Raw genomic sequence first — 57,671 nt, 5'->3', positions numbered from 1 at the left:
TTGTCTGGTGATTTCGAACAGCTTTCGGATGATGCCGAAGAGGCACTAAAAAGTAATTACATTGACCACCGCGACTATGTGTTGGTACCGGGACAATTCAAGTTCATCGATCCCTTTGAGATCGAAGAGGATACCCGCTACATCGCCATCATGGCGCGTTTTTCCGACCCTGATAACAGCGATTGGAAAAAGGTCATCAAGATCATTCCTGTGGGTAGGCAGTATCACTTGCTGATGCACCTCGACAAGAACGACGTACTACTCGACAAAGTGGAATAAAGGATGTCATCGAGAAACCGGGTTGTTTGGAACGAAGGGCTGTTCGTTAAGCCACAGCATTTTCAGCAGCAACAACGCAACATGGAATATCAGCTAGATGAACGTATGTCAGCGGTTAGCCGCTATTTGTACGGCATCACTGAAATGACGCTTAATGCGGAATACCTGAGCTTCGGACGCATTGCACTTGATAGTGCATCTGGCGTGATGCCAGACGGTACCGTCTTTCGCATTCCTCAAGAAGACATGCAGCCAGAAGCATTGGAAGTTGCTGACAGTTCGTTGGCTAACCAAATTGTGTATCTCGCTATCCCGCTTCGCAGTGATTCGATCACCGAAGTGACGTGGCCTGAAGCTGCAGGGTCGGGGCGTTACCAATCGTACAGTCAGGAAATTCGTGACATTCACACCTACCAAGGTGACATGGCACCGATTGATGTCAGCCCTGTTTGTTTGCGCTTGATGCTTGAGAAAGAGGATCGCAGTGCGTATGCCTCTATTGCTATTGCACGTGTGTTAGAAAAACGCCCAGATGGCAGCGTGTTGTTGGATGACACTTTCCTCCCTTGTCACCTCAACGTCAGCGCCGTGTCTGTGTTGCACCGCTTCATTGGTGAAATGGCGGGCTTGATGCGTGAACGCGCCAAGAACATTTCTCAACGTATTGGCGCGCCGAGCCAAGGTGGTGTGGCGGATGTGTCTGATTTCATGTTGTTGCAATCGCTTAACCGCATGCAGCCACAGCTTCAGCATTTATCTCGTCTACGCAGTTTGCACCCAGAGCGCCTGTATGAAGCCTTGTCTTCTATGTGTGGCGAGCTGGCAACCTTTACGGATGAAAGCCGCATGGCGCCGGAGTTTGGCAGTTACCAACACGATGCTCCGGTGGAGTCGTTCCGTCCTGTGATGACGCGTCTACGCCAATCGTTGAGCATCGTCCTAGAGCCTCGCGCTGTTTCTATCCAACTGCATCAACGCAAGTACGGCCTTATGGTTGCGCCGCTTCAAGATCCATCATTGGTTCGCGATGCTGACTTCATCATTGCCGTTCGTGCACGCATGCCGATGGACGAATTGCGTAAGCTCTTCGTGCAGCAAACCAAAGTGGCCTCTGTGGAGAAAATCCGCGAGCTTATTTCACTGCAATTGCCGGGCATTCCAATTTCGCCATTGCCAGTGGCACCACGTCAATTGCCGTACCACGCGGGTTACACCTACTACCAACTGGATAAGACCAGCCAAGCGTGGTCAATGCTCGCCAACGCAAGTGGATTTGCGTTCCATGTGGCAGGGCACTTCCCAGATATTGACCTGCAGTTCTGGGCAATAAGGAGTTAGTCATGGCGGAAATGTACATAGATACACCGAACCGCGAACGTCACTACGATGATTTGTTGTTTGATGAAGCAGCCAACATCGATGCGGATCAGGATTACTGGTTCAAACTTCGTGGCGACAACATCAATCCATTGATTGATGCTGCCACTCCCTTGCTGGGCATGGCTTTGCGTGTGCGCAAGCTCACCGAATGCCACAACGTGGATGTGATCTACAAGCAAGCGGTTGAAGAAGTGAAAGCCATCGAAGTGGAGTTGAGCGAGCAAGGTTATGACCATGCCGTGATCTTGGCGTATCGCTATGTGCTTTGTTCGTTTGTTGATGAAGCCATCATGAGCACCCCGTGGGGCGCAGACAGTGTGTGGGCCGAACACTCACTGCTAACACGCTTTCATAACGAGACGTGGGGTGGGGAGAAAGTCTTCACCATTTTGTCTCGATTAGAAAACGAGCCAGAGCGTTATAAATCGCTGCTCGAATTCATTTTCCTTTGTCTCACGCTGGGCTTTGAAGGCCGCTATAAGGTGATGGAAAAAGGGCGCGAAGAATACGAAAAAGTGATCATCAAGCTGCATCAAATTTTGCGTCAGCTAGATGACCAAGAACCGCTCGCGCTAACCAGTGCTGCCGACAATGTGGTGTCGACGAAATATCGACTGTCGAAGCAAATGCCTGTCTGGACGATTTTTGCGGGTTTCGTGACCGGCCTTGTCGTCATTTTCATTGCTTATTCCATTGCGCTCAACAACAAGTCTTCGAGCGTGCTAGAGCAACTTAATCAAATTCTTCAATAACAGGTGAACCAGTGATCCGCATTGAACTTCACACGCTAATTGGCAAGCTAAACCCACAAACCAAACTGGCTTTGGAACAGGCGGGTGCGTTGAGCATCAGTCGCCAAAATCCAGAGGTGACGTTCGAGCACTTGCTCTTTTCTTTGCTCGAAAATCCGCTTTCAGACATTCGTGTGCTGCTAAAAAGCGCAGGGCTTGACCATTCTCAAATTCGTCAAATGACGGGCGATGCACTTAGCCGCGAAACGCAGCTAGAAACCACGCCATCATTTTCTCCGCTGTTGGTTGAACTGCTTCAAGATGCATGGCTATTAGGATCAACAGATCTTGGCCACAACGAAATCCGCTCTGGCGTGATTTTCCTCGCCGCCTTGATGCGTCCTGATCGCTATTTGCCGATGAACCTGATTCGCCAGCTTGATTCAGTGAATCGCGAAACCATGAAAAAACATTTTGCGCGCTTAACAGAAGAGTCATCAGAAACCGCAGTGGCTTCGTCCTCAAAGGGCAATGCCTCGCCTGTGCCGAATGAAGCAGATACGGCGCTAGGTCGTTTTTGTACCAATTATTCCATCATGGCCAAAAATGGCGAGCTAGACCCTGTTTTGTGTCGTGATGACGAAATCAATCTGATGATCGACATCCTATGCCGTCGCCGTAAAAACAACCCGATTGTTGTGGGTGATGCGGGTGTAGGTAAAAGCGCCATGGTTGAAGGTTTGGCGCAACGTATCGTGGATGGCAATGTGCCGGATTCATTAAAAGGCATCGATGTGATGTCGTTGGATCTGGGTTTATTGCAGGCCGGCGCGTCGGTGAAAGGCGAGTTTGAAAAACGCCTGAAAGCCATCATTGAAGAGGTAAAAACATCACCCATTCCTATCATTCTGTTCATTGATGAAGCTCACACCATGATCGGTGCTGGCGCTCAGGAAGGGGGCGGTGATGCTGCGAATCTCCTTAAACCTGCACTTGCCCGTGGTGAACTGCGTACCGTCGCTGCAACCACATGGAAAGAATACAAAAAGTACTTCGAGAAAGATCCCGCGTTGAGCCGCCGTTTCCAATTGGTGAAATTGGATGAGCCAACGGTTGATCAAGCGGTCGATATCATGCGCGGACTGCACGGCGTTTACGAAAATGCCCACAAAGTGCTGATCAGTGATGATGCGCTGGTGGCTGCCGCTGAATTGTCTGAGCGCTATGTCTCGGGTCGCCAACTGCCAGATAAAGCGATTGATGTGTTAGATACCGCCTGTGCGCGTATCGCCATCAATTTGAGTGCGCCACCGCGTCGCTTGGCTGAGCTTGAAACCAAAACCATTCAGCGTCAGCGCCAAATCGACATGCTAAACCGCGAAGTGCAATTGGGTCATGACATCGACGACGAATTGTTGGCGAAATTAGAAGCCGATGAAAACGTTGATTTGGAAGAACAAGCCGCATTGCGCGAAGCCTGGAGCACACAACAAACGCTGATTGCCGACATCATTGAAAAACGTCAGCAAGTATTGGCGAAGCCTCAAGCCGCTGAAGAAGGCGAAGAGCCTGTTGAAGCGCTGACAGAAGACGAGAAAGCAGAACTGCGCACCGAGCTGAAAGCACTGTATGCAGAACTTGCGGCCATTCCGCATGATGAGCGTTTGGTTCACCCACATGTGGATGCACAGCAGATTGCAGAAGTGATCGGTGATTGGACTGGCGTACCGGTTGATCAAATGAATACCGATGAACTGAGCCGTATTACGCACCTTCCTGATCTGCTTGGCGCGCAAATAAAAGGTCAAGACGTGGCGATCGAATGCATTCACCGTCACTTGCTGACCGCGCGCGCAGATTTGCGTCGTCCAGGTCGTCCAAAAGGGGCATTCCTGCTTGCAGGGCCGAGTGGTGTCGGTAAAACCGAAACCGTGGTGCAGTTGGCAGAGATGCTTTACGGCGGCAAACAATTCCTGACCACGATCAACATGTCGGAATACCAAGAGAAACACACAGTGTCTCGCTTGATTGGGTCTCCTCCGGGCTATGTCGGTTATGGCGAAGGCGGCATTTTGACAGAATCAATCCGTAAAATGCCTTACTCGATTGTGCTGTTGGATGAAGTGGAAAAAGCCCACCCAGAAGTGTTGAACCTTTTCTACCAAGCGTTTGATAAAGGCGAATTGGCAGACTGTGAAGGCCGTGTGATCGATTGCCAAAACGTGGTGTTCTTCCTCACGTCTAACTTGGGTTACCAAACCATTGTTGACTACGCAGAGCAGCCCGAGTTGCTTGAAGAAAAACTGTACCCAGAATTGGCTGCATTCTTCAAGCCTGCATTGCTCGCGCGTATGGAAATTGTGCCGTACTTGCCACTGAATGGCGACACGCTCAAAGCCATCATTGCAGGCAAGTTGAAGCGTCTAGTGAATGTGTTTGAGCAACGTTATAAAGCCGAAACGGAAATTGATGATGCCTTGATTGGTGAGATTTCTCGCCGTGCTACGCGCTCGGAAAATGGTGCGCGTATGTTGGAAGCCATCATCGAAGGGCAGCTCTTGCCACCGGTTTCTCTGGCGCTACTCAACAAACTTGCGGCGCGTGAGCCTGTGACTCGCGTGTATCTGACTGCCAAAGACGGGCAGTTTGTTAGCGAGGTGGAGTAATCCATGAGCGATTGGCTTTCATTAGCAGTGTCTTTGACCAATACCCGCGATCAATCTGATCTCACGAGCACTTTCGTGAATGAGATTGAGGAGTCGCTGGGTGTGTCACGTGCTTGGGTGATGTTCCCAAGTGCGCAAGGACGCTCGCTGAGTGTGACGCAAGACGGGAACACGTTTGAATGGAAAGTCGATGATTTCACCCATCCGTTTGCACATGTGCTTCAGTCAGCGTCACCGATGCTGCTCGATCCATCCAAGCTCAATTACTGGTTAGAAAATGACGACTTTGTGGCCCTTATGTCGGCACGCAAACGTGGTGAGAATGTACTCATTATGCCGCTGCCGCCGGGTGTTAAGAAGGTGAAAGCCATCTTGATGCTAACAGGCCCATCGTCGGTACTTAGCCAGCTGTTGGCTGACAAACAATGGCAACAACTCTGTGAGATCTATATCAATCAAAGCCAGATGGTGGCGGAATTAGGTAAAGAACATCGCCAAATTTCTGCGCTTAGCTCGTCTATTGCGGCAATTCGCCGTGACGAGAAAAAGCGCGAGAAAGCGTACGAATTGAAAAGCGTCTTGATTGGGGAAAGTTCACCCATGCAAAAGATGCGAGACAAGGTTGTTACAGCGGCGCAGTCCTTACTCAATGTGTTGGTCTGTGGTGACACAGGCACGGGCAAAGAGTTGGTGGCGCGTGCGGTTCATGAGTTGTCTGACCGTCGGACCAAACCTTTTGTGGCCATTAACTGTGCAGCCATTCCAGACACCTTGTTGGAGAGTGAGCTCTTTGGTCATGTGAAAGGTGCGTTCTCTGGCGCAGACCGCGCCAAAAGTGGTCTGTTGTTAGACGCCGATGGCGGCACCTTGTTCCTTGATGAAATCGGCGATATGCCGTTGTCACTGCAAGCCAAATTGCTGCGCGTACTTGAAACACGCTCATTCCGTCCTGTGGGTGGTTCCCAAGAAATTAATGTGGATTTTCGTCTGGTAGCGGCTACCCATGTCGCGTTACCCACCCGCGTAGAGCAGGGCGAGTTTCGCCGTGATTTGTACTACCGACTCAATCAATTTCCTATTCTTGTGCCGTCGTTAGTGGAGCGTCTTGAAGACATTCCTGAATTGAGCCGTCATTTTATCGCGGAATATAACACGCGCTCAGGGGTGAACATTGCAGGTCTGCGTTATGCAGCGTTGGATTTGCTGAATCGCCATGCTTTTCAAGGCAATGTGAGAGAACTGCGTAACTTGATTGAGTATGGCTGTGCAGTCACGGCCAGTGACGAAGAAATTCTGCCTGCTGCCTTGAATGAACGTCTCAATGAGCAGCCTGAGTTCAATATGACGGGTGCGCTCGCCAGCAATGATGATGTGGTCACGGACAGCTACATTGGCGTGGATTTATCCAACATCGATAACCTTAAAAATGCCGTGCAAGATTTTGAAGTGAACGTGATCCGTTCACGATTGACGGTGTTTGATGGTGACCGCACGAAAGCAGCGGAAAGCTTGGGTTTGCCTAAGCGAACGCTGGCGCACAAGTGCTTAAAAATGGAGATTGATTGACCATGAAGCGAAGCGGTTCCTTGAATGTTGGATTGCTGATTGGCACCACAATGCTCAGTTGTGCAGGGTTGAACCCAGTTTGGGCAGACACTGCAACTGAAAACGCAAATGGGCGATCTGATGCGTCACTGGTGAGCCAGGCGCAAACGTGTGCAGCGATTCCCACGCGACTTGAACGATTGGCGTGCTTTGATGGGGTATTCAATACCCCCCTTGATGCTGACAACAAACAGACCATTGCGAACATTAAACCAGAAGCTTATCAACGCGCTCATGCAAGTGAAGCGGCGCGCGGTGAAGATGAACAAGGCTTTGTTGTGCGTTATTCCGATCCAGAAGACCTCACCAAAGGCATTTGGATGACAGCAACGGCCATTCCTGATCGCGGACAGCAGCGTGAAGACATGCCGATTTTGATGCTGAGTTGCATCGACAGTATCAGCCGTATGGAGTTGGTGCTCCCTACGACCACATCGGCGGGTAAAGCCACGATATTGGTATCAGGCAGTTTTGCAGTGACAGACCGATGGTTAAGCGACGACAGTGGCACCATCATGCATGCAGGGCGCGGTATTCCAGCCATCAATGTGATGAAGGCATTGATGTCGAGTTCAGGCTCGGTGTTGCGTTCTGAATTGGATGAGATTGGTAACCTGACGTTTGACACCGAAGGGTTGACGTCTGCGATTCGTCCTATGCGCAGCACCTGTCGTTGGTAGGGGGGAATATGGATATTCAAACCTATCGCCAACGCGCTGCAAAACCTATTGAGGGAAGCAACCCTGTCGGAGAGCGACTTCATGATGATGCGCTGCTGGATTTTGTCGAAGGACAAATGATGAAGGTAGGGTCATTGTCTCACGGCGACGTGCAGTGGGCAGAAGCCGAGCAAAGCGCGCTCAAGCTGATGGAGACCCATACCAAGGATCTCAAACTGCTGACGCACCTTTTACAGTGTTTGCAGTATCAAGCGTCCCCTGAGCGATTCACGTTGTCCCTTTATGTGTTGGCAGATTTTGTCGCTCAGTATTGGGAGACGTGTCATCCCGCACCGGGACCTCGTGGTGTGTTGCCACGCAGAAAATTCTATTCGCAGATTGTTCAACGAACGCTGAAGACTGCTGAGAAAATCGACGTTTCCATGTTCGATGTGGAACAAAAAACCGAACTTGAAAAAGCCTTCACAACCCTCAGTGAGGCCGCGTCTGAGAAAGATTTGCCGACCGACGGCGTGCTGGAAGTTGATGCGTTAATAAAACGACGCATGGCGTCCAATGTACCGACTGAACCGCAAACAAACGGGGCAACCTCAACAGGGCAAGGTGGCGGAAGTGCCACGCCCATTTCTGCCGCCAAACCGAATTTGGACATTGATGGCAGCTCTGACAGAGCCATCAAACAAACATTGTTAAAGGTCGCGGAGTTCGTTTCAGAACTTGATGGCGGCATTGGGTTGTCGTTAAGGCAACGTCGCTTCGCGGTGTGGTTTTCCATTACATCTGCACCTGAAGCGGAAGCTAACGGTGAAACCCAATTGATGCCAGTTTCAACGGATCGCATCGCCGAGTACGAAGAGCAACTGACACGGGGCGTCGATCATGCTTTGTGGCGTAAGGTCGAGCAAAGTGTCACGGTCGCGCCGTATTGGATTGATGGGCACTTTCTGAGCTATCGCATCGCGCTCAAGCTAGGCAATGCCGAGTGGGCGGAGGTAATTGCCAGTGAAACCCGTGCGTTTGTTCGCCGATTGCCCGTTGTACTTGATTTGCATTTTAAAGGCGGCGCGCCGTTTGTCGGTGCGGATACTCGACGGTGGCTTGAAGAGGGCGAATCGAACGGTGGCGTAAGTTCTGGCGGCGGCACTGATTGGGAAGACAAACGTAAAGAAGCCTTTGTATTGGCTGACGAAGGCGGCCTTTCTGTCGCACTCGCCATGCTGAACGACGGTTTATCAAGTGCGAAAGACCCAAGAGATCAATTTTATTGGCGCATGTTATCAGCCGATGTCATGCGTCGTCACAATCTGTCAGCCATGGCAGATCAGCAATACCGGATTTTGTTGGATCAAGCGACAACCACGTCGCTGGTGGATTGGGAGCCGTCTCTGATTCAACGGCTGGAAAATATAACAAAAACGGATTAAAAGCAGGGATCGAAAAGTATGTTCAGCAAGTTAAAAACGCTTCTAATGAAAATGCTTCCAGCGCTAAAGGCCTCGCTGCCGATTTTGCTGGTCGCCATTTTTGTGCTGCTAAATGTGGCGATTTGGTGGGCGGGTCCTTGGCTCACGATTGACGAGAGCAAGCCGTTATCATCTGTTTCAGCGCGTGTTATCACCAGTGTGATCTTCTCTCTTGCCTGGTTGGCATTGTGGGGCTTTATTCAGTGGCGCAAGCTCAAGGGTTACCATGCCGAGCAAATTCGCGAACAGCGCCTTCAAGAAGATCCAATTAAACGCTTCGAGGAGCGCCAAGAGTCTGAACTCAATCAGGTAATGTCGGCGCTTCACAAAAGTCTCAATAAACGCAATTACTTGTACGCGCTACCTTGGTATTTGGTACTGGGCCCTGAGAATGCGGGTAAGACCAGCCTGATTAACCGTTCAGGTCAGAACTTCGTGTTCTCTTCTGTGATGCGTGCATCGGGCAAGAAAAGTGAAAACCCGTACTCCTTCGATTGGTGGATTGGTGACGACTCTGTACTTATCGACCCTGACGGTGAATTGCTGACGCAACGCGCCACGTCGAATGATGGTGAAGGGGAAATGGAGCGCCGCCTTTGGGTTCACTTTATCCAATGGCTAGAGAAAACGCGCAGTCGTCGCCCGTTGAACGGCGTTGTGATCGCGCTAGACGTTGCGAACCTTGCTACCGCGACCACCAGTGAGCGCCGTGCCTATGCAAACTTATTGCGTGCACGTCTGCGTGAATTGATGGAGACCTTGTCCACGCGTTTGCCAGTGTATGTCTCTTTAACCAAGTTGGATTTGCTTACCGGTTTTGAACCCTTCTTCCGCAATTACACTAAGGCGGAACGTGAAGAGGTGCTGGGCTTTACCTTTACACTAGATTCTGTTGACGATCTCGATAGCTGGTTAAACGAGTTTGATACTGAGTTCGGTGCGTTTGTGGATCGTGTAAATCACATTCTCCCAACCGTATTGATGCAAACATTCGATGCTGAAGATCGCACCGCGATTTATAGCTTCAGCCGTCAAATGGCGGGCTTGCACGATGTGCTCAAGCAATTCCTGCAAGATGCCTTTGGCAGTGACCAATTTTCGACCTCTGCATTGGTGCGCGGCGTTTACTTCACTTCTGTGTATCAACAGGGTGTACCGACCAACGCATTTATCGATTCAGCATCGCGCCGCTATGGCATTTCTCATGCGGTGAATACGGCGCAAAATGCGGCTAACTCCACCATTTACTTCACACAGCGTCTATTCAGCAAGGTGATCTACCCGGAAGCAGGCTTGGCGTCAGATAACTTTCGCGTGGCGAAAACCAAACGCCGTGTGATGATCTTATCTGTTGTGGCGTGTTCCATTGCTTCTCTGTTGTTGATCGGTTCTTGGCATCAGTATTACCTGAAAAACGTCAAACAAGCGGACGCTGTTTTGACCAAGGTAAATGACTACCAAGAGGACTTTGATGCGGAATTGGGCATGGACAGCGGTCTCGATATTCTTGCGCCGCTGGACACCATTCGTCAGGCAACGTTGGAATTTGGTTTCTTCCGTGAAAAACCTGAATTGGTCTCTGATCTTGGCTTATACCAAGGCCATGTGATTGGTCCTGAAGTTGAGCGCACGTATTTGAGCTTGCTGGAAGACCAATATCTACCAGCACTTTTGAAAATGGCAGCGGCAGACGTTGCGGGTGCAGAAACGGAAGAGCAGCAGCTTGGTTCGTTACGTGTATTCAGAATGATGACGGATGACAAAGGCCGTTATCAGGACATGGTACAAAACTATTTTGCCGCTAAATGGCAGGAAATGTACCCTGGTGATCGTCAAACGCAAGAGCGCTTGATGCAGCACTTAGACTATGCGATGGAGCACACTGACCTGCAGGGTTTGCGTGCAGAAGGTGACGAGCGCGCAGAGGAAATTCTGAAGCCGTATGACCGTCTGATTGATAACACCCAGCAGTCGCTCAGCCGTATGCCGATCGACCAACGTGTATACCGTAACTTGAAGCAAGCATCTGCATCGGTTCTTGGCTCTCCGGTTGACCTCGCAACATCGATTGGTCCTGTTTTTGATGTGGTGTTCGCACAGCGCATTGAAGACAGCGAAAACCTGATGATCCCTCGTATGCTGACCAAGAAAGGCTTTGAAGGTTACTTCATCCCTGAATCTGATTCAGTGTCTGAATTGGCGCTGGTGGACAGTTGGGTATTGGGGCAAACCGAATCGATTGATTTCTCAGACGAAGACAAGCGTGTACTGCGAGACAAAATCCGTAGCCAATATGTGGCGGATTACTCCGATAGCTGGCGTCGTGCGATGAACGACATCGATATCAAGTACTTCCAAGACATCCACAACGCAGTTTTGGTGTTAGAAAGCATCACGGGTAACAACCAACCGTTACACCGCTTATTGGAAGAAGTGACGGACAATACCAAGTTGTTCCCTGCATTGCCTGAAAATGACACCGCGCGTGAAGAATTAGTGAAATCACCGCGTTACCGTGTTGCAGCGCTTGTCGATAACCAATTTGCTGAATTGAATGGTCTCGCGACTACCGAAGAAGGCAAGCCTATTTATTTGGATGAAGTAATTGATTCTGTCACCCAGTTATTGGCGTACATGAAATCAATTAACGATGCACCAGATGTGGGTAAAGCCGCGTTGGAAGCGACCAAATCACGTTTAACACTTAACAGTGCTGACCCGATTTACGTGCTTGAACGCATCGCAGCGGGCATGCCTCAGCCATACGACAACATGTTGAAGAAACTGGCAGAAGAAAGCTGGTATGTGATCAAGCAAGAAGCCATTCGCTACTTAGAAGTGCTTTGGGCGGAAGATGTGTATTCACAATTCCAAACGAAACTGGCATCGCGTTACCCGTTTAACCCTGCATCATCAAAAGACGTGGCACTGGAAGATTTTGAAGCCTTCTTTGCGCCAAACGGTATTTTGACCAGCTTCTATGAAAACAACTTGCGCATGTTCTTGGAAGAAGCGGGCGAGCTGAATTCTGGTGCGGACAACAAATCATTGATCCGTAGAGATGTGCTGAGTCAGCTTGATGCTGCTGAAGCCATTCAAAGCGCATTCTTTAACCGTAAAGGTGTGTTGGATGTTGAATTCACGCTAGAGCCTGTTGAACTGAGTGCTAACAAGCGTCGCTCAGTCATTAACGTCGATGGTCAATATGTGGAATACAGCCATGGTCCACGTAAGAATGTGGGTCTGATTTGGCCAAATACGTTACGTGATTCAGCGATCAGTAAAGTGACACTCGTACCTTCTCGTACTAATCGTTCTCCGCGTAGTATTTCCATTCAAGGGCCGTGGGCATTCTTCCGTTTGCTTGAAGAAGCAGAAGTCGTGGGCTCAACAGCAACCAGCGTGGATTATCGTTTTAACATCGACCGTGGCAATGTGTTGTACCGCTTGCACTCAGAGGCTGACAGCAACCCGTTCACCGCGTCGATCTTCAAAGGCTTTAAACTCTCTCGCACGTTGTATTAACGGTGATGACATTCATGCACCACAAGGACACTGATTGAGCAATGCAAGGGCTGTATGCAGATATCGAGGGCTTGAAGCCGGCGGGAGATACTTCCCGCCTACGAGATTCGTCTGATTATCAGAAAATCCGTAGCGAAATTAACCGTAGGTTCAACCCGCTCGCCGGTCTCACTGACTGGGAAAAAGTAAGAACCCTTTGCGAGAAAGTCGCTCAAGAGGAAGGGGTCGACCTATTGGTCGCCATTTATTACACCGTTGCTGCGATGAAAACCCGTGGTTTGGCTGGTATGGCGAATGGGCTAGAACTTCAAGTCTCCGTGCTAGGCACGGGACATGAAGACAACGACATGCCAGCGGCGCGCCGTCTTGAGCTGTACCGCTGGATGTTGGGTCGCATTGGCGAAGAAGTGCGCGCGATGCGCCCCGAACAAGGGCAAATCCGCGAGCTTTATCGCTGCGAACGATCGCTGCAAGCCATCGATGCTTATTTGTCTAAGCAAAACGGTACAAAGGTCGATGATCTTGACGCGTTAGGCTTTACGATTTTTGAGCATATCGATCGCTTGGAAAGCCGCAGTGCTTCGCGCGCACCCGCAATGCCTGTCGAAGTGGAAGTGAAAAAGCAAAACGTCAACGCGTTGATCTTTTTCGTCGGCTTAACGGTGGGGGCGGTGGCGATTTATTTGCTACTTCAACTTCAGGGTACGCGACCGAACCCGACGACTCAGCTTACCACTGCGTTACCTGAGCCTAAAATCATCACGCTAGAAGAAGCGCAACAGATTCATCAAGAGTTTGGCACTGAGGCGCTATCGTCTCATCGAGAGCGATTGCTGACAGCGTACACGGACAAAGTGTCCGTACTCACTGCAAGTACATCAGGTGACAATTTGTTGGAAGGGATTGAGTTGGCGAATAGCTTGGCGTATGTCTTCCCTGAAGCGCCTGAAGTGACCTTGATGAATAAAAATCTCCAGGATTGGCAGGAGGGATTATTGGCGGAGGTAGAGGAACTCAAGCAGCGTTTTGTGACGGCAAGAACGCGGGCCGCTAATTTGAGCCTATCAGCCAAAAATGGCAACTTCTCTCAAGTTGAAGCGCTTGCAACCGGGCTTGAAAATTACGCCATCAGCTTATCTCCATTAATAGGGCGACTGACGTTTGTTGAACAGCAAATAGCAGAAGGGAATTTGGAAAGGGCGAAACAAGAACTCGCACTTTTGGATGCCGATTTGAAGGCGATAACATTGGAAAAGGCGTTGTTAGAACGAGAAATCGAAGCGAGTGATGCCGAGCCAGAAAGCTAATGTGTATAGATGCTAAGTCTTGCTGATAAGCAATTTAGTCATTCGCACTTTTTAAACCGTCATTTCATGGCGGTTTTTTTGTTATTAACGATATTAAATTCATAAATAACAGGAGGTTGCTCTCAGTTGTTCTCTGATGAAACAGGTGTTTTTTCATGTTATGTATGAGGGCGTATTCATAAGTGAGAATGAGTGAAACCCAAATGCATTATTCGAACTACGAATGTGATCAAGGTACACCTTCGCAATGTTAAAGGTTGTTTTATAGAACTGTTGTGGCATAAAACGAAAAGAAAGCGCTTTCTTTTCAATTTAAAGAACGCGTTTAGCTCCAAAATTGGGTAAATAAATAAGCGCTTTGAAATTAACACACTGATAAATCATCATTTTTAGTACCAATAAAATCGCGAAGAGATGGAAAACCACGGAGAGTCGCGATTCACACTAAGTCCATAGGGAGTGGGAAAGTGTCAAATATCTACAAAACAGGATCTGCATACCAATTTGAGCGTGAAGGTGTCAGTGCTCTGCGAGCGCAGACGCGTGATCTTGTTGACAACAAAATTCATGGCTTGTCGTTTAGCCCATACATCGACGGTCAAGGCCCAGGTACTGAAATCAGTGATGAGCAAATTCGCGAGCGTTTGGAGATTATCCGTCCGTATGTGAATTGGGTTCGTTCATTTTCTTGTACGGAGGGCCATCAAAACATTCCTAGAATCGCCCGTGAACATGGATTGAAAACCATGGTTGGCGTTTGGATTGATGGCGACAAAGAAAAGAACGAAATCGAATTGGCCAATGCCATCGAAATCGCGCAGCAAGGCTATGTGGATGTGCTTGCTGTGGGTAACGAAGTCATGCTTCGTGGTGAACTGACAGAAGATGAGTTGGTGGACTACATCAACCGCGCTAAAGCAGCGTGCCCGAATGTGGAAGTGGGATACGTAGATGCGTACTTCCTGTTTGAAAATTACCCACGTGTGGCTGATGCCTGCCAGGTGATCTGCACGAACTGCTATCCATTCTGGGAAGGCTGTCCTGTTGATTATGCGGTTCCTTACATGAAAGAAATGTATCGCCGTGCACAAGCTGCCGGCAAGGGCAAGCGTGTGATCGTTTCTGAAACGGGCTGGCCAGATCAAGGTGTTGCCGAGCGTGGCGCTGTGCCATCAGAAGAAAATGCGTTGCAGTACTTCATCGACACGTGTAAGTGGGCGAAAGAAGACGATATTGAGGTCATCTACTTCTCATCCTTTGACGAGGCTTGGAAAGTAGAAGACGAAGGTGCCGTAGGTGCTTACTGGGGGCTGTGGGATAAAGACGGGAATTTCAAATATACCGAGTAACTCGGGTACGTTGGTCTCCCATAGCCACATCAAAAGACACGGGAGCATGTTTTACTTTCCCGTGTCTTATAAAAAGAGAAAGGAAATAAGTTCATGGAACTGAGAAACGCCATTTGTTATTCAGGGTACCGAGAAGGCCAAAATCCCCGCGAAGGGATTTATCCAAGTTATGACGAAGTCAAAGAAGACCTTCAGATTTTGTCAAAAAACTGGGGCGCACTCCGACTCTATGATTGCAGCCATCACGCAAGATTGGTGCTGGATGTTATCGAGAACGAAGGAATGGATTTCAAAGTGATGCTCGGCGCGGACGTTGCTGCTGAAATGAATAACCCTGGGTGCCCGTGGGGCGCACAATTCAGTGAGGAAGAACTCGCTGCTAATCGTCAGAAAAACAGCGAAGAAATTGATCGCTTGATCGCGTTGGCAAATGAGTATCCAAACAGTGTGGGTTATGTCTCTGTGGGTAACGAAGCGAGTGTTGAGTGGACGGATCATCTGATCTCAGTTGAAAAGCTGGTTGAACACGTTGAGCGCGTTAAGAGTGCAATTTCACAGCCAGTAACATTCTGTGAAAACTATGTACCATGGACCTACAAGTTAGGTGCATTGGCGGAAGCGTTAGACTTCATCTCTGTTCACACGTACCCAATCTGGGAATACAAGACGATTGATGAAGCGCTCGAATACACCAAACAAAACTACTACGCAGTAAGAGATTGCAATCCAGGTAAGCCTGTTGTGATCACCGAAGCTGGTTGGGCTACCGCCTCAAACGGTCGTGGTATTGAAGCATGGAATGCTAACCAAGAGCTTCAAGCTGCATACTACGAGCAACTAATGGAATGGACGCGTGCAGAAAACATTCTAACCTTTGTTTTCGAAGCGTTTGATGAACCTTGGAAAGGCGATTCACACCCAGAAGAGCCAGAGAAACACTGGGGCTTGTTTAAGGTAGATCGCACACCAAAATTGGTGATGCAGTCGTTGTATGGCGAAGTTGAGCCTGCGTAAGCATGGACATGCACCGTTGACTGAATAAGTCAGTGCCAAACAACGAAAAAGGGCGACGTTAAGTCGCCCTTTCTACGTTTTATGAACATGAAGATAGATACATTCTTCATCTTTTTGTAGTAAAACTGCAGCAATATAATAGGTCGAATAGATGAAAGCGTGATCAATCGGTATTCAATGTCGTTTGATCCCGCTGTTAGCAAAACAAGTTTGTTGATTTAGGGAAAGAATATGACACATCCAACATGGGAACTGCCTGTCGAAAAAGGCGCATTGATCCTGACACCTTGTCCGGGAACAAAAGGCGAAGGGCTAACGGAAAGTCTTGAGCAATTGCAACGTCAAGGCGCAACCGTCATCGTTACCGCGATTAACCATGAAGAAATGGCTGATAAAAACGTCGCCGCACTGGGTGAAGAAACCCAGCGTTTGGGCATGCAGTGGTTCCATGTGCCTATTGAAGATGATTGTGCGCCTGCAGAAGATTTTCAAAACAACTGGAAGGCGAGCCGCGAGGCACTTCATCAAGCTATAGAAAATGGTAACAAAGTTGTGATGCACTGCATGGGAGGTTCAGGCCGCACGGGATTGCTTGCTGCGCACTTGCTTCTTGAACGTAACTGGACGCTTGAAGAGATTGTTCGCGACGTTCAAGCACTTCGCCCTGGTGCATTTACCAAACCGCTTCAAGTGGAATACATTGGGAGACTTGTTGACTAGTTCTTACGGTAGCGTATGAACCATGCGCTACTTTCTTACTCACAAGTCACTATCGTTAAGAGATGTGGCTTATTTGTAGCTTTAAAAGATATCTTTCGAATCTTGAGCCGAGATCTTCCACAAAATCTAATCATAAGCCAACTCATTCTTGTTCTTTATCCGCATACTCTTACATTTTGCCTAAGGTTGCTCTAACTTCTAAAACCTTGGAATTATGTCATATGTCATTTCATAGTAGATCCGTGACAGACGTTGAGCTGAAAGGGTAGTATCACCCTAGATCTTGACAGTTATCCCCCGTCTTTTTTGTCAATCTCTATCAATCGCTGCCGTCCATTATCTTTGTCCTTTCATTTAGTTGGTTTAAAGCCTCTAGAGGATTAAGTACTAAGCCAATTTTTCTTTGTTGCCTATTCTCTACATCGGTGTCAATTGACACATAGGAGTATCTTATTAGCAGACATTAATAGTTAGAGAGAAACAGACCTACTTTTGTTTGCACATATTGTGTTTTATCCATGCTTGAATAAGCTCTATTCCTGCTAGAGCAAAGGTGTTTTAGTGGTTGTATGGGATTATCTTTCACTCCACTTTTTACATATTCTGAACTGCCATCAGATCACAGCATCTTAAAAAGTCAAAAAATATACTTGGATGAGATTTATGATTTGGTGAGTTAGGTGAAGGTGAGTTAGCTATTTTAAGCCCTAAAAGCAGCGTGATATTTCGATTCTTGTTTACACAACACATTGTTGTCACATTTGTTAATAACAGCATCTTGTTATTTCAGGATTTATCCTTTTTTTTATTAGATATTTGAATTTATATTTTAAATATCTGTATTTTCTTGGGTTTATTACCTGTCTATAAAAAGTGATGTTATTTTTATTCGATCTGAGTGATTGCTATTGACCTTATTAACATTTATTTATTGATATGGGTCGAAATAATTTGCTTTTTGGTTTGTTTTTTTCTTGTTTTTTTTTGACGTTTAACTTCATTTGTGTGTTTTAATTTAAAAAAATGCGACTAAGTTATTATTATAATGTTTGTAATTTTATGTAAGTACGAGTGGATGTTAATTTTTAAAATGTTTGGATTAATGAGTGGTCGATTCTAATAATGTGTAAGTTTAACTGGATAATACGTAGAACAATTACCCTTGTATTTTTAGGGTTATTATTGGTTATACCATTAGGCTGTCAGTCAACTCAACCACCTCAGTGGTATACAGATAATAGTAATGTAAAAAATACAAAGTATATTTATGCACTAGGGGAGGGGAGAAGCTTATCTGCTGCAAAAATAGCAGCAATTAGCGACATTAACTCTCAGTTATGGACACAGGTTGACTCGAGTTTTTCTATGAATGATGTTTATAGAAAGATAAATGAAAATTCGGCATATCATGAGAGTGTAAATAGGAAAGTTAATGCAAAAAGTGCTCAAGTTACTTTTACTGGTGTGGAGTATGTTGAGTCTGATAAAAACGATTTTTCTTATTATGTTAAAGCCAGAATTGAACGAGAAAAGGTCAAGTCACAACTATTGTTAGGGGTTGGTGAAATTGAAAGTGTGGCAAAATCAAAAATAGAAAACCTTGCTCACCAAGATAAGCTAACATGGTGGCTGGACAATCAAGGAATTGAGAATAAGCGTAAGGATCTGTATGTTCACCTCGCAATACTTGCGTCATTAGATAATGATTATAAGTATGAAATTAAGTACTTACCAAAATTAGTCGATGAGATTTCAGAAGTGAAATCTGGCCTTCTCCTGCTTATTAGACAAGATAAAAAAGACAGAAAAAGTGCAAATTTTGTGTCAGAGAAATTATCAGGAGAAGGTATCGCTACAACGAAAAAACTATCGAGAAGAACAACACATGTGTTGGATATGGAGTCGGAGTATCGTCGTGGAATTGTAGGTGATGCTTATATCACAACAAAATTGACGAATTTGATTGTTAAGGATAAGTCAGGGAAAGTCCTATCTAGAAACGAAGTTATCTCTACAGGAAATTCATTGACTAATTATTATCTGTCACAGGAAGGTGCTGAACGGCATTTTTCTGAGCTACTCGAAGAAGCAGGGATTTGGAATGCTTTTGGGTTATAACTATAGTTTAAAGGGAATTATTTAGTGTTTAATAAAAAGTTGACTGCAGTCGCACTATCAATGGTATTAACAGGATGTATGACAGTAGCAGAGCTATGTCCGCCAGATACAAAAATTGAAATGGAGACCGCGGGTATACCTGCTAAAACTTCTGATGAGAGGACCGTAATAGTTTTACCTGTTGATATGGAGTTTGAAGATGTAGCAAAAAGTCGATTGCAAGCTGTTCTTCGTAATGATTTGGAATCAGTGATTGCAGGTACAGGCGCAAAGCTAGTTGACCGAAAATCGGCAGAAAAACTTAAAGGCGAAATTAAATTAGCAGAACAAAGCGGTCGTTATAATAAATCAGGTGTACCGATTGCTGATATAGCTGTGATTACTGAAGTAACTGCAAGTAAGTTATCAAGTTCATTTTCAGAAGCATATACATACAAAAATGATGATGGTGAGACAAAATTTGTACCTGCGAAATGTCGTTTTGATACAGAAGTAAATGCTGTTGCAAAAGTAGTTACACTGCCTGATATGAGTTTAGTTAAGCGTATTGAGTTCAGTGCTAGTAAATACAACTCAACCGAAACTAGTAACTCTCGTTGTCCAATTTCAAACCAGCAATACACTGGTATGGCGAGTGAAGCAGCTGAAGATGCCGTCGCATATAATTTTGAACTGCAAAAGCTACTAGCACCGTCAGCCCCTGTAATGGAAATGCGCCAATGTGAAGCGGGTACCATGGTAAAGATTGCGATGGGTAGCAAACAAAAAATAGCGCCAAAACTAGATGTTGTTTTTTCTCAGATTTTCAAATCTGATGAAGGTGACATAGAGACTTACACACTCGGTGAAGGCTATGTAGTGAATAATGAGATGGATGCTGTAAAGCAAAATTTCTCGTGGGTAGTTATTGAAGAAGAGTTATCTTTGAAAATACGTAAAGGTGATTTGGCAAAAGTAGTACCTGAAGAGTGCCCGATCTTGAACCCAATGTGTCACCTGAACCAGTTAGGTCTATAAAATGAAAAAAGCGATTGTAGCTGCTGCATTAGCATTGTTGCTTTCTGCATGCTCAAACAACCAAACCGTTGAACAAAGCCAAAACTTTGCGGCTTGCACATTCCCTGATTCTCCGCAAGATGACGCACCAGGCTGGATCTGTGATGTGATGCCGTCTGACATCGCTGCTGCTTCGACAGGTTACGCGAAGCAAAGCGCCGCGGGCATGGGCATCATGCGTAAAGTCGCTGTAAATGATGCTCGTGTTGCGTTGGCTTCCCAATTCCAAACTGACGTGAACAACATGTTCAGACAAGCAGTAGAAAGCACTGTGCAAACTGATGCGACGACGGGCACGACGGAATCTGTAATGGAAGTTTTTGAGAGCGTCACTAAGAACGTAGTTTCTCGATCTCTGACCAACAGTAAAATACTGGTAAGCCAAGTAAGTCCTTCCGGTGGCCTTTATGTGTTAGTAGGTATGGACGAGGCGGCTTATAAAGCGAACATGAACAGTGTTATCGATACAGCGACGGAAGATTCAGCGTTGTGGGATAAGTTCAATAATAGAAAAGCAGCGGAAGATCTTGCGAACGCGCTTGAATCTCTGAAACAGCTTTAAGTCAGAATATTGTTAGGCACCTTGTGATTCAGCAGGGAGCTTCTCAAACCCTTACTTTATGAGGTTATCGCTAGATAGCCTCTTTTTCTATATATCTAGGAATTAGCAAATGTCATTGGGTCAAATGAAAATTGCTGCCGCATGTATCACAGTGGTTCTATTAACTAATATTGCATACGCATCAGGTTCTTTTGATGAGCTACAGCGAGAAGCTAAGCGTGTAAACATGTCTCAATCAGAGAAAAAAGCAGAGTTCCACGAATGGTTAGATGCTTACTTCTCAGAATATGAAGCGTGGCGAGAGGCATACACTAAAGACATCGACCAACAACGTGAAACGCTGATTGATCTGTGGGGAAGTGGTGAATTGTCTGATCAAACTAAACACGTTGAATACACAAAAGACAGGACGTTGAAGAAAGTCGTCGACTACGAAAACAATAAGGCAGTGGTGTCAGTACTTATTGACGCTGACGCTGATGTTGATCAACTTCTACTACCGAAGGGAAAAATAGAAATTGATGGCCTAGTCTTCGAACTGACGAAAGCTGAAAAGCGCATTGGTGCGGTGGATTATTCTGCTGAACAAGAGAAGAAAGAGAAAGCCTTCGTTGTTGATCGCGTCTATGCACAAATGCAGGAATTGGACGTGCAAGCGGAGCGATTGATTCGCTCGAGCACGGGTGTTCCTGATTCATTTATCTATGAGCGTGCGCATAACAAAAAATTAGAACTGTTGGCATCAGCGAAGACTCGCATTGCGGCATTGTCAGCGCAGTTTAAGCAAAAACGCTCAGAACTTGGCATTCCTGAGCCAGTGATGACGGTGGCGAAAACACCAACTGCAACAGAAAAACCACAGAACAAACCGCCGGTGAAACCGACGCTTGAGGCAGAAAAGTCAGTGAAAGAAACCACTGTCGTTGCCGTGAAAACTGAATCTACTGATGTTGTAGAAATGGCAGCGAGCACATCAACGCCAGCTATCGCTGAGAAAGCCGCTGAAGTGAAAAAGCCTGTCGATGCAGAGAAGGCTGTTGTTGCGAAGAAACCTGCGGTAGAGCCTTTAGTTGTCGCTGAAAAGCCAGCGCTAGCGGCGAAGCCTGAGAAGAAAATTGTCAGCTACACAGTGAAATTGCCAGAAAACGCCTTGAAATCTCGCGCATCGAAATTCCAGCCTTTGGTGGAAAAAGAAAGTGAACGTTGGGATGTTGAAGCTGCGCTGGTGATGGCGATCATGCACAGTGAATCGTCTTTCCGTCCTGATGCGAAATCACATGTCCCAGCATATGGTTTGATGCAAGTTGTACCGACCAGTGCGGGCCATGATGTGAATAAGCAGGTCCACAAAATCGATGCGCCAATGAAGGCGGATGATCTGTATGTGCCGCCGTTTAACGTCGAAGCAGGCACGGCGTATTTGAACATTCTGAATACTCGTTATTTACGCTCCATTACCAACGAAGAAAGCCGCATGTACTGCGTGATTGCTGCCTATAACACAGGTGCGGGTAACGTTGCGCGCGCATTTAACGCAGACCGTTCAACCAACATTCGTAAAGCATCACATGTGATCAACGCGATGACGCCAGACGAAGTGTATGAGCATATGATCAAGAACCTGCCATACGACGAAACAAAGAATTATTTGAAGAAAGTGAGCGGTCGTATTGCTCTCTATAAGTAGTGTGGGAGAGCAAGGATGTTGAAATATATTGTATTTGCGCCGGTTGGGTTTGGCGCATTTATTGGGGTAAGGTTCTCTGACGACATTACACGTCACATTAGCGAAGACGACATCGAAGCCATCAGTGAACAAGTGATCGATACCGCCATTGAAAAACTTGAAGATCTAAGAGGGTAGGATATATGTCTTTGTTGGAGAGCAACGAACAAATTTGCCCAGAAGTACAAGAAGAAACCATGGAGCGTAACCTGCACCAGCATGTGCGTGATAAATGGGCGAAGATCATTACCTTCGTTTCCATTATCGCCATTGCTCTGGGCGGTCTTAATGACACCATGGATGCACTCGACAAGGTATATACCCTATCTTTGTCCCAGTTCACTGACATTCCTTCGCACAACAAGCTGGATCGCATATACATTCGCGCATCTGAAGACGTGTTAGAAGAGACGTTTGGTGCGCCTGTATACATCAAGAAAAGCATGTCAGGTGATTTCATCAAATACTACCGTGACAAACGTTTTGTGTTGTCAGCCGTTACTCGTGATGGGGCGATTTCTGCTTTTCTGGTCTTTCCAGAAAAGGAGTTCTTGCCAGACACAAGCGAGCACTCGGGTGGCGCGCTTCTTCTTGAGCAAGTTTTCTCTGTGCACGAAATGGTGAATGATATTCGTTTGAATTCGTCGCGTTCAGTGAGCTATTACATTGAAGAAAACAGTACCGGCGATTTCAGCAATTTGTACAATTCTGTGGCGGGTTACAGCGAGTTTCTTGGGCCGTTAGACGACACCACAAAACGTCTTTTTGATGCGCTGTCAGAAGGCATGATGCTAGGAGATGATGTGGCCAAGTCAGCTCAGGTACTGCGAGGATCCGTAACGGCAAATTTCTATGGCTATAGTACTCTTGGTTTGGATGTGCTTGAAAGTGCAATCCTAACTCTTTCAGAGTATCGCTTAATTACAAATCAATAGATTTCATAAATCTGCACTGAAAGGCTGCAATGTGCAGCTTTTTCTATTTGAATACTATTAATTAGTGATGCACAGTGATTTTGTTCTTGTTAATCGGGGAGGTCAACCAGTACAACACCAGGCACAGTAATCCTCAACGCGTCATCTGGCTTCTTTAAATGTGAAACATATCAGCTGATCCTTAACAAATGCGGCTACGAAGAAAAAGCCATTGAGATTGAAACCATTGTCTATGGTGAGTACTTTGACAATATTCTGTTTGTTGGCCTGATTGCTCTGCTTAACGTCGACCTAGCAATGGGTGTGTTGTTTGAGTTAATTGAATGCGTAGAAACCCAGCGTTTGGGCATGCAGTGGTTCCATGTGCCTATTGAAGACGATTGTGCGCCTGCAGAAGATTTTCAAAACAACTGGAAGGCGAGCCGCGAGGCACTTCATCAAGCTATAGAAAATGGTAACAAAGTTGTGATGCACTGCATGGGAGGCTCAGGCCGCACGGGATTGCTTGCTGCGCACTTGCTTCTTGAACGTAACTGGACGCTTGAAGAGATTGTTCGCGACGTTCAAGCACTTCGCCCTGGTGCATTTACCAAACCGCTTCAAGTGGAATACATTGGTACACTCGTAAAGTAACCATGCGCATTGAAAAACAAAAAAAGGGCCACGATGGCCCTTTTTTGTGTTTATAACATCCATTAAAAACGCATATCAAACTCTTCCGGGGACTGACCTTCGACAAGTTGGGAAGGAAGTCTTCCTACATTGTTTATCGGTGAGAAATTGTAGCCATTGATGGTATTGATCGTTTGCTGAGTGAGTGGCATCTTCCAGAATTCAAACAGCTCCACGAGGTTTTTCTTGGCTATTTTTGACGTCATGATTGCCATGATATTCATTGCACCTTCCGCTGTTCCATCCAACGAAAATTCAGGGTCATGGCGCTGTCCTTGGAGGTTTTCACGATAACGTTGATGCAATTCATACATGAAGGTTTCTCCAAATAGGAAAAAGAAATGGTGATAGAACATTTCACGATTTTCCCTTGAAAGCGAAGAATAACCACTGACCGTATTAAGTTGGGTAAAAGCTCGTTGAAATGGTGCATCATATTGCGAAGACAACGCGTCTATATCTGTGTTGTAAGCTCGAGCGGCAAACGCGTAGATATTCGTGGCAACTTCCGATTGACCAGGCCACTCTATTCCTGTCATCTCTAGGTTATGTCCAATCTCGTGCCAAATTCCCCAGAATGAACGCGCCTCATCTTCATTGATCATTCGGCGGGTAAGGCTATTTCGATAGGTCATTCTGTTTGTGTAAGTGACCATGTACCTTGAATTGCTAGTGACAAAATTGTAGGGGTTGTCGTCCGGTAGGTGGAGTGGGTTAATCGAATCGGCATCGATGCCAGCTGCTAACTGCGCGGGAACAAGCACTTCTTCGTAGGTATCAAGCAGGCTTTGCATATCATTGTAAATGTCACCGCCCGCATCACTTCTGAGTGTGCTGAGTATGAAATTCTCTGATACGAGATCGACAGTATTTGACTCCGCGTAGTTAGCTAGCATATCTAACCAGTCACTACCGGTAGTGACGCCCGATTTAAACACGGGGTAGCGTAAAACGCCTGTCGCCATGATTCGGGTGTGGGCTTCTCGGGATTTGTCATTGGAATCTTTACTTTCTAACCGAAGCATCAAGCGCGCACCAGCGCCGACCTTGAACGCGTTAAGCCCAGGGGAGAGCTGATGTTTTTGGCTTCCTGCCCAGTGTCCTTCTCGGATTTCTATGTAATCGTTACTTTGGGTGTTACTTACCCATACGCTAACAATCCCCCCATCAGCAGACCATAGTCCTATTGTATTCAGCGGGCTCCTGCCTGCACTGTTTCGTAGTCGATATTTTTCATGCCACCACGACGGTTTAATACGTATGGTCTGACTTTCCTGTGCTTGTGGCAATGTTGCGTAGTCACCTGAAAATGCGATATGAGGGGCGTTTCCATTTCCTCTAGGGATCCGTCGAGACGCAATTAGCCGCCAATCATTTCCGTCACTACTGCCATACACAAGCAGATCCTTGACGCGTCCATAGTATCCAGAGGCAGGCGGTGTATAGATGGCTGCACTGATGTTCTTTGATTGCCCTAGATCTACCGTGAAATAATTGGGTGTTGCTTGGGAAACATTCCAATAGCTGGCGTGATTGCCATCGAACATTTTTTGCCAGCCATTCAGTGTGGTGGCGTCTGTCACTTCCCAACCATCTCGAGAGAGTAGGTTGCCATTTGTGTCGATAAGATTGAATTCCCCGACACGCGTACTTCTAAAACCATTTTCTTCTTTAGCGGCGACAACTTTTACAAAACGAACATTGTTACCGTCTTCAACAATATTGCCAGTGTACGTGAGGGTAAGAGTTGGTGCAGTTGCGGCGCCGCTTTCTGTCGCCGAAAAACTGTTGTAAGCACGCCAAGTTGTGCTTGATAGGGCAACGGACAGCTTTCCGGTGCGCTGGATACTCTTTATTGCCATCGTATTGAGAGGAATGGTTATCCAGCCATTGTTATCACGATCACTGGTTGAAAAAGTGGCAACGATTGCCCCAAGTTGAGGTTTTTGATTCCACGTAAACTGCGTGTTCCAAAAGTGATGATTTTCAACAAGGTGAACATTGATGATTGATTGTTTGTCGGATTGAATTTTAAGTTTTAAGTCTAGGTTCTCTGTCAGGCCAGGAATCACTTTGTCCTTCATGTCGAAGCCCAAAAAAGCGATTCGATGTGCAGGTGCATAGTTATCATCTTTCACGATGATGTGAGCGTCACTGTTTTTTGACAGGCCACGACTACGCACTACGAACGTATCAAAAGAGGCTACTTCAGAGTATGTGGGGCGCTCTGCTTTGGGTAATGTTGTCGTCTGCTCGGGGATACTTGCCTGTGACGCAATGGGAACAATAGCAGACAAAAAGATAGCGGTACGTAATATGGGAATTCGTTTTAACATTCTAAACATGAATGTTGCACTCCTAAAGAACGGATTGTGGGTGATGACGAAGTGTTATTTACCAACATGACGATAGCTATTCCCATACTGTCTAGATGGCTTATAAGTGAAACTAAAAACGGTAGTGATTAAAATTTAGGCAGTGATGAAATTGAAGCGTGGATGCTATCAATTCGTGTTGGCATGATATGAGGTGTACTTAGCTAGCTGTATCTAATGATTAATCGTCATGTTGCATATAATTAAAAAAGGTCAAAGGCGAAAATGAGAACAGTGAAAAAAATTAACGGCCAATTCTAAGTTTTAATTGTAGATAATAATGAATTCATCCGCTTTTTTAACTTGATAATACTTCGCTGTGCAATAATTCCTTGTGATTCTTTCTATATTTTATTTCAGTAATGATACAGTTGATATTTCATTAGCAATGCATAATGTTTGTGCGCATTATTGAAATGCGTGAGTATCTATTCTAATAAAATTAATTCAAGTTTTGATAACAATCTAATGCTAAGCAGGCTTATATTCTGTCTGATTGAGGGGCGTTATTGACGTTGGATTATGCAACTATTTTGAAAGGGAAAGTAATATAATGTTAAAACTATCAGCTGTATTTATGTCATTGGCGCTTGTTTCTGGCTGTTCAACCATCGTCAGTGAGAGTAGCTATCCAGTCTCAATCTCTAGCAACCCATCTCAAGCTGACTTTGTTCTTGTGAACCGTGAAGGGCAGCAGGTTCACACAGGAACAACACCAGACACTGTCACACTCAACGCCTCATCAGGCTTCTTCAAAGGTGAAACGTATCAACTGATTCTTAGCAAAGACGGCTACGAAGAAAAAACCATTGAAATTGAAAGCACTGTCGATGGTTGGTACTTTGGCAATATTCTGTTCGGCGGCTTGATCGGTATGCTTATCGTTGATCCAGCAACAGGGGCAATGTTCAAACTACCTGAAGGGGCAGAAGCGCAACTTGACGAAAAAGCGGTAGATGCAAGCACTGTGACCATCGCGATGATAGATGCGATTCCAGAAGAGCAACGTGCATCACTTATTCAGGTTAAATAGTACTACTGCTATCGATTTTTAATTGTATGCCTTTAGATAAGTGATAAATCTCATATCGCTTACTTCATATATATGAAGTAAGCGATTTTCATTTTTGGAAAGAATAAATTATGAGTGAAAGCCAAAGTGTTATGGGTCCAACCATATTTATGTTTACGGTAGTATTTGCAGCTTTTGCAATGTACTTTGAAGCACCCGCAATGGTGTTCTACTTGGTTTTTGTTAGACTGATTTATGCTATTTTTGTGTCAATAGTCATTGATGGATGGAAAAATAAATTACCAGTGTTGGTAGAAACATCGAAGATTCGTTGGAACAGAAACATCAACGGAATTCCGGTAAGTGACACGACCAATGCGCTTGTCAATTTGCATTTTAAAAGTGAACGAGAACTGAAGCATGCTTTTTTGACGTTGCTGATACCGAAAGCCATCATTGTAGTAGCCTTGGCTGTTTTGGCTGTGGTCAACGTTTATCTAAACGTCGATGACATGATCAACTCTCCACTTCATGCAATATCAATAGTCGTCGTGTGCTACATCCTTGTTAAGGTTTGTTGGGTCTTCCATCTGTTAGCGACACTGAAATCGAGCAGATGGTATTTACACAGTGCAGAGTTCGGTGAAGACACGTATTACTCCGCTTACTTGTCGTTACCTGACACGTTGGAGCCATACTTAATAAAAGTCTTCGAATGACATCATGGTGTATTGAGAGCATGTATAGAAGAGCCTTTGGGCTCTTTTTTTTATGAAAAAACGAGCTCTATTCTGGAGGGTTTTTATTTTTATATGGAGGCCACTCGGTGTATTAAAGAATAGGGGGTAGGCAAGGTATGAACGACAAATTATTGTATGCCTGTATCATTGTTATTAATGTTGTTGTTACCTTCTGTTAAATTAATGGTTGCCATCACTCTCTAGCTGAGAGTGTTATTCATTGAGATAATGATCAATCAATAATAATTGGTTCATATATTGAGTGTTCTATCAAATTACATGAAATTAATTGATACATTTGCAAATAATATTTCGATCTACTGTTGAAAACTTTTAAGTTACTTCCGATAATCCCCGCGCTATTTGTGAGGTGCTATGTGATTTACCTCGTTAAATCTGTTCACATCACGCAATAATCTGTTACTTGACTCGAAAGGATAGCTCTCTTTGATTATGCCGACATTTCGGACGGTTTCGTTCGTCTGTCCATAATTCATCGATGGCGTCATTGGTAAGGGCGTTTAAGACGAAATGAAAAACATAAAGAAAAAAATGTTCATACGAGTTCTACCTATGGTGTTTTTCCCCGTCTTTTTCTCGGGTTGTAAATCTACTACACCACCTGATTGGTATGCGGTAGAGACAGTTAATCACCCTGAGTATGTCTATGCCGCCGGCGAAGGTCGTAGTTTAAATCTAGCTAAAAAATCAGCACTTAGTGGTGTTAACTCACAGCTATGGACACAAGTCGATTCAACGTTTTCGATGAATGATGTCTATAAAAAAATCAATGACAATACGACATCTTACGAAAGCACGAGCAACAAGATTAATGCAAAGAGTGCACAAGTCACCTTAACCGGTGTGGAATACGTGCGGTCTGAAAAAAATGACGTGGCTTATTATGTTCAGGCGAGAGTGGGGCGAGATAATATTAAATCGCAACTATTGTCTGAGGTGAAACAAATAGAAAGTGCAGCGAAATTAAAAATCGACAATCTAAGTCATCAAGATAAATTGATTTGGTGGTTAGACAACAGAGGTTCTGAGGCAAAGCTTGAAGATCTTTATGTTCGTCTCGCGATCCTTTCTTCATTAGGCAGTGACGAAAAAAACAGCGTTGTTTATTTGCCAAAACTGCTTGGTGATATTTCTAAAGTAAAATCTGAACTTCTGGTATCTATTCGACCAGATAAGAAAGATAAAAAAAGCGCAGCCTTTATCTCAGAAAAATTCTCGAAAGAAGAAATTGCCACCACGCAATCGTCTTCTCGCCAAGCAACACATATTTTGACCATGAAATCGGAATACCGTCGCGGCATGGTAGGCGATGCGTATATCACGACAAAATTGACGGACCTGGTTCTAAAGAACAAGTCCGGCAAAACCTTGGCTAGCAATGAAATTATCTCAACAGGTAATTCAATGACCAGTTACAAGTTGTCCCAAGAAGGCGCTGAACGCCATTTTTCAGCACTGCTCGAAGAAGCAGGCATTTGGCAAGCTGTTGGGCTTAAAAAATAGAACGATAAATTCACACTGGAGTATCTAAAGTGTTTAAGAAAGGGTTAGTGGCAGTCGCGCTTACAACAGCGCTAACAGGTTGTGGTGTAACGGCAGTATGTCCTCCGGGTACCGAAATCGAGATGGAAACAGCGGGTATTCCTGCGAAAGCATCTGACGAACTGAAAGTGATCGTTCTTCCGGTAGACATGGAATTTAAAGACGCTGCTAAAGGCCGTCTTCAAACCGTATTCCGTAACGACTTGGAAGCCACCATTGAAGGTACGGGCGCTAAACTGGTTGATCGCAAACTGGCGAACAAGCTGAAAGGCGAAATCAAACTGGCAGAGCAAAGCGGCCGTTACAACAAATCGGGTGTGCCAATCGCTGACCTAGCAGTTATCACAGAAGTGACAGCAAGCAACCTGTCTAGCTCTTTCTCAGAAGCTTACTCTTACGAAAACGATGACGGCGAGACGAAATACGTTCCTGCTAAATGTTCGTTCACCACAGAAGTGAAAGCCGTTGCGAAAGTGGTTTCACTTCCAGACATGAACCTTGTTCAGCGTATTGAGCTAGGTGCGAGTGATTACAGCTCGACTGAAACAAACAACTCTCGTTGCCCAATTTCAAACGCACAATACACAGGCATGGCGAGTGAAGCGGCAGAGAAAGCGGTAGCGTACAACTTTGAGCTTCAAAAGCTGCTAGCACCTTCTGCTCCTGTTACTGCAATGCGTCAGTGTGAAGCGGGCACCATGGTCAAAGTTGCTATGGGTAGCAAGAAGAAGCTAGAGCCAGGCACAGACATTACCCTTTCTCAAATTCACAAATCTGACGAAGGCGACATTGAAACGTTCACTCTAGGTGAAGGTTATGTTGTGAAGCATGAAATGGATGCAGTGAAGCCAAACTTCTCTTGGGTTGCTATCGACGAAGAAATGTCTTTGCGAATCCGTAAAGGTGACTCAGCGAAAGTGGTACCTGAAGAGTGCCCAATCTTGAACCCACTATGTCACCTAAACCAGCTAGGCCTGTAATAATGAAAAAAGCCATTGTCGCCACTGCGTTAGCACTGATGCTTTCTGCATGCTCAAGCAACAACCAAACTGTTGAACAAAGCCAAAACTTTGCGGCGTGTACGTTCCCAGATTCTCCAAAAGACAACGCACCAGGCTGGATTTGTGACGTGATGCCATCTGACATCGCAACCGCAGCGACCGGTTACGCGAAGAAAAGCGCAGCGGGCATGAGCGTAATGCGCAGAATTGCAGCAAGTGAAGCGCGTGTAGCACTGGCTTCTCAGTTCGAAACTGACGTGAACAACATGTTCAAGCAAGCAGTAGAAAGCACAGTACAAACTGATGCGACGGTTGGCACGACTGAATCTGTTATGGAAGTGTTTGAGAACGTCACCAAGACCGTTGTTTCTCGCACCCTGACTAACAGTAAAGTGTTGGTTAGCCAAACCAGTCCTTCAGGTGGCCTTTACGTGCTAGTGGGCATGGATGAAGAAGCTTACAAAGCCAACATGAACAGCGTAATTGATGCTGTGACTGAAGATTCAGCGTTGTGGAACCAGTTCAATAACGAAAAAGCAGCGGAAGATCTTGCGAGCGCGCTTGAGTCTCTGAAACAGCTTTAAGTCTGAATCTTTTGAGGCACCTTGCGGTTCAGCAGGGTGCTTTTCAAACCCTTACCTTATGAGGTTATCGCCAGATAGCCTCTTTTTCTATGTGGCTAGGAATTACCAGATGTCATTGGGTCGAATGAAAATTGTCGCCGCGTGTATTGCTGCGGTTTTATCTACGAGTGTTGCATACGCATCAGATTCTTTTGATGAGCTAGAGCGTGAATCTAAGCGTGCAAACATGTCTCAATCAGAGAAAAAAGCACAGTTCCACGAATGGCTAGATGCTTACTTGTCAGAATATGAAGCGTGGCGAGAGGCATACACCAAAGACATCGATCAACAGCGTGAAACTCTGATTGATCAATGGGGCAGTGGTGAGCTGTCTGATCAAACAAAACACGTTGAATACGCAAAAGACAACACAGTCAAAAAAGTGGTCGATTACGAGAACAATACCGCAGTGGTGTCGGTGCTTGTCGATGCAGACGGCAACGTTGATCAATCAGCACTGCCGAAAGGCAAGATTGAGATTGATGGCCAAGTCATCGAACTGACGAAAGCAGAAAAGCGCATTGATGCGGTGGATTACTCTGCCGAGCAAGAGAAGAAAGAGAAAGCCTTCATCGTTGATCACGTCTATGCACAAATGCAGGAGTTGGATGTGCAAGCGGAACGATTGATTCGCTCTGGCACGGGGGTTCCCGACGCATTCATCTATGAGCGTGCGTACAACAAAAAACTAGAACTATTGGCATCAGCGAAGACCCGTATTGAAGCGCTGTCTGCGCAGTTCAAGCAAAAGCGCTTAGAGCTTGGCATTCCTGAGCCAGTGGCTAAAACACCAATTTCAACAGAAAAACCTCAGACCAAACCGGCTGTGAGGCCTACTGTTGAGGCAGAGAAGCCGAAGAAAGAAGCTGCCGTGGTTGTTGAAACCAACAAACCAGAACCAGTGATTGCAGAGCAAGCGGTTGAAATTGAAACGCCCGTCGAGGTTAAGGCACCTCCTGTTGTCGTGAAGCCTGCTGTTACTGAAAAACCTGTAGTAGCGGTAAAACCTGAGAAGAAGATCGTCAGTTACACGGTGAAATTACCGGAAAACGCCTTGAAATCTCGCGCGTCGAAATTCCAACCTTTGGTTGAAAAAGAGAGTGAGCGTTGGGATGTAGAAGCCGCGTTAGTCATGGCCATCATGCACAGCGAATCGTCTTTCCGTCCTGATGCAAAATCGCATGTCCCTGCTTATGGTTTGATGCAAGTGGTACCAACCAGTGCGGGTCATGATGTGAACAAACAGGTCCACAAAATCGATGCACCAATGAAGGCGGATGACCTGTATGTGCCGCCGTTTAACGTTGAAGCAGGCACGGCGTATTTGAACATTCTAAATACCCGCTACCTGCGTTCCATTACCAACGAAGAAAGCCGCATGTACTGCGTAATTGCTGCCTATAACACGGGTGCAGGTAACGTGGCGCGTGCGTTTAACGCAGACCGTTCAACCAACATTCGTAAAGCGGCACACGTGATCAACGCGATGACGCCAGATGAAGTGTATGAGCACATGATTAACAATCTACCATACGACGAAACAAAGAATTATTTGAAGAAAGTGAGCGCCCGTATCGCGCTCTATAAGTAGTGTCGGAGAACAAAAATGTTGAAATATATTGTATTTGCGCTGGTGGGGTTTGGCGTATTTATCGGGGTAAGGTTTTCTGACGACATTACACGTTACATCAGCGAAGACGACATCGAAGCCATCAGTGAGCAAGTGATCGATACCGCCATTGAAAAACTTGAAGATCTGAGAGGGTAAGACACATGTCTTTGGTAGAAAATAAAGAACAAATTTGCCCACAAGTGCAAGAAGAGATCATGGAACGCAACCTGCGTCAGCGTGTGCGTGAAAAGTGGGCAAAGATCATTGCTTTCGTTTCCATTATCGCCATTGCTCTGGGCGGTCTTAATGACACCATGGATGCGCTCGAAAAGGTATATACCCTCTCTTTGTCCCAGTTCACTGACATTCCTTCGCACAATAAGTTGGATCGCATTTATATTCGCGCATCTGAAGATGTGTTGGAAGAGACGTTTGGTGCGCCTGTATACATCAAGAAAAGCATGTCAGGTGATTTCATCAAATACTACCAAGACAAACGTTTTGTGTTGTCAGCAGTGACGCGTGACGGCGCAATTTCAGCATTCTTGGTTTTTCCTGAAGAGGGTTTTTCTCCCAACACCAACGAGCATTCAGGCGGTGAGCTTCTTCTTGAACACGCCTTCTCTGCACACGAAATGGTGAATGACATTCGCTTGAACTCATCACGCTCAGTCAGCTATTACATTGAAGAAAATAGTGAAGGTGATTTCAGTAATTTGTACAACTCTGTGGCGGGTTATAGCGAGTTTCTTGGGCCGTTCGATGACAATACGAAGCGTCTTTTTGATGCGCTGTCAGAAAGCATGATGCTGGGCGATGACGTGACAAAACCTGCGGTCGCGCTGCGTGATGCCATTACGCCGAACTTTTACGGCTATAGCATTCTTGGTCTGGATGTACTGGAAAGTGCCATTTTGACCTTGTCTGAGTACCGTTTGATCACTGAACAATGATCACCGAGGAATGCTCATCGAGCAATGATAGCTAGCGTTTAACGTTGTCTTAAAAAAGGAGCCAAATGGCTCCTTTTTGTCTCTCGTTCTCTTAATCGTATCATCCGGAAAACTGAGCAAATTAAGGGGTGAATGTTTTATGAAATGCCCAGTAAAGTAGTCTTTCTCACTTTGCGTAAAAAAAGTTGGACTTAAATAAGAAAAAACTGATGATAAGGATTACATTTACAGTAACACATTGAAATTATGAGAGTAAAACGGGCGTACTTTTTTGCCAAAATACAGCGTTCAAATGTGACTCTCTTAACTCCGCGACAAACGTCCCGCCCGATTTCACCCCATCCTTTGTGTATCTAAGCACTAATACTCTCGAATGACGTTGCTGATCCAATGTTCAAAATTTTGAGTTAACACACGCTGTTTTTCTTCTTGAGTTACTTTCATGGAAGTTGAAACGCACTTGGTTGTTGACGTTAATTCCATTGATCCATCGAGCGCAGCGGTGTTTAGAAGGCGTGCAAACTTGAGGTCTGTTCATAACGACTTACTTTGCACCAGAGGTAAAAAGATCTTGCGCCATTGTCTCGATTGAGGAGGTATTCCATGCCAGTCGCACTCACATATCCGGGCGTTTACATTCAAGAAATCCCTAGTGGTAGTCGCTCTATCGGCGGCGTAGCTACATCTATCGCCGCGTTTGTTGGCGGTTTTTCTCGAGGACCACTCAACTCGCCCGTGACCCTGTTTCATGTTGGTGATTTCGACACCCATCTCGGCGGTGTGCATACCGACAGTGAAACCAGCTATGCCATTTCTCAGTTCTATCTCAATGGCGGTGGTCAGGCAGTTGCTGTTCGTGTTGGCGGTGGGACAACGGGCGACATGATAGTTCAAAGCTGGAATGGTGCTACATCGCTGAGCTTTATCGCGGGTCGACAAATACAAGACGCGCTGGTTGAAGACCCCGGTCGATGGAACAACCACATTCGTGTTGATATTGATTACCTCACGTCTGATCCCGCCAATTTATTCAACCTTTTAGTAACGGAAATCCGCCATGTTGATGGGCTAGAAGTCCCCGTTCGTAGCGAAGCATTTCGTAACGTTTCCATGGTGACAACGCACCCCCGTAATGTGTTGAGCGTGGTCAATGATGATTCCCTCATGGTACAACTTGAACTTCCCGATGCCGGTACCGATATGCCTGCACCAACAGGTTTCTATTCTGGTGTACAAACCGTCAATACGTACGCCGATATGGCGGATAACACGACACTTCAAGTCGATTTAGGCACGGGCTCTCATGATGTATCCATTGTTGCGACAACCAAACCCACTACGATCGCCGAAGCGGCTTTGATGCTGCAAAACGCTATTCGAGACACTCGACCGGAAGATCCATTATGGGCGCAGTGTCAGGTGGTCGTTCGCGCTGATCGCATCGCGATTTTCTCTGGGAGAAACTCTCCTGAATACCGTTCGGGTCAGATGGTTTCTATTAATGAATCAGCGGGGGATGCAGGTACAGTGTTGATGCTGCTGGCGGGCAGTGCAGAAGCCAACGTTCAGCAATATGCCATGAACAATGTGGTGGCAGGACATCAAACGGGGGCCACCCCCGGAACGGACGGCGTCACGCCAACTGCTGAACAACTTCGCGGAAATCGCGCTTTGCGGACTGGCATGTATGCGCTGGAAGACATAGACCTATTTAACATCATGTCGATCCCTGAAGCCTCAGATTTAGGCAGTGTTGCGGCAATGTCGAGCGTGATCAGTCCTGCGATAAGTTACTGTGAAGAACAACGCGCATTCTTACTGATCGATCCGCCAGATGACGTGAACAGCGTGGAGGAAGCGAGCGATTGGCTCGATGAAGTGGCAGGAGCAGGGCTTCGTCATCGAAACACCGCCGCCTACTATCCGCGTGTTCAAGTGCCCGATCCGAACAACGAAAATCGCCTCAGAACCATAGCACCGAGCGGAACGGTCGCGGGGCTTTATGCCAGAAAAGATACTGAGTCTGGGGTATGGACCGCGGCTGCGGGGATTACCGCAGGTCTTCGAAATGTTATCAGCTTCAATCACTCCCTCACCAACAATGAAATTGGCCTACTGAATCCTATTGGTCTTAATTGTCTTCGAAACGGTGGCATCAGCGGCAACATTGCATGGGGCGTTCGAACACTACGAGGAGCCGATGCACTGGCCTCTGAGTGGGCGTATATCCCCGTTAGACGCACCGCACTCTTTATTGAGGAATCCCTTTTCCGTGGTCTGCAATGGGCCGTTTTCCAACCCAATGATGAGCCTCTTTGGTCAGAGATCCGCATCGCGGTGACTAACTTTATGCAGGGACTCTTCCGTCAAAAAGCGTTCCAAGGCTCTGCGCCTGAACAGGCCTTTCTCGTCAAGTGTGATGCAGAAACAACCACACCCGCTGACCGCGCTGCGGGACGTGTGAATGTACTCGTGGGATTCGCGCCGAAAAATCCTGCGGAGTTTGTGGTGGTGAGTTTACAGCTCATGAACAACAGTGGCAGCTAAAGGCGTGAAGGGCGACGCCTCATAGGGCGTGTTTAAGGCAAATGAATTTGAATAATTGCGAGGAGGCGACATGTCGCAACTCAATGTAAATGGTCAACGCATTGTTCCGTATCCCGGCTACAAATTCATCGTGAAAGAGATGGGTGGCGACGTGTTGGCAGCGGTTCAAAAAGTCTCTGGGCTGAGCCGCTCGGTGGAAGTGTTGGAATACCGAGAAGGGGGCGACCCATCCCATACTCGCAAATCGCCTGGGCAAGCCAAGTTTGAGGCCATAACGTTAGAACGTGGTGTGACAGAGAATCTGCAGTTTGAACAATGGGCCAACAAGGTGTGGCGAATTGGTACTGATCTTGGTGGCGAAGTATCACTGGCTGATTTTCGTAAGACGCTGATTTTAGAAGTGCTCAACGAAGCCGGCCAGAAGGTGATGAGTTACACCATTCATGCCTGTTGGGTTTCGGATTACAAAGCCATTCCTGCACTGGATGCGTCGAGTTCGGCGTTCATGATCCAGTCAGTGAAGTTGGAAAACGAAGGGTGGGAGCGCAACGATGTTAGCGTGCCGAAAGAGCCAAGCTTTGTTTATCCTGAATCGTGATCCTGCGCTGAGTGTTGAGTAAGAAAAATGCGTGTTGGTATCGCGTCATTAGACGACAACCAGCGTGTTGCCCTTTGGGAATCGGCGATGGAGTTATCGCCTGCCCAACGCGCAATCACCATCTTGGCAGCCCATCTGCCGACAGTGCCGTTCGACGCATTGCAGCGTTGGACGCTAGTAGGGCGAGATCATGCCTTGCTATTGGCATATCGCAGCCAATTCGGTGAAGGCATTCAAGTTGAAGGGCGTTGTCACGCCTGTGATACCAAAACGCAGCTGACGTTCACCGTGTCAGACTTGCTTGAAAGCAGCTCTGATACGTTAAAAGCCGCGGTGTCTTGTATTGGCAGCCGCGATGAAAGTGGGAACCAATACAAGCACCAACATACACAGGCTTCATTAGTAGACACCGATGTGTACGTGCCGTCTTACTACCTTATTGCGTTTAGCGGCGACGAATATCGGTTTCGATTACCAACAACACAAGACCTTGCGCTAATTCAAGCGTCTTCCAGCCGTTCGAACAACCCTGGTGGAATAACCACCAAGCAAGTGTGCGAACGATTGCTGGATCAAGCGAGCTTCAACGATCTGTGTGCCGTGTTTGCTGATACACACAGCCAAGGCAGCGCGACAGAACGGAAAAAAAACGAAAGGGAGCAACAGGACAAAGGGTTAGAGAGCGAAGAGCAAAAAGCATGGACCAGCACCTTGGATGCGTTGGAACAAGAAATGCTGCGTATCGAGCCGCTGACTATTATTTCGCTGAATGCATTGTGCCCCGAATGCGGGGCACAAACGCAGCATCAATTTGACATTGGTCATCAGTATTGGGCCCTGCTCGCCGCTGATGTTGAGAAACAACTGTGGGATGTGCACATTCTTGCCACCGCTTATGGTTGGTCGAGTGATGCCATCTTATCGATGAGTCCGGCGCGTCGTCGTCAACATATCGCGATGGTGATCTCATGAGTCGTCTATTCGGTCAATACCTCACGCGAAACCTGCAAGGTCAACAGACTTTGAAACCGATGATCCCGTCTTACTATTCGGGGATCTCGGCGGGCATGCCTTCAAGCCAATCTGTCACTGCAACGCAGACACCTAGCCAAGGGGATTTGGGGCAATCAGAAGGAGAAAGGGGCGATGCGTTTACGTCACTAGCCTCTTCGCCTTCTTCATTGTCTTCGAACCCAAATCAAGCGTCGAATGTTGTGGCCATTTCGCCGCTTGAGACATCGTCGTTCCAAGAAACCTCTGATGACGCCCGAGCGCCCTTTGCGAAGGGGGGAGATACAGCAGGTCGCTCTGATAACAACACGACCACGCTTAACAACACGACAACGCTTAACCGTACAACGGAGCAATTTTCAGATCGCTCGACACTTCAATCATCTACATCTTCTACATCCACATTTTCGACGGATGATTCACTTTCTCAACATGGCTCGCGCCTTGCGCATTCGTCCTCGAACAATACGTCAGCATTGAATCCAATAGGGCAGGGTTCAGACGGGAAATTTACACCACCTTCATCTGTTCAGCGTGCACACCATGACCTAATGCACGGAAAAAACGGAAACGAAGACGCTAACGTGGCATCGGTAAATACCCAATCTCATCAAACGTCACCGATGCGTGGTGACTATATGCACGATGTGGCTGCCTCGATTTTGTCACCATCTTCTTCCGTTGAACCATCGTCAAAAGTGCTTAACAGCCAAGCCTCGTCGAGTGTGGATGTTTCTCTTCAATCGTCGTCAGAACGCACTCATCAGTTGGAACAGGCGAAGCAATTTGCCGCGAAGCGCCGACACGCTGAGAGCTATGTGTCGGTGAATGTAACGATCGGGCAGGTGACGGTAACCGCTTCAGCGCAGCCTCAGTCCTCTACGCATTCACCTCAGCACGTTGCCCGCGAGCGCCCAGCGTGGAAGCCTGCAATGACGCTTAATGACTACCTTCGTCAGCGTGAGGACGGTGAACGATGAGCAGTGCATTAGCGATTGCAGGCGTCACCCAATTGATGCGTGACTTGCTCAACGACGGCTTGGTGGATCACGACGTGGCGGCGGTGGTGAATACCAATGTGCCCGTACACGCGTTACCGCCAGATCAGATGTTGGCGCAAGAAGAAAACAACGCACCAGCGTTGAATGTGTTTCTGTATCACTCCGAAGTGAACGGCGCGTGGGCGAACCAAGGCTTACCGACACGAAACAGTGATGGGCAAAGGGTCAACAATACGCCGCTGGCGTTGGATCTTTACTATCTTGTCAGCGCCTACGGCACGGCAGACCTGCACAATGATGTGCTATTGGGTTATGCGATGCAGATTTTGCATGAACACCCTGGGTTTACGCGTTCTGAAATCCAAACGGCATTGAATCCCTCTCCCGCCATTGCAGCGGGCTTACCGCCTTTACTGCAAGCACTGGCTAACACTGGCTTGGCCGATCAAGCAGAAGCACTGCGTATTGCGCCCCATCCTTTGCCAGTTGGCGAAATGTCGTCATTGTGGAGCGCGTTACAGAGCCAATATCGTCCGTCCATGACATACCGCGTTTCCACCGTGATCATTCAATCGAATGCACCAACCCACAATGTGTTGCCCGTGTTGACCATTGGTGAAAACGATTCAGGGCCAATGGTGATCGCAACTCTCGCACCAGATTCACCATTGATTCGCAGAGTGATCACCCCAGCTTTGCAGTCCAGCGCGCGTGTCAACGACGTGCTTGATGTGGAAGGTGTAGAAATGGGTGGTGCGAACCCAAGGTTTTCATTGTCTCACCTACATCCTTCTTTAAACATTGAACACACTGTCATGGCACAAGCTGGCGGCGATGCACGTGGGCAATCCATGCAAGTGCCTAACGTCCCCGCCGTGTGGGCGTCGGGCACCTATTCGTTACTCTTTCATCATGATGTGGCGGGGTCTGCGCAAACGTCGAATCAACTGACGGTGCAAATTGCACCTGTGCTGACGTTACCGCCACTGAACATGGTTCGAGCCGCATCAAGCATCACGGTCACCATCCGTGTTTCGCCGCATTTGCATCCCGGCCAACAAGCGACGCTATGGCTTGGCAGTGAAGGGGCGAGCGCCCAAGAGATCACCACAGCGACAGACACACTGACCTTTGTTTTCTCTGCCCTCGCAGCGGGTAATTATCCGGTTCGAATCCGTGTAGACGGTGTGGACAGTTGGTTCATTGAGCGTGATCGTCCGCCCATTGCCCCTGACTTTACGCCGCGTCCGCCGATTTATGATCCAACGCAAATCGTGGTGGTGCCAGCATGACCGACATCCTTCGATTCGATGCAGACAAAGAGAACGTCAATGCTACTTCCAGCGTCAGTGCGGAACATACTCACGAATCCGCATCGTTTATGAGTTGGCAACAGGCGAATCACAGCCACATGGTTGACGTTATCGCGTGGGTGCAAGAAGGGTTAGCCATTCTTTCAAAACCTGCCCTTGCAGGGCCGGGTGAGCGTAAAAATATACGTCCTTTGAGTGAGATCCATCGCCAGTATGTCACTGAGCCGCCGACCGCCTTTACCCTTCTCGTGCAGCAATTTGGCTTAAATGGTGTGGATCAAACGGCATTGGCGCTTTCATTAAGCGCAGCACTGGACAGCGATGTGAGTAAGGTCTGCGCGTCGATGTCCGGAAATTCGCTGCAAACCAATCCAAGTATCGGGATGGCGCTCTCTTTACATGGGTTAAGTGACCAAGGTGGTGAGAGCGACAGAAGTGTATTTTCACCGCACTCCCCGCTGCGTTATTGGTTGCTGATTGAGTGGCAATCCATTGGCGCGAGCGATGCCATCATTTCCCCTGACGAACGTATTCTCAATTTCGTCCGCGGTGTGAATTACTTGGATGAACGCTTGAGCGTGATGCTAGAGCCGACAAGGGAGCACGCGGCTCAAATGCCACTTAGCGCCTCGCAAGAAATACAACGCATGGGGGCCTTGCGCTTTATTCAGCAAACGATGCAGGTACACACTCAGTCACATCGCGCAATTATCGAACTGTATGGCGAAGACAAAACCAGCAAGCGAAACATTGCACACGCACTTGCTGTGAGCGTTGGCATGAACCTGCACCGTTTACACGCCACGAGCTTACCGACCAATGCCAATGACCTCGATGCGCTATCCCGTTTGTGGCAGCGAGAAGCAGGGCTGTCACCGTTGTTGCTGGTGATTGAAGGCGCAGACGACCCCTCACGTCAGCATGTCATTGAGCAATTTGTCGATCGTATTCATGGCGTGGTTGTGCTCGAAGCAGGGGACTCGCCCATGGGCATTTTTCCACATAGCTTCTCGCTTCATGTGGCGCGTCCCACCGTGACGGAACAAGAGCAATATTGGCGGCAACTGTTGCCACACGCCTATGCAGATTTGCCGTTGCGTTTGTCGGAGCAATTTTCTTTTAGTCAATCCGACATTCAACAATTGGTCACGATTTCTTCGCTTCACGAACCGGGCGGATCGCACGTTGAACACACGCTTTGGAAAGCGTGCCAACGCCATTCTTCGACAGCATTATCGCGCCTTGCGCTGCGCATTGATTGCAAAGCCAATTGGGAAACCTTGGTGCTGCCGCCGAAGCAAACCACCATGCTTGAACAACTCACGGCGCAAGTGGGGTTACGAAATCGTGTTTACCAACAATGGGGATTTCGCGAGCGCATGAGCCGAGGCATGGGCATCAGCGCCATGTTCTGTGGCGACAGCGGCACGGGGAAAACCATGGCGGCAGAAGCCATTGCCAGTGCGTTGGAACTGGATTTATACCGCATCGATCTGTCGAGCGTGATCAGCAAATACATCGGCGAGACAGAGAAGAAAATGCGCGAACTGTTTCAGGCAGCAGAGCAGTGTGGCGCGATCCTATTTTTTGATGAAGCAGACGCTTTGTTCGGCAAACGTAGCGACGTGAAAAGCAGCAATGACAGATACGCCAACATCGGCATTGATGATTTGCTGCAGCGCATTGAAAGTTACCGTGGTCTCGCGATTTTGGCGACCAATCTGAAATCTTCTATCGATAAAGCCTTCTTACGCCGATTACGGTTTGTGGTGGATTTTCCCTTCCCAGGGCCGGCCGAGCGTGAACGCATTTGGCGCTCCGTCTTTCCGCCACAAACACCGCTCTCAGACGATGTTGATCCTGTGCGTTTGTCACGTTTAAACCTGACGGGTGGCAGCATCCACAATGTCGCACTCAATGGTGCATTTCTCGCTGCGCAGCAAAACGAACCCGTGGCGATGCGTTTTTTGATGGAAGCGGCATCGGCGGAATTGCAAAAACTTGATAGACCAGTGAAAGCGGGGGACTTGGATTATGGCTGAACACGCAATCACAATGAAACCAACGCCCTCAAGCAGTCCGAACAAGGCCGTTGAACGTAAAGTCACCAAACCGGCTGCGCCGCAACGCGAACCGTCTTTCTCGAACTCGGCAATTGTGCAGCGCAAATGCGCGTGTGGAAACGCCGCGCCACAAGGAAACGCGTGTGGGGCATGTGCAGCAAAAGCCGCCGCGTCACCGTTAGCCAGCAACGCATTTTTATCTCGTCCATCGTCTTCCTCGTCGTCGGTTCAAGCGGGCAATCTGTCTGAGGCGCTTCGTACGCGAGCAGAACAAACCTTTGGTACCGCGTTACCTGACGTCAATATCCATACGGGTGCAAAAGCGCAAACCTATGCGAGTGCCCTGCAGGCCAAAGCTTTCACAACAGGATCGGACGTGTATTTCGGTTCAGGTTTCTACCAACCGAACACAACATCAGGTTTGCAGCTTATCGGCCACGAATTAACCCATGTTATGCAGCAGCGAAGAGGGTTGTCGTTCGCGAAACTGCAAGGGACAGGCGACGCATACGAAAAAGAAGCCGACCGTGGTGGTGAAGCCTTTGCGGCAGGGAAGGCCTTTCAGCTCGCGACACCATCAGGCCCTGTTGGGCGTTGGGCGCAGCGTGATATGGATGCTTCTCAATCGGCGCAAGTGGTCGGCATGGATGATCCTGCGCATGACTTAGAATTCCTTGGTGAAGCGTTTGATCAGGATGAACTGCAAAGTATGTTTAATGGCTTACGCGAATACGAAGACGCGCAGCATAGCTTGTACCTGATACCCGAATCGGCCATCGACCAAATTGGGGGAGACCCTGCGCCATCCAGCAACTTGATTTCTCAAGTTGGGGCAATCCCGAATCAAGGCGTCGGTGTTGGGCAGGATATTGGCGCGTCTGGCGTTGCGCAAGCCAAGTCGCTCGATGGTGTCACTCATAGTGCAGAGCAATTACTCGGTGGTGCGTCAGGTCAGCCTCGTGTTGTGCAGCGCGCGGTTGTTGCTGGCTGTAACGTGCCTGCGATGACCATGGGCCAAATCGGGATAGTTGCACATCGTCAAATCGGCGGGTTTTGTGGCTTGCTCTATCAAGCTATCTCGCCCACTACACCATGTTTGGGGAATGGTCACCCTGGTTTCCAAATTCCCGGTTCAACACGCCCAGACATGGTAAAGCAGTATCCGCCAACGAGTGCGCCGATGTTGGATGAGCTAGGGGAAATCAAACCCGCATCTTGGCTCAATGGCCGACAAGCCGATGCGGAAGCGCAATTAAACCGAGATTTGGCGAATTACACCCGCATCATCGGCCCTGCAACCACCATGTGGTCATACGCATTTCCGACCATGCCATTTGTTGCCAATCCGCTACAAGATTTGTCCGTCTGGCCACCAACGGGTGGGGCGACGTCTAACGGTGTCTACTACTACCGTTGTCGAAATACGCAACGCCGCCGTGCGCCAAGGCGCATCCGTATTCGCATTCATTTACCTGTGCCGGTTGTCTTGCCGCAACCACAACCCGTGCCGCGCGTCGCTCCTCAACTGCAACCGCAGCCACAACCACAACCGCAACCACAACCGCAACCTCAGACGCCGAGACCCACGTCGCCTCGTCCTACCAATCCGGTTTCACCGCCAACGCAAATGCCAGATTTGCGCCCTGCGGCGAAGGCTGCTGCTGCGGTTGGGATTGGATATTTGATTTATCGCGGGATCCGGATGATCCCATCGCTTGCCCCACCTCTGTGGTGGACGGCACCCGCCAATCTGGCGATGCCTTAACGGTTTGCACTGACGTTTTAGGGGAGAAAATGATGAAGATAAATCTCCATATTGATGACATTTCGTTGCCGGATAACGCCTCGTATCTCGATGTATATAGTGCGTTATCGCATGCGGTTGTGGAGCATTGGCCGACAGGTATTTCTGAAGGTTCTGCATCCATGCGGGAACAGGCTTTCGCGAGAGAGCAAGCCATCGTACGAACGACGGAAACCGTGATGCATCAGTTGCAAACCCGCACACAAGCAGGAAGGGGGCGCTAAATGTTATCGAGTCAGCCGAACTTCTTAAAAGGCGGCATTGTGTTGCTGGACCAACAAAGTGGTGAGCCTATTGAAGCCATACCTTTGCTGATTAACCCCGCCACACTCAGCACTCAGTTTGAGGTGAAATCACCTGCCGGTTCACAAACGCGCACAGAGCCGATGCGCTTGAATGGGCCGCCCAAAGAATCCATTAGTTTCGAAGCGACCTTGGATGCTACCGACGCGATGGAGCGTGGTGATCGTGAAGCTTTGGAGTATGGCATTGGTCATTACATTGCTGCGTTACGTGGGCTGATCACGCCAAGCCGCCGACAATTGATGGATAACGACGCCCTTGCCCGACAAGGCAAACTCACCATCATTCCCATGGTTCAGCCATTGCCAGTGTTTAGCTGGGGAATGAATCGTAGGGTGCCTGTGCGTTTTACGAGCTTATCGCTGCAAGAAGAGTTTTTTAATTCGGCGCTCAACCCTCTTCGCGCCAAAGCCAGCGTGAATTTACAAGTGCTGACTGTTGATGATCTGGGTTTTGATCACCCTGCGTCGTCATTGTTTCTGCATTACTTGGCAGGACTGGAACGTCAGGCCAGCAAAGCGACGAAACCCGCGTTAGACAATTGATTTTCTCACCCAAAGAAGGGCAGCAAGATGACCGATCTTTCTCACTATTTGCTTAGCAACACGGAAGAGACCGCAGACTTTACGTCGAACAGTCGTTACGTCGGTTTGCCGTTGCGCGTAATGACAGATGCAAATGGTACAGAGAGGGTGTTTGTGAGTCGTCGTTTCCTTCCCCAGCCTGCGTCAACGGAACGCGTGCAAAGCCTTGTTGTTCGTGAAGGAGACAGGCTCGACCTGCTCGGTGCGGCGTATTATGCCGATCCGTCAAAATGGTGGTGTATCGCCGATGCTAACTTGGTGCAACACCCCGGTGAGCTTGTCAGCCAAGTTGGACGACGCATTGCGCTGAAATCCGATGACACTGAGAACGGTACTGGAGGGCGCTAATGTCTGATGTTGTCATGAGTTTGTACATTGGTCCTGTTGCGCCTGTGCCGGTTACCAAAGCCGTGATTCATGCGTTCATTTCCTGTGAGGTCAGTTCAGTGACGACGGGCAAGTCAGGGTTTCAGCTGGTGTTTGAAATCGACAACAACTCGCCACTGCATACGGTGTTTCTGCTGTCTGCGAATAGCCCTATCCCAATGGTTCGCACTGTGATTGCGGTAGAAATGTTCGGCAAGAAATCCGTGTTAATGGATGGCGTGGTGACTGATCACGCAGTCTCACCCGGTGCTGCGCCTGGGGTGTCTCGATTGACACTGACGGGGGAGGATTTAAGCCGTGTATTGGATTACATCGATTTCAGCTTTATGCGGTATCCCGCCATGCCTGATTTTGCGCGCATCAACTTGGTATTGGCGAAATATGCCTTCTTGGGGCTGATCCCTAAAGTGATTCCCTCCGTGCTGATTGATGTGCCTGTCCCCACAAAACGTATTCCGTCTCATCAAGGGACAGATCTGAAATACATCATGTCCTTGGCTGATCGCGTGGGGTATGTGTTTTACATCGAACCCACCGACCAAGTTGGCGTATCCGTTGCCTATTGGGGGCCTGATGTTCGACTCGGAAAAGTGCAAAAACCACTTAACGATGATTTGGACGCCCACAGAAATGTCGTTTCGTTATCGGGGAGTGTGGATACCCAAAGTGCGGTATTACCAACGATCACCATCATGAATCCCCAAACCAAAGTGCCGATCACCCTTCCTGTGCCTGATGTAAACCCCCTGAATCCCCCTTTGGGCATTGTGCGTCCCATTCCTTTGAAGGAAGCGCCAATCACAGGTACGGCAAAATATTCCCCTGTTCAAGCGGCGCTGGTGGGGCTAGCCAAAGCCGCAAAATCGGCGGTTCGTGCCGTAAAAATGACCGGCACCTTAGACGTATTGGCATATGGCGGTTTGTTGGAAGCACGGAAAAACGTCTCAGTGCGGGGGGCAGGGCATGCCTTCAATGGGCTTCACTATGTCGATTCAGTCACCACCACCTTGAGCGAAGGTGAATTGAAGCAGACGTTTGAGCTGCGCCGAGATGGCTTGTTGTCGACAGTGAGTAGGGTGCCTGTATGACTCATCGCATGCGTGAAGTGGAGACAATGAAACGGAGAGAGAAAAATGACCGGAAAATACTTCGGTAAATACCGCGGCACCGTGGTGAATAACGTCGACCCTATGATGCAAGGCCGCATTCTCGCCACCGTACCTGATGCGACGGGCATGCCGCCGGGGAGCTGGTGCCTGCCCTGTTTGCCTGTTCTTGGCCTGAATTCAGGGATCTTCTCGGTTCCGCCCATTGGGGCTGGGGTCTGGATTGAATTCGAGCAAGGGGATGTTGATTACCCCATATGGACGGGCTGTTACGCAGGGGCCGCATCAGACATTCCTAGCATGGCAAAAACCGCGGTTGCGCCGATTTCGGCCATTACGCTTCAGACCATGGCGAAGAACGGCATTGTGATCAGTGATGTTGCAGGGCCAATGGGGTTGGGTGGCATCACGTTACAAACCGCCACGGGCGTGACCTTGTCAGTGTCGGACGCGGGCATTTTCATCACCAATGGGAAAGGCGCGCAGATCAATCTTGTCGGGCCGACGGTGGATATTAACAGCGGGGCGCTGACGATTACTTAGGGGCAGGAAGAGCGAGAAGGGCAAGAAGCGAGGGACGAGATTCGAGGAAGAGCAGGGAGAGCAGGAAGGGCGAGAAGCGAGAGAAGAGATTCGAGAAAGGGCAGGAAGAGCAGAAGAGCAGAAAAAGCAAAAGCAAAAGCAAAAGCTAGAGAGTAATAAACGTGTCGTGGCAGTGGAGTGAGGAGAGGGTATGCCAGGAAATTTGCTACATGTCGGTGCCACCGTTATGTGTTCTCACGGCGGGCAGGCGAATCCGACAGTACCGAATCCCAGAGTGATGGTGTCGGGCAATGCCACGGTATTGCAGACAGCGCCTTACACGGTGGCGGGTTGTGCGATGCCACCACCAACGGCAGGTAACGGCCCATGCGTGACTGCGCAGTGGGTAACGGGAACGGTGCGCGTACTTTCCTTAGGGCAACCTTTAGTGTTGAACACGAGCCAATCAGTGTGTGCGCCGACAGGGACACCGCTGATCCCATCCGTGGTGCAACCCCGCGTGGTGGCGTCTTAGGCTCTTTGCATTGGCAACAGTCACGGTGTCGTATCGCCGTGGAATAACAGCGACAGAGGTGAACGAAACATGAGTTACCCTGACTTTCCATATCGCATAGATACACAAGGGCGAACCGCGACAACGGTGCGTCCTGATCTGATCCGCGATCGCATCGAGCAAGTGCTGTTCACGCAACCCGGCGAACGGGTGATGATGCCAACCTTTGGCTGCGGATTAGGTCGACTGCTGTTTGCGCCTGCGGGTGATGTCGTGGCGGAAGAAACCCGCACATTGGTCGCCACCGCATTACAAACATGGATGCCAGACGACATTGAACTGACGGAAGTGACGGTGAATTTCATCGGATCAGCTTTGCAGATTGATGTGGGCTACAACCTGCTTCCTTCCGGCGATCCGCAATCTGCCAGTTTCACACGGGAGGCCGCAGGATGATGTATTTCTGTTGCGACCAACGTCGCCGTGAAGCGGTTCGAGGAACCGCCCTCAATGGCATCGACTTTGTGGAAGTATTGGATCTTGCCGCCGCCGTGTCGCAAGACCGACAGCGTTTTCTGCATCTTCACCTTGTCAATGCGCCTAACGGCCTCGTGCTAGATGCTGACAACATCCGCCTTGAAGGTGGCGCTGCCGTTGAAGTGATTGGCGTCACCATGGGCTTGGATGGGCAAACCAATGTTGTCGTTATCGAACTCGCGCAGCCGGGGGATTTCTCGCCGTATACGCTGAACATCGTGACCAGCACGCTAAACCCTGCACCGCCGCCAAGCCTTGATCCTGTGCTGTCTTCCATTACCTTTTCGTTCAAAGTGGAATGTCCTACCCCGTTTGATTGTTTGACTGACTGCGATTGTCCTGATGAGCCAGCGCCTGAGACAGACATTGACTACACCGCACGGGATTTCCACTCTTTCCGCCGAATGATGCTCGATCGCATGGCCATCGCATCGCCTTCCTTTGCTACGGGACACCCCGCGGATTTGTCTAGCGCGCTGGTGGATATTCTGGCGTATACCGCCGACCAAATTGCTTACCAGCAGGATGCCGCGCAAACCGAAGCCTATCTGCATCATGCGCGTTCTCGCATCTCCCTGAGTCGCCTGACACGTATTGTCGATTACGCGGTGGATGAAGGTTGCAATGCCCGTTGTTTTTGCCATTTATCGGTTTCCAGCGATGTATTGCCGATGGCACCAAGCACCGGGGTTGTGCCTCAAGGCAGTGCGGTGTGTACGCGATTGAACGAACAACCCGTGACCTTCGCGCGGGACGATGCATTGTTGATGAAAAGCCGGGCCGTGTATGAAACGTGCCATGATGTTGCGGGTCTATTTGCCGCTCACAATGAAATGCTGTTTTACACTTGGAGCGATGCGCGGTGCCATTTACCACGAGGCGCGACGCAAGCCACCTTGGCGGGGCATTTACCAGATCTTGATGCTGGCATGTATCTCGCCATTGAAGAAATCACAGGTGCAAACACCGGAAATCATGCCGATGCGGTTCTCGATCATCGCCACGTCGTACTGCTGACGGAGACCCAAGCGTTTGACGAAGGCGGCGATCCGCTAACCGACCCAGTCACAGGGGATGAAATCACCCTGATCCATTGGCATGGCAGAGATGCACTTCGCACCCCTGTGTGTATTTCCTCTGAAACCTCTATCGAAGAAGGTCGCCGCTATATAGAGCCTGTCAGCGTGGCGCGCGGCAACATGGTGTTGGTCGATCATGGACAAACATTGAGCAACGAAGCCTTGCCTTCGGTGCCTGAACCGTATTTGGCGTGGGCACCCGGTAAAGGGCGCGAGGCCAAACAACGAAAATCAGGCAACTGCGCCGAAACGGGGTGTGAACCTCGCCAAGCCGAATTGGTTCCGCCGCGTTATCAACCGCATTTGGCCTATGCCCCTTTGACTTTCAGCCCCGATTATTTCGCGCAATCGGATACCGTCGCCGCGTCAGATGTGTTGCGCACGCCCATTCCTGCTGATACCTATCCCAATATCGCTTTGCAAAGTGATGATGGGGTGGAAACCCTGAGTTACGACCCGGTGCGCGACATCCTTGCCAGCGACAGTGCGGCGCGGGTGTTTAAGCCCGAAGTGGAACGCGACGGGGCGGTAAGTTTGCGATTTGGCGACAATGTGTTCGGTCGCCGTCCGTTATCAGGCACCGCGTTTTCAGCGACCTACCGCGTAGGCATTGGCTCTGCGGGGCACATTGGTGCTGACAAACTTCATCACCTCGCGCTTCCATTGCCCGAAGTGACGGCGGTCAGAAACATCACCGCGGGAGCAGGCGGCAGAAACCCTGAAACCAATGCCAACATTCGAAAACGCGCGCCTTTCCTGTTCAAAACCCAAGAGCGCGCCGTGACCCGTGAAGACTATAAAACCCTCGGGCAACGCTTGGCGTGGATTCAAGATGTCAGCTGCGCCTATGTCCATACCGGCAGTTGGATAACCACCTTCGCGCTGCCCGATCCGAAAGGTCGCGTTGGGATGTTGGATGAGCAACGCACCGAGCTGCGTAATCACTATGAGAAATATCGCCTTGCAGCGCACGATGTTGAAGTGTCAACGCCCGTGTACGTGCCACTCGAAATCACCTTGCACGTTTGCCTCGCCAAGAATGCCTCCAAATCCCATGTTCAGCAGGTGCTTCTTAAATTGTTCTCGGCAAAACGCCTTACGAATGGGCGTTTGGGTTTGCTTCATCCTGACCAGTTCCGCGCGGGGGAAACCTTGCATTTGTCGCCGTTGATCGCCGCTGCACAAAACGTGGAGGGCGTGATTGCCGCAAAGGCGACGCGTTTTCGTCGCTTCGGCGATCCGAGAACCAGCGGCTTGTCTGAGCGAATACTGAAATTCTCAAGAACCGAAATTGCGCGGGTGGATAACGACATGAGTCACCCCGGCAATGGCGTGTTCTTGTTAGACATGGAAGGAGGGCGCTGAGATGGCAAATTCTTACGCCGGACATTCATCCTGTGGCGCGTGTGAAGGCACGTCGGTGTTGACGCCAGACGCACCGAATAACGCATCAGGTTTGTACCGCGTTGATTTTCGCGCAGGGGAGCACAACGCGTTCTATCAAAGCATGGTGGCGCGACTATCCTCATCAAAATATGGCGCGCTTGGTACATTAACGTCGCGCGACTCAGACGATTTTACCCTTGCCTTGATCGATGCATGGGCTGCGAGCTGCGATGTGTTGACGTTTTACAGCGAACAATGGCTTAACGAAGCCTACCTTCGCACCGCACAGGAAAATACCTCGCTGCATGAAATGGCCGCCTTGATTGATTATGTGCCGCACCCCGGCGCAGCCGCGACGGCAGATCTAGCGTTTCACATTGCAGCGGGTGAGGGCATTCCAGAGCTGATTACCATTCCGGCGGGCACGAAAGTACAAAGCACGCCGGGGCAAGATGAAACGCCGGTCATCTACGAAACCCTCGATGATTTGCCCGCCCGCGCGGCATGGAATGCGATTCGCCCTAAGCTCACCGCGCCTCATCCGTTAACCACCACCACAACACGGTTGCCGTTTGAAGGCATGAACACGCGCCTGAAAGCGGGTGATGCGGTGTTCTTTTACGCCGACGATGGCACAGCCGTTTTTGGTGTGGTCAATGCGGTAACGCCCGTGATTGCCGATATCGCCAACGACCCCGATGCGAAAGATCTGACGTGGGTGACGGTCTCGCCGTTGGCGTCTGAACCTGTTTCGTTGCCGGGCAGTGCCGCGGCGATTGCCGTACCGAAAGTGCTGGTGGGGGTGGCAGAAGAACACTCGGACAAAGCCATGGATGCCGCCGAATTGGTGGAAGTACTAGAGAAAGAAAACGTCGAAGAGAAAGCCTTTTTTGCCCAGCTGATCGAGATGAGCAGTGCAGACAAAAAAGTGCTGGTGTTTCGTGCATCGGCGGCCATTTTTGGCAATGCCGCACCGCCCTTATCTAGCTTGCATCATTCACTGACGGGCTCCGTGCCTGTGTACACCGAAAACAGTTCAGGCGTGGTTGTTGAAGGCATCGAGCCTGGGCCTTATGCCGATGAAACCGAAAACACATGGGCGGATGGTGGCTCGCTGCAATTGATGGACGAAGGCGGCAACGAGATTTTCCTCGATCGCCCTGTGGCAGAGATTGCCGTGGGCAGCGACATTGTGCTGCGCAATGGCGAACAGTGGGCACGCTATCGCGTGGAGGATGCCGCAGATCTTTCTGTGTCTTTCTTTGCCGTCACGGGAAAAAGTACCCGATTGACGTTAGATCGTTCACAGCACTTCAACCGATTTGCGATTCGAAAAACCACCGCGTTTGGTGCGAGCGAATGGCTGACCTTGGCAGAGCCGCCGATTGAAGCGCCCATGGATGAAAACACCAACACCGTGTTACTAAACGGATGGTATCCGGGGTTGGAAGCAGGGCGAACGGTCATGCTGCACGGGCTAGCGGAAGGTTTTGGTGATGAGCCTGAAATTGTCACTCGTACTGTTCAAACCGTGACCCACGATCTGACACTCGGCGCGGGAACCGAGCTGATTTTCACTGAAGCGATCGGCTCGCCTTATTTGCCGCAGAATCTGCGCATTGCCGCCAACATTGCTTACGCCACACAAGGTGAAACCGTCGCAGAAGTGCTGGGCGATGGTGCGGCAATGCCACACATGCATTTTATTTCCAAGCAAGCGCCGCAAACTTTTGTGCCGGCTGAAACGGCGACGGGGGTAAAACCGACGCTTGAAGTGCGGGTGAACAACATCCTTTGGCATCCTGTTCCGCATTTCCTTCATGCTTCGCAGTCAGACCGCGTGTATACCTCTCGCATTGACGAAGAAGGCTACAGCCACATTGCCTTTGGGGATGGCGTACTCGGTGCCATGCCGGGGAATGGTCAGCAAAACATTCGTGCCCGCTATCGGAAAACCCACGGCCTAATGGGGCGGGTGAAAGCAGGGCAACTTAATCTATTGATGAGCCAACCCCTTGGTGTGGAATCGGTGAAAAACCTGCTTCATGCCGATGGCGGCGCAGACCCAGAAGGCAAGGAGGCCATTCGCCTCAGCGCGCCTTTGTCCTGCCGTACTCTAGGGCGCGTGGTGTCGCTCACCAACTATGCGGATTTTGCGCAAGGCTTTGGTGGCATCGCAAAAGCCAGCTCTCAATGGCTGCATTTGCCAACCGGCCCGCAGGTGATTGTCAGTGTGGCGGCGGAAGAAGGCGCAACCGTGCCAGAAGGCAGCGATTTGCACACCACGCTGACCGATGCACTCACCGCAGCGGGCGACCCGTTTGCGCGTTTCTTACTGCGCAGTTATCGCCAGACCTTTTTCAAATTGGGCGTGCGTCTTCAAGTCCATCCCGATTACTTGCCGGATGAAGTTGCTACGGCGGCCGAAAGCGCACTGCGTCAGACGTTGTCGTTTGATGCACGCCAATTCGGTCAGCCCGTATTTGCCAGTGAGATCATCGCGATCCTTCACGAAATTGATGGCATTGATGCGGTGGTGATCGACCGTTTATACAGCGGCGCAACTCCTGAGAGACGAGATGGATTGGCCGCGCCGATGGCGGAATGGCTTAGCGATGATGTTGTTGGCGCATCCATCTTAAGTTTGCACCCTGCGCCCTTGGATTATTTGGAGACCAGCCTATGAGCAGCATGATGTCTTCAAGCGTGTTATCGCCAGATGCCCTTTATGCGCGCTTGCCCGAGGTCTATCGCAAGCGCGATGAGGAGCAGGGCTTTCCGCTCAAAGCGCTAATGGAAATTCTGGCGGAACAAGCGGCAATTGTGCGCGATGAAGCCGACAGACTTTACGACAATCAGTTTATTGAAACCTGCGACGAATGGGCTGCGCCTTACATTGGTGAGTTGGTGGGCTATCGCTATGGCCCAGAAATTCCCGGTGTGAGCCAGCGAGCTGCTGCGGCAAATCAAATTCGCCTCGCTCGTCGTCTTGGCGTCGCGTTAACGCTAGAACAGTTAGCGACAGACACCACGCGTTGGCCGTCTCGCGTGGTCGAATTTTTCCGATTACTCGCACGGCCTGAGCACCTTGCTGCTCCGCGTCCGAATGAACATTACACCTTAGACATTCGAAACGGTCGTCAATGTGATGCACTAGGCTCGGCCTTTGATACGGCCAGCTACACCATGGACACAGGGCGCATCAGCCAAGGGGAAGGGCGGCACCATTTTCGACATGTTGGGCTGTTTTTGTGGCGACTTCGCCCGTATCGGCAACCACTCGCACCCGCGTTCAGGGTGGCGGCACGGCGTTACTTGTTTAACCCCATGGGCATCAACACCGCCATGTTCAACGTGCCCCTGACCGAGCCAGACATTAACCACATTGCCAGCGAAGAAAACCTGCCCGTGCCGCTCGCTCGTCGTCGTATTTCTGGCGCGCATCTTTCCGCGTTTTACGGGCGTTCTTTCACCCTGTTCTTCGACGGAATAGAGCAAACCCACGACATGATCCAGATCTGTAACCTCAGTGATGACGGCGCAAATTGGGCGCATTCACCTGTCGATCGCATTTCGGTTGACCCAGAACTCGGGCGACTCTTTTTACCCGCCAGTATGGACGAACCCGATGTGGTCGAGATTTCCTATCACTACGGCATGTGTGCTGATGTGGGGGGCGGCGACTACTCGCGGGCTGAGGGTTTTATTCAAGGTTTGTCGCCGTTGCTTACCATTGCTGCGGGGGAGTCTATTCAACCCGCGTTGGATACCCTCGTATCGGGCGGCGTGGCAGAAATATCCGTATCGCACGTCTTCACCGAACCCTTGGCGATCGCTGTGGATGTTGACCAAACTTTATCGCTGCGATCAGCAGACGGGCATCGTGCATTTATCAATCTTGATGGTGATGACATGACCGTTGTTGGCGGTGAAGAGGCAGAAGTGGTCATCGACGGTTTGACCCTTTATGGCGGGCGTTTGGTGCTTCCTGATGATGGCAACAATGCCCTTCGCCGTTTGGTGCTGCGCAATGTTACTTTGGTGCCGGGTATTCACCTGTCCATGGATGGCGAACCTCAACAACCAACGACGCCGTCACTGGTCGTTGAAATCCCCAATGTCACGGTAGAGATAGAGCGCTCGATTCTCGGCGCGATTCATTGTGTAGAAGGCGCATCCGTTACTGTAAAAGACAGCATGATCGACGCAACATCGCGCACGAACGTGGCGTTTTCAGCGCTTGGCGAGCTGTCCCATGGTGGTGCACTCACACTGTGTGAAACCACGGTGATTGGCAAAGTGGCCGCCAAATATTTCCCATTAATTTCCAATTCCCTGTTGGATGCCGAGCTTGACGAGGTAGACGATTGGGATGCCCCTGTGTGGGCGCAGCAAAGACAAACGGGCTGTGCCCGATATTCTTACATTCCTCCGCATTCTCGTGTTCCTCGTCAGCATCACTGTCAGCCCCAATTTGCGTCGGCGAAAGCCATTGAAGGTGCAGAGCTGCGCAACCCAACCCTTAGCGATGCGGAACGTGCACATATCGTTCGCGGCGTGCGCGCTCGGTTAGTGCCGGCGTTCACTGCGCTACGTTATGGCAACGCAGCCTATGGGCAAGTGTTGTTGGCAGCACCTGAAGAAATCCGACGCGGCGCTGACAGTGGCAGCGAAATGGGAATGTATCACCACCTTTACCAGCCTCAACGAGAAGATGCGCTGAAATTTCGCCTCGACGAATTTCTGCCGATTGGTCTCGATCTCGGCTTGATCTACGTGACCTAAAGGAGAGGAAAGATGGCTGTAGATATTTCAGGAAAGACCTTTGACCCTCGCCATAACTACTCTGAACTTGTGTCGATGCAAGGGCGAGTGGTGTCAGATGCACCACTCAATGAAGGCGCTGCAATGGTTGACCGCCGTTTCCGCGCAGAGACCATCGATCTTGCTGGATTTTGTGGTTACCCCGCACACCTTCCCGACAGTTTCCGAATTTCTGTCATCGCAGGGCAACTCGCCATCCATCCCGGTCGATATTATGTTGATGGCTTATTGGCGGAGAACTTTGGCAGCGGCGTCCCGGATTTTTATCACCCCCTTGAAGAGCTGCACAGTAACGAACCGTATCTTTTCCACGAGCAACCTTATCGGCCGCTCCTAGCTTCTATTGAACAGGCTTCTAATGAGTTGCTGGGCGATGAGCCTGAAGACGGCCGCTATTTGGTGTACCTCGAAGTGTGGAAGCGCCCCATGACCTTTCTTGAAGCGCCTGAACTGGTCGATCCCGCGATTGGGGTGGATACCACTGCGCGTATGCAAACCGTGTGGCAGGTGCGACGTTTTGGCCCTGTCAGCGATGATGTCACGTGTGCGACCGACGATCAGGACATTCCTAATTGGGATGACGTGACGGCGCCTTCTTCAGCGCGACTTTCCACCCGTGCAAACCCAGCGTCAGCGGTGGACGATCCATGTTTGTTGCCCCCTGAAGGTGGGTATCGCGGATTAGAAAACCGCACCTACATGGTGAGCGTGCACGATGTGTTGGCAGACGGCAGACCATTAATTAAATGGTCGCGTGTTCATGCTGCGTTTGCCGCGCGGATCTTGTCTCATCCTGCGTCAAATACCTTGACCATGGATCAGGTTGCGAAGGACGATTATCTCAGGTTTAACGCCGGTGATTGGGTCGAAATTACGGATGATATTCGCGTGCTGGAAGGCATTCCCGGAGCCATCGTGCGTGTGTTGTCGGTCAATGACGCGACGAACACCTTGGTGTTGGAAAACCCGTTAGCCGCGGGTGATTTGCTATTGGTGCCCGCATCGACGGTTGCCAATCAGTCGATTCACCCGATTGTGCGCCGTTGGGATCAGTCGGGCGTGGTGCTGGATACCGATGGCAACCAAATTGTAAATCTGGATTCACCAACCAGTGATGGCCTTATCCCCATCAGCGCTGAAGGCACCTTTATCGCCCTTGAAGACGGCGTGGAAGTGGCGTTGAGTCGCCATGGTGGCGCGGGCAGTTATCACCCCGGCGATCACTGGACGTTTGTCACGCGCTATGCAGACAGCTCAGTTGAAACCCTGACCGACGCCCCGCCTCACGGCACACATCATCACTTCTGTCGTTTAGCTGTAGTGGATGCGCTCAATGGCGAGTTTGTCGATCCCGTGTTTCAAGATTGCCGCGATCCCATTGGCATGACAGGGTGCTGCACCGTGGTGGTTCGACCCGGTGAAGACATTCAAGCCGCCATTGATAGCTTATCCATTGAGTTTGGTGGTTGTGTCTGTTTGAAAACCGGCGTGCATGACATCTTCCGCGCCATCCACATCAGGCATAGCAACGTCACCTTGCACGGAGAATGCCACGGGGCGCAAATCCGTCATCTTGGTGGCGAATCCGCCATTGTGGTTCAGTCAGACAACAATGACACCATTTCGGGTATTCATCTCACCACTTTAGACATTCGCGTTGCCGCCCCAAGTGAGAAGCCGCAGGGCATCATTGCGATGTTGGGGGTGGAAGACAGCCTGATTGAAGATTGCCACATCTCCTCACAGACAGGCCGAGAAAGCCAAACCCATAACCCTGCTATTGGGCTGTTTAATTGCAGCCATGTCCGCGTGCTCAACAACATCACGAACAACACCATCATTGGGGTGTGGCTCGATGAAGGCGGTGAAGATCTGCTGGTCGAAGGTAACGTGATGGATGCCTCTGACCTGGTGGGTGATAACGGGAATGACGATGTCAGCACCATCGGTGAGAGTGGACTCATTGGTGTTGGCGTCGGCCAACTCTCCGGCGCGGCAATCGTGACCAAAAATGACATTCGAGGCTATCGACGCGGGGTGGTGGTCAATAACTCCCCCATGGGGCGCAAGTACTCCACCGCCGCGAATAGCCAAGTCACGGACAATCGCATCACCATCGAACACCACTTTGAAGACGATGAATCTATTGCGGTTGAATTGAACTGTGCATTTGGTGTGGTATCGCGCAATGAAATCAACATCGGTGCGGGAAATGGTGTCGGTATCTCCGTGACTGGGCTTGGGTGTTTGATTGAGCGCAATCGCCTTCAGGGATTGTCTGGTCGCGCGTTAACCCATGCGGGTGCAACAGACGGCGCGGCGCTGCTGGCGATTAAGGTTGGCGATGACGAAGAAGTTTTCACTGGCGGTGTCACTATCACGCAAAACTGGATACAGGGCTTTATTGGTGGTGTGGCGGCTGACC

The 57,671-nt window shown here is 49.1% G+C and carries 46 protein-coding genes (2 of these 46 cut by a window edge); 45 read left to right on the top strand and 1 reads right to left on the bottom strand.

Annotated elements, in window-relative coordinates; translation table 11 throughout:
* The 19 genes from tssJ to BCT27_RS10190 all read left to right on the top strand — a co-directional run.
* Window positions 1-279 carry the 3' portion of a type VI secretion system lipoprotein TssJ gene (tssJ, locus tag BCT27_RS10275; protein ID WP_102316971.1) on the top strand. It extends 201 nt beyond the left edge of the window, so only the last 279 of its 480 coding nucleotides appear in the window; its start codon lies off the left edge, out of view; it ends in the stop codon at window positions 277-279.
* Between the two features lie 3 nt (window positions 280-282).
* Window positions 283-1,617 (top strand): type VI secretion system baseplate subunit TssK, encoded by a 1,335-nt coding sequence (gene tssK, locus BCT27_RS10270; protein ID WP_017008359.1) that lies wholly within the window; start codon window positions 283-285, stop codon window positions 1,615-1,617.
* A 17-nt stretch (window positions 1,618-1,634) separates the two neighbouring features.
* A complete protein-coding gene (gene icmH, locus BCT27_RS10265; RefSeq protein ID WP_371734790.1) occupies window positions 1,635-2,411 on the top strand; it encodes a type IVB secretion system protein IcmH/DotU in 777 nt (258 codons plus the stop codon).
* Window positions 2,412-2,422: 11 nt separating this feature from the next.
* Complete coding sequence (gene tssH, locus BCT27_RS10260; protein ID WP_102395744.1) at window positions 2,423-5,056, top strand: type VI secretion system ATPase TssH; 2,634 nt, start codon at window positions 2,423-2,425, stop codon at window positions 5,054-5,056.
* Window positions 5,057-5,059: 3 nt separating this feature from the next.
* Window positions 5,060-6,622 (top strand): sigma-54 interaction domain-containing protein, encoded by a 1,563-nt coding sequence (locus BCT27_RS10255; protein WP_102316973.1) that lies wholly within the window; start codon window positions 5,060-5,062, stop codon window positions 6,620-6,622.
* A gap of 2 nt (window positions 6,623-6,624) precedes the next feature.
* Window positions 6,625-7,341, top strand: a complete 717-nt coding sequence (gene vasI / locus BCT27_RS10250; RefSeq protein WP_241908554.1) for a type VI secretion system-associated protein VasI — start codon at window positions 6,625-6,627, stop codon at window positions 7,339-7,341.
* 8 nt (window positions 7,342-7,349) lie between these two features.
* A complete protein-coding gene (gene tssA / locus BCT27_RS10245; protein ID WP_102395742.1) occupies window positions 7,350-8,765 on the top strand; it encodes a type VI secretion system protein TssA in 1,416 nt (471 codons plus the stop codon).
* A gap of 18 nt (window positions 8,766-8,783) precedes the next feature.
* A complete protein-coding gene (gene tssM / locus BCT27_RS10240) occupies window positions 8,784-12,329 on the top strand; it encodes a type VI secretion system membrane subunit TssM (protein ID WP_102395741.1) in 3,546 nt (1,181 codons plus the stop codon).
* 41 nt (window positions 12,330-12,370) lie between these two features.
* Window positions 12,371-13,636 (top strand): type VI secretion system ImpA family N-terminal domain-containing protein, encoded by a 1,266-nt coding sequence (locus BCT27_RS10235; RefSeq protein ID WP_102395740.1) that lies wholly within the window; start codon window positions 12,371-12,373, stop codon window positions 13,634-13,636.
* A gap of 467 nt (window positions 13,637-14,103) precedes the next feature.
* Window positions 14,104-14,985, top strand: coding sequence for a glycoside hydrolase family 17 protein (locus tag BCT27_RS10230; protein WP_017009854.1), 882 nt, complete (start codon window positions 14,104-14,106; stop codon window positions 14,983-14,985).
* Between the two features lie 93 nt (window positions 14,986-15,078).
* Complete coding sequence (locus BCT27_RS10225) at window positions 15,079-15,999, top strand: glycoside hydrolase family 17 protein (RefSeq protein ID WP_017009853.1); 921 nt, start codon at window positions 15,079-15,081, stop codon at window positions 15,997-15,999.
* Between the two features lie 231 nt (window positions 16,000-16,230).
* The gene (locus BCT27_RS10220; RefSeq protein ID WP_102395739.1) at window positions 16,231-16,719 is read left to right on the top strand and encodes a cyclin-dependent kinase inhibitor 3 family protein; all 489 of its coding nucleotides are present in this window, start codon (window positions 16,231-16,233) and stop codon (window positions 16,717-16,719) included.
* A gap of 1,122 nt (window positions 16,720-17,841) precedes the next feature.
* Window positions 17,842-18,837, top strand: a complete 996-nt coding sequence (locus BCT27_RS10215) for an LPP20 family lipoprotein (protein ID WP_102395738.1) — start codon at window positions 17,842-17,844, stop codon at window positions 18,835-18,837.
* A gap of 24 nt (window positions 18,838-18,861) precedes the next feature.
* Window positions 18,862-19,854: a hypothetical protein gene (locus tag BCT27_RS10210; RefSeq protein ID WP_102395737.1), complete on the top strand. Its 993-nt coding sequence runs from the start codon at window positions 18,862-18,864 to the stop codon at window positions 19,852-19,854.
* Between the two features lies 1 nt (window position 19,855).
* Window positions 19,856-20,455, top strand: a complete 600-nt coding sequence (locus BCT27_RS10205; RefSeq protein WP_102391638.1) for an LPP20 family lipoprotein — start codon at window positions 19,856-19,858, stop codon at window positions 20,453-20,455.
* A 109-nt stretch (window positions 20,456-20,564) separates the two neighbouring features.
* A complete protein-coding gene (locus BCT27_RS10200) occupies window positions 20,565-22,142 on the top strand; it encodes a transglycosylase SLT domain-containing protein (protein WP_102395736.1) in 1,578 nt (525 codons plus the stop codon).
* Between the two features lie 15 nt (window positions 22,143-22,157).
* The gene (locus tag BCT27_RS25655; RefSeq protein ID WP_198597545.1) at window positions 22,158-22,319 is read left to right on the top strand and encodes a hypothetical protein; all 162 of its coding nucleotides are present in this window, start codon (window positions 22,158-22,160) and stop codon (window positions 22,317-22,319) included.
* A 5-nt stretch (window positions 22,320-22,324) separates the two neighbouring features.
* Entirely contained in the window at window positions 22,325-23,116 is a 792-nt protein-coding gene (locus tag BCT27_RS10195) for an ETEC_3214 domain-containing protein (protein ID WP_102316201.1), read from the top strand.
* A 129-nt stretch (window positions 23,117-23,245) separates the two neighbouring features.
* The gene (locus BCT27_RS10190; RefSeq protein ID WP_102395735.1) at window positions 23,246-23,749 is read left to right on the top strand and encodes a dual specificity protein phosphatase family protein; all 504 of its coding nucleotides are present in this window, start codon (window positions 23,246-23,248) and stop codon (window positions 23,747-23,749) included.
* A 62-nt stretch (window positions 23,750-23,811) separates the two neighbouring features.
* Here BCT27_RS10190 and BCT27_RS10185 read toward each other — a convergent pair whose 3' ends face one another.
* Window positions 23,812-26,133, bottom strand: a complete 2,322-nt coding sequence (locus tag BCT27_RS10185; RefSeq protein ID WP_102395734.1) for a M60 family metallopeptidase — start codon at window positions 26,131-26,133, stop codon at window positions 23,812-23,814.
* Between the two features lie 583 nt (window positions 26,134-26,716).
* Here BCT27_RS10185 and BCT27_RS10180 point away from each other — a divergent pair.
* The 26 genes from BCT27_RS10180 to BCT27_RS10060 form a co-directional block, all read left to right on the top strand.
* Window positions 26,717-27,196: a hypothetical protein gene (locus tag BCT27_RS10180; RefSeq protein WP_102391642.1), complete on the top strand. Its 480-nt coding sequence runs from the start codon at window positions 26,717-26,719 to the stop codon at window positions 27,194-27,196.
* Between the two features lie 110 nt (window positions 27,197-27,306).
* Window positions 27,307-27,894 carry a hypothetical protein gene (locus BCT27_RS10175; RefSeq protein ID WP_102395733.1) on the top strand — a complete coding sequence of 196 codons (588 nt, stop codon included), beginning with the start codon at window positions 27,307-27,309 and terminating at the stop codon, window positions 27,892-27,894.
* 552 nt (window positions 27,895-28,446) lie between these two features.
* Window positions 28,447-29,439, top strand: coding sequence for an LPP20 family lipoprotein (locus BCT27_RS10170; RefSeq protein ID WP_241908553.1), 993 nt, complete (start codon window positions 28,447-28,449; stop codon window positions 29,437-29,439).
* A gap of 29 nt (window positions 29,440-29,468) precedes the next feature.
* Window positions 29,469-30,458 carry a hypothetical protein gene (locus BCT27_RS10165; protein ID WP_102395731.1) on the top strand — a complete coding sequence of 330 codons (990 nt, stop codon included), beginning with the start codon at window positions 29,469-29,471 and terminating at the stop codon, window positions 30,456-30,458.
* A 2-nt stretch (window positions 30,459-30,460) separates the two neighbouring features.
* Window positions 30,461-31,063: an LPP20 family lipoprotein gene (locus BCT27_RS10160; protein WP_102395730.1), complete on the top strand. Its 603-nt coding sequence runs from the start codon at window positions 30,461-30,463 to the stop codon at window positions 31,061-31,063.
* A gap of 109 nt (window positions 31,064-31,172) precedes the next feature.
* Window positions 31,173-32,693, top strand: a complete 1,521-nt coding sequence (locus BCT27_RS10155) for a transglycosylase SLT domain-containing protein (RefSeq protein WP_102395729.1) — start codon at window positions 31,173-31,175, stop codon at window positions 32,691-32,693.
* A 15-nt stretch (window positions 32,694-32,708) separates the two neighbouring features.
* On the top strand, window positions 32,709-32,870 hold the full coding sequence (locus BCT27_RS25650; protein ID WP_198597544.1) for a hypothetical protein: 162 nt from the start codon (window positions 32,709-32,711) through the stop codon (window positions 32,868-32,870).
* A gap of 5 nt (window positions 32,871-32,875) precedes the next feature.
* Window positions 32,876-33,667, top strand: a complete 792-nt coding sequence (locus BCT27_RS10150) for an ETEC_3214 domain-containing protein (protein WP_102395728.1) — start codon at window positions 32,876-32,878, stop codon at window positions 33,665-33,667.
* A gap of 603 nt (window positions 33,668-34,270) precedes the next feature.
* The gene (locus BCT27_RS10145) at window positions 34,271-36,214 is read left to right on the top strand and encodes a phage tail sheath family protein (RefSeq protein WP_102395727.1); all 1,944 of its coding nucleotides are present in this window, start codon (window positions 34,271-34,273) and stop codon (window positions 36,212-36,214) included.
* Window positions 36,215-36,284: 70 nt separating this feature from the next.
* Window positions 36,285-36,812, top strand: coding sequence for a phage tail protein (locus BCT27_RS10140; RefSeq protein ID WP_017009893.1), 528 nt, complete (start codon window positions 36,285-36,287; stop codon window positions 36,810-36,812).
* A 27-nt stretch (window positions 36,813-36,839) separates the two neighbouring features.
* Window positions 36,840-37,784 carry a hypothetical protein gene (locus tag BCT27_RS10135; RefSeq protein WP_102395726.1) on the top strand — a complete coding sequence of 315 codons (945 nt, stop codon included), beginning with the start codon at window positions 36,840-36,842 and terminating at the stop codon, window positions 37,782-37,784.
* A complete protein-coding gene (locus BCT27_RS10130; RefSeq protein WP_102395725.1) occupies window positions 37,781-38,803 on the top strand; it encodes a hypothetical protein in 1,023 nt (340 codons plus the stop codon). Before BCT27_RS10135 ends, BCT27_RS10130 begins: the two co-directional genes overlap by 4 nt.
* On the top strand, window positions 38,800-40,116 hold the full coding sequence (locus BCT27_RS10125; protein WP_102395724.1) for a Pvc16 family protein: 1,317 nt from the start codon (window positions 38,800-38,802) through the stop codon (window positions 40,114-40,116). The genes BCT27_RS10130 and BCT27_RS10125 overlap by 4 nt, the downstream gene beginning before the upstream one ends.
* Window positions 40,113-42,179 carry an ATP-binding protein gene (locus BCT27_RS10120; protein ID WP_102395723.1) on the top strand — a complete coding sequence of 689 codons (2,067 nt, stop codon included), beginning with the start codon at window positions 40,113-40,115 and terminating at the stop codon, window positions 42,177-42,179. The genes BCT27_RS10125 and BCT27_RS10120 overlap by 4 nt, the downstream gene beginning before the upstream one ends.
* A complete protein-coding gene (locus BCT27_RS10115; protein ID WP_102395722.1) occupies window positions 42,172-43,965 on the top strand; it encodes an eCIS core domain-containing protein in 1,794 nt (597 codons plus the stop codon). Before BCT27_RS10120 ends, BCT27_RS10115 begins: the two co-directional genes overlap by 8 nt.
* A 29-nt stretch (window positions 43,966-43,994) precedes the next feature.
* A complete protein-coding gene (locus BCT27_RS10110; RefSeq protein ID WP_102395721.1) occupies window positions 43,995-44,228 on the top strand; it encodes a hypothetical protein in 234 nt (77 codons plus the stop codon).
* Complete coding sequence (locus tag BCT27_RS10105) at window positions 44,229-44,852, top strand: CIS tube protein (protein ID WP_102395720.1); 624 nt, start codon at window positions 44,229-44,231, stop codon at window positions 44,850-44,852.
* Between the two features lie 27 nt (window positions 44,853-44,879).
* Entirely contained in the window at window positions 44,880-45,239 is a 360-nt protein-coding gene (locus BCT27_RS10100) for a hypothetical protein (protein WP_102395719.1), read from the top strand.
* Entirely contained in the window at window positions 45,239-46,366 is a 1,128-nt protein-coding gene (locus BCT27_RS10095; RefSeq protein WP_102395718.1) for a hypothetical protein, read from the top strand. Before BCT27_RS10100 ends, BCT27_RS10095 begins: the two co-directional genes overlap by 1 nt.
* A gap of 45 nt (window positions 46,367-46,411) precedes the next feature.
* The gene (locus tag BCT27_RS10090) at window positions 46,412-46,927 is read left to right on the top strand and encodes a phage baseplate assembly protein V (RefSeq protein ID WP_102395717.1); all 516 of its coding nucleotides are present in this window, start codon (window positions 46,412-46,414) and stop codon (window positions 46,925-46,927) included.
* Window positions 46,928-47,117: 190 nt separating this feature from the next.
* On the top strand, window positions 47,118-47,441 hold the full coding sequence (locus BCT27_RS10085) for a hypothetical protein (RefSeq protein WP_074924852.1): 324 nt from the start codon (window positions 47,118-47,120) through the stop codon (window positions 47,439-47,441).
* 69 nt (window positions 47,442-47,510) lie between these two features.
* Window positions 47,511-47,876, top strand: a complete 366-nt coding sequence (locus BCT27_RS10080) for a GPW/gp25 family protein (RefSeq protein WP_102395716.1) — start codon at window positions 47,511-47,513, stop codon at window positions 47,874-47,876.
* Window positions 47,873-50,401, top strand: coding sequence for a baseplate J/gp47 family protein (locus tag BCT27_RS10075; protein WP_102395715.1), 2,529 nt, complete (start codon window positions 47,873-47,875; stop codon window positions 50,399-50,401). The genes BCT27_RS10080 and BCT27_RS10075 overlap by 4 nt, the downstream gene beginning before the upstream one ends.
* Before the next feature lies 1 nt (window position 50,402).
* The gene (locus tag BCT27_RS10070; RefSeq protein ID WP_102395714.1) at window positions 50,403-53,108 is read left to right on the top strand and encodes a baseplate J/gp47 family protein; all 2,706 of its coding nucleotides are present in this window, start codon (window positions 50,403-50,405) and stop codon (window positions 53,106-53,108) included.
* Entirely contained in the window at window positions 53,105-55,207 is a 2,103-nt protein-coding gene (locus BCT27_RS10065; RefSeq protein ID WP_102395713.1) for a hypothetical protein, read from the top strand. The genes BCT27_RS10070 and BCT27_RS10065 overlap by 4 nt, the downstream gene beginning before the upstream one ends.
* A 12-nt stretch (window positions 55,208-55,219) precedes the next feature.
* Window positions 55,220-57,671: the 5' portion of a DUF6519 domain-containing protein gene (locus BCT27_RS10060; RefSeq protein WP_102395712.1), read on the top strand. The gene runs 980 nt beyond the window's last position; 2,452 of the gene's 3,432 nt are visible here — the first part of the coding sequence; it begins with the start codon at window positions 55,220-55,222; its stop codon lies beyond the right edge, outside the window.

It is taken from the genome of Enterovibrio norvegicus, from assembly GCF_002876705.1.
In the GTDB taxonomy this organism is placed as follows: Bacteria; Pseudomonadota; Gammaproteobacteria; order Enterobacterales; family Vibrionaceae; genus Enterovibrio; species Enterovibrio norvegicus_B.
Note: the sequence above shows the minus strand (reverse complement) of the source record. Positions and strands in the feature narration are given on the sequence as shown.

Excerpts from the sequence above, each read along its gene's own strand:
- BCT27_RS10070 (WP_102395714.1), top strand. The coding sequence starts at position 50,403 with ATGGCAAATTCTTACGCCGGACATTCATCCTGTGGCGCGTGTGAAGGC.
- BCT27_RS10140 (WP_017009893.1), top strand. The coding sequence starts at position 36,285 with ATGTCGCAACTCAATGTAAATGGTCAACGCATTGTTCCGTATCCCGGC.
- BCT27_RS10095 (WP_102395718.1), top strand. The coding sequence starts at position 45,239 with ATGTCTGATGTTGTCATGAGTTTGTACATTGGTCCTGTTGCGCCTGTG.
- BCT27_RS10090 (WP_102395717.1), top strand. The coding sequence starts at position 46,412 with ATGACCGGAAAATACTTCGGTAAATACCGCGGCACCGTGGTGAATAAC.
- BCT27_RS10175 (WP_102395733.1), top strand. The coding sequence starts at position 27,307 with ATGAGTGAAAGCCAAAGTGTTATGGGTCCAACCATATTTATGTTTACG.
- tssK (WP_017008359.1), top strand. The coding sequence starts at position 283 with ATGTCATCGAGAAACCGGGTTGTTTGGAACGAAGGGCTGTTCGTTAAG.
- BCT27_RS10205 (WP_102391638.1), top strand. The coding sequence starts at position 19,856 with ATGAAAAAAGCGATTGTAGCTGCTGCATTAGCATTGTTGCTTTCTGCA.
- tssM (WP_102395741.1), top strand. The coding sequence starts at position 8,784 with ATGTTCAGCAAGTTAAAAACGCTTCTAATGAAAATGCTTCCAGCGCTA.
- BCT27_RS10125 (WP_102395724.1), top strand. The coding sequence starts at position 38,800 with ATGAGCAGTGCATTAGCGATTGCAGGCGTCACCCAATTGATGCGTGAC.
- BCT27_RS10155 (WP_102395729.1), top strand. The coding sequence starts at position 31,173 with ATGTCATTGGGTCGAATGAAAATTGTCGCCGCGTGTATTGCTGCGGTT.
- BCT27_RS25655 (WP_198597545.1), top strand. The coding sequence starts at position 22,158 with ATGTTGAAATATATTGTATTTGCGCCGGTTGGGTTTGGCGCATTTATT.
- BCT27_RS10170 (WP_241908553.1), top strand. The coding sequence starts at position 28,447 with ATGAAAAACATAAAGAAAAAAATGTTCATACGAGTTCTACCTATGGTG.
- BCT27_RS10185 (WP_102395734.1), bottom strand. The coding sequence starts at position 26,133 with ATGTTTAGAATGTTAAAACGAATTCCCATATTACGTACCGCTATCTTT.
- BCT27_RS10145 (WP_102395727.1), top strand. The coding sequence starts at position 34,271 with ATGCCAGTCGCACTCACATATCCGGGCGTTTACATTCAAGAAATCCCT.
- BCT27_RS10065 (WP_102395713.1), top strand. The coding sequence starts at position 53,105 with ATGAGCAGCATGATGTCTTCAAGCGTGTTATCGCCAGATGCCCTTTAT.
- BCT27_RS10120 (WP_102395723.1), top strand. The coding sequence starts at position 40,113 with ATGACCGACATCCTTCGATTCGATGCAGACAAAGAGAACGTCAATGCT.
- BCT27_RS10085 (WP_074924852.1), top strand. The coding sequence starts at position 47,118 with ATGCCAGGAAATTTGCTACATGTCGGTGCCACCGTTATGTGTTCTCAC.
- BCT27_RS10150 (WP_102395728.1), top strand. The coding sequence starts at position 32,876 with ATGTCTTTGGTAGAAAATAAAGAACAAATTTGCCCACAAGTGCAAGAA.
- BCT27_RS10235 (WP_102395740.1), top strand. The coding sequence starts at position 12,371 with ATGCAAGGGCTGTATGCAGATATCGAGGGCTTGAAGCCGGCGGGAGAT.
- BCT27_RS10200 (WP_102395736.1), top strand. The coding sequence starts at position 20,565 with ATGTCATTGGGTCAAATGAAAATTGCTGCCGCATGTATCACAGTGGTT.
- BCT27_RS10075 (WP_102395715.1), top strand. The coding sequence starts at position 47,873 with ATGATGTATTTCTGTTGCGACCAACGTCGCCGTGAAGCGGTTCGAGGA.
- BCT27_RS10115 (WP_102395722.1), top strand. The coding sequence starts at position 42,172 with ATGGCTGAACACGCAATCACAATGAAACCAACGCCCTCAAGCAGTCCG.
- BCT27_RS10105 (WP_102395720.1), top strand. The coding sequence starts at position 44,229 with ATGTTATCGAGTCAGCCGAACTTCTTAAAAGGCGGCATTGTGTTGCTG.
- vasI (WP_241908554.1), top strand. The coding sequence starts at position 6,625 with ATGAAGCGAAGCGGTTCCTTGAATGTTGGATTGCTGATTGGCACCACA.
- BCT27_RS10135 (WP_102395726.1), top strand. The coding sequence starts at position 36,840 with ATGCGTGTTGGTATCGCGTCATTAGACGACAACCAGCGTGTTGCCCTT.
- BCT27_RS10220 (WP_102395739.1), top strand. The coding sequence starts at position 16,231 with ATGACACATCCAACATGGGAACTGCCTGTCGAAAAAGGCGCATTGATC.
- BCT27_RS10110 (WP_102395721.1), top strand. The coding sequence starts at position 43,995 with ATGATGAAGATAAATCTCCATATTGATGACATTTCGTTGCCGGATAAC.
- BCT27_RS10255 (WP_102316973.1), top strand. The coding sequence starts at position 5,060 with ATGAGCGATTGGCTTTCATTAGCAGTGTCTTTGACCAATACCCGCGAT.
- BCT27_RS10100 (WP_102395719.1), top strand. The coding sequence starts at position 44,880 with ATGACCGATCTTTCTCACTATTTGCTTAGCAACACGGAAGAGACCGCA.
- BCT27_RS10130 (WP_102395725.1), top strand. The coding sequence starts at position 37,781 with ATGAGTCGTCTATTCGGTCAATACCTCACGCGAAACCTGCAAGGTCAA.
- BCT27_RS10160 (WP_102395730.1), top strand. The coding sequence starts at position 30,461 with ATGAAAAAAGCCATTGTCGCCACTGCGTTAGCACTGATGCTTTCTGCA.
- BCT27_RS10225 (WP_017009853.1), top strand. The coding sequence starts at position 15,079 with ATGGAACTGAGAAACGCCATTTGTTATTCAGGGTACCGAGAAGGCCAA.
- BCT27_RS10180 (WP_102391642.1), top strand. The coding sequence starts at position 26,717 with ATGTTAAAACTATCAGCTGTATTTATGTCATTGGCGCTTGTTTCTGGC.
- BCT27_RS10195 (WP_102316201.1), top strand. The coding sequence starts at position 22,325 with ATGTCTTTGTTGGAGAGCAACGAACAAATTTGCCCAGAAGTACAAGAA.
- tssA (WP_102395742.1), top strand. The coding sequence starts at position 7,350 with ATGGATATTCAAACCTATCGCCAACGCGCTGCAAAACCTATTGAGGGA.
- BCT27_RS25650 (WP_198597544.1), top strand. The coding sequence starts at position 32,709 with ATGTTGAAATATATTGTATTTGCGCTGGTGGGGTTTGGCGTATTTATC.
- BCT27_RS10215 (WP_102395738.1), top strand. The coding sequence starts at position 17,842 with ATGTGTAAGTTTAACTGGATAATACGTAGAACAATTACCCTTGTATTT.
- BCT27_RS10080 (WP_102395716.1), top strand. The coding sequence starts at position 47,511 with ATGAGTTACCCTGACTTTCCATATCGCATAGATACACAAGGGCGAACC.